The 55,801-nt window shown below is 71.4% G+C and carries 55 protein-coding genes, 1 tRNA gene and 1 pseudogene (1 of these 57 cut by a window edge); 32 read left to right on the forward strand and 25 right to left on the reverse strand.

Annotated features, from left to right (window positions below):
- Positions 1 to 118 precede the first annotated feature (118 nt).
- Together ACZ6TI_RS28940 and ACZ6TI_RS28945 are read right to left on the reverse strand one after the other, a co-directional pair.
- On the reverse strand, positions 119 to 910 hold the full coding sequence (locus ACZ6TI_RS28940) for an ABC-2 transporter permease (RefSeq protein ID WP_465348320.1): 792 nt from the start codon (positions 908 to 910) through the stop codon (positions 119 to 121).
- The gene (locus ACZ6TI_RS28945) at positions 907 to 1,830 is read right to left on the reverse strand and encodes an ABC transporter ATP-binding protein (protein ID WP_465348321.1); all 924 of its coding nucleotides are present in this window, start codon (positions 1,828 to 1,830) and stop codon (positions 907 to 909) included. The genes ACZ6TI_RS28940 and ACZ6TI_RS28945 overlap by 4 nt, the downstream gene beginning before the upstream one ends.
- 144 nt (positions 1,831 to 1,974) lie before the next feature.
- On the opposite strand from ACZ6TI_RS28945, the gene ACZ6TI_RS28950 reads away from it, so the two are divergent.
- From ACZ6TI_RS28950 to ACZ6TI_RS28960, 3 genes are all read left to right on the forward strand, one after another.
- Positions 1,975 to 3,138, forward strand: coding sequence for a sensor histidine kinase (locus tag ACZ6TI_RS28950; protein WP_465348322.1), 1,164 nt, complete (start codon positions 1,975 to 1,977; stop codon positions 3,136 to 3,138).
- Entirely contained in the window at positions 3,135 to 3,812 is a 678-nt protein-coding gene (locus tag ACZ6TI_RS28955; protein ID WP_465348323.1) for a response regulator, read from the forward strand. Before ACZ6TI_RS28950 ends, ACZ6TI_RS28955 begins: the two co-directional genes overlap by 4 nt.
- Before the next feature lie 94 nt (positions 3,813 to 3,906).
- Positions 3,907 to 4,836, forward strand: a complete 930-nt coding sequence (locus ACZ6TI_RS28960) for a DMT family transporter (RefSeq protein ID WP_465348324.1) — start codon at positions 3,907 to 3,909, stop codon at positions 4,834 to 4,836.
- Positions 4,837 to 4,865: 29 nt separating this feature from the next.
- On the opposite strand, the pseudogene ACZ6TI_RS28965 reads toward ACZ6TI_RS28960, so the two are convergent.
- The 5 genes and pseudogenes from ACZ6TI_RS28965 to ACZ6TI_RS28985 all read right to left on the reverse strand — a co-directional run.
- Positions 4,866 to 5,681, reverse strand: a pseudogene (locus tag ACZ6TI_RS28965) (glycosyltransferase 87 family protein); the annotation flags it as partial.
- Positions 5,682 to 5,730: 49 nt separating this feature from the next.
- Positions 5,731 to 6,615: a hypothetical protein gene (locus ACZ6TI_RS28970; RefSeq protein ID WP_465348325.1), complete on the reverse strand. Its 885-nt coding sequence runs from the start codon at positions 6,613 to 6,615 to the stop codon at positions 5,731 to 5,733.
- Entirely contained in the window at positions 6,612 to 6,908 is a 297-nt protein-coding gene (locus ACZ6TI_RS28975) for a PadR family transcriptional regulator (protein WP_465348326.1), read from the reverse strand. The genes ACZ6TI_RS28970 and ACZ6TI_RS28975 overlap by 4 nt, the downstream gene beginning before the upstream one ends.
- A 9-nt stretch (positions 6,909 to 6,917) precedes the next feature.
- Complete coding sequence (locus tag ACZ6TI_RS28980) at positions 6,918 to 8,024, reverse strand: sensor histidine kinase (protein ID WP_465348327.1); 1,107 nt, start codon at positions 8,022 to 8,024, stop codon at positions 6,918 to 6,920.
- Entirely contained in the window at positions 8,021 to 8,677 is a 657-nt protein-coding gene (locus ACZ6TI_RS28985) for a response regulator transcription factor (protein ID WP_465348328.1), read from the reverse strand. The genes ACZ6TI_RS28980 and ACZ6TI_RS28985 overlap by 4 nt, the downstream gene beginning before the upstream one ends.
- 88 nt (positions 8,678 to 8,765) lie before the next feature.
- On the opposite strand from ACZ6TI_RS28985, the gene ACZ6TI_RS28990 reads away from it, so the two are divergent.
- From ACZ6TI_RS28990 to ACZ6TI_RS29010, 5 genes are read left to right on the forward strand one after another with little or no spacing between them, the layout of a single operon-like run.
- Positions 8,766 to 9,311, forward strand: a complete 546-nt coding sequence (locus ACZ6TI_RS28990) for a hypothetical protein (protein ID WP_465348329.1) — start codon at positions 8,766 to 8,768, stop codon at positions 9,309 to 9,311.
- Positions 9,308 to 10,360, forward strand: a complete 1,053-nt coding sequence (locus tag ACZ6TI_RS28995) for an efflux RND transporter periplasmic adaptor subunit (RefSeq protein WP_465348330.1) — start codon at positions 9,308 to 9,310, stop codon at positions 10,358 to 10,360. The genes ACZ6TI_RS28990 and ACZ6TI_RS28995 overlap by 4 nt, the downstream gene beginning before the upstream one ends.
- Before the next feature lie 5 nt (positions 10,361 to 10,365).
- Positions 10,366 to 11,019: an ABC transporter ATP-binding protein gene (locus tag ACZ6TI_RS29000; RefSeq protein WP_465348406.1), complete on the forward strand. Its 654-nt coding sequence runs from the start codon at positions 10,366 to 10,368 to the stop codon at positions 11,017 to 11,019.
- Entirely contained in the window at positions 11,016 to 12,209 is a 1,194-nt protein-coding gene (locus ACZ6TI_RS29005) for an ABC transporter permease (protein WP_465348331.1), read from the forward strand. The genes ACZ6TI_RS29000 and ACZ6TI_RS29005 overlap by 4 nt, the downstream gene beginning before the upstream one ends.
- Positions 12,210 to 12,264: 55 nt before the next feature.
- Entirely contained in the window at positions 12,265 to 13,440 is a 1,176-nt protein-coding gene (locus tag ACZ6TI_RS29010; protein WP_465348332.1) for a WD40 repeat domain-containing protein, read from the forward strand.
- Here the strand turns inward: ACZ6TI_RS29010 and ACZ6TI_RS29015 are convergent.
- From ACZ6TI_RS29015 to ACZ6TI_RS29025, 3 genes are all read right to left on the reverse strand, one after another.
- Positions 13,437 to 13,775 (reverse strand): hypothetical protein, encoded by a 339-nt coding sequence (locus ACZ6TI_RS29015; protein WP_465348333.1) that lies wholly within the window; start codon positions 13,773 to 13,775, stop codon positions 13,437 to 13,439. The two genes, ACZ6TI_RS29010 and ACZ6TI_RS29015, sit on opposite strands and share 4 nt — an antisense overlap.
- Positions 13,776 to 13,871: 96 nt before the next feature.
- Positions 13,872 to 13,944, reverse strand: a tRNA-Arg gene (locus tag ACZ6TI_RS29020).
- A gap of 20 nt (positions 13,945 to 13,964) precedes the next feature.
- Positions 13,965 to 14,984 carry an alpha/beta hydrolase gene (locus ACZ6TI_RS29025; RefSeq protein ID WP_465348334.1) on the reverse strand — a complete coding sequence of 340 codons (1,020 nt, stop codon included), beginning with the start codon at positions 14,982 to 14,984 and terminating at the stop codon, positions 13,965 to 13,967.
- 179 nt (positions 14,985 to 15,163) lie between these two features.
- On the opposite strand from ACZ6TI_RS29025, the gene ACZ6TI_RS29030 reads away from it, so the two are divergent.
- Complete coding sequence (locus ACZ6TI_RS29030; RefSeq protein WP_465348335.1) at positions 15,164 to 15,862, forward strand: single-stranded DNA-binding protein; 699 nt, start codon at positions 15,164 to 15,166, stop codon at positions 15,860 to 15,862.
- A 125-nt stretch (positions 15,863 to 15,987) separates the two neighbouring features.
- On the opposite strand, the gene ACZ6TI_RS29035 is transcribed toward ACZ6TI_RS29030, so the two are convergent.
- Positions 15,988 to 16,929 (reverse strand): cobalamin biosynthesis protein, encoded by a 942-nt coding sequence (locus ACZ6TI_RS29035; protein ID WP_465348336.1) that lies wholly within the window; start codon positions 16,927 to 16,929, stop codon positions 15,988 to 15,990.
- Between the two features lie 39 nt (positions 16,930 to 16,968).
- Here ACZ6TI_RS29035 and ACZ6TI_RS29040 point away from each other — a divergent pair, with 39 nt between their 5' ends.
- From ACZ6TI_RS29040 to ACZ6TI_RS29065, 6 genes are read left to right on the forward strand one after another with little or no spacing between them, the layout of a single operon-like run.
- Entirely contained in the window at positions 16,969 to 18,498 is a 1,530-nt protein-coding gene (locus ACZ6TI_RS29040; RefSeq protein ID WP_465348337.1) for a cobyric acid synthase, read from the forward strand.
- Positions 18,495 to 19,163, forward strand: a complete 669-nt coding sequence (locus ACZ6TI_RS29045; protein ID WP_465348338.1) for a uridine kinase family protein — start codon at positions 18,495 to 18,497, stop codon at positions 19,161 to 19,163. Before ACZ6TI_RS29040 ends, ACZ6TI_RS29045 begins: the two co-directional genes overlap by 4 nt.
- Complete coding sequence (locus ACZ6TI_RS29050) at positions 19,147 to 20,208, forward strand: M48 family metallopeptidase (protein WP_465348339.1); 1,062 nt, start codon at positions 19,147 to 19,149, stop codon at positions 20,206 to 20,208. Before ACZ6TI_RS29045 ends, ACZ6TI_RS29050 begins: the two co-directional genes overlap by 17 nt.
- Before the next feature lie 9 nt (positions 20,209 to 20,217).
- Positions 20,218 to 21,567, forward strand: a complete 1,350-nt coding sequence (locus ACZ6TI_RS29055; RefSeq protein WP_465348340.1) for a M20/M25/M40 family metallo-hydrolase — start codon at positions 20,218 to 20,220, stop codon at positions 21,565 to 21,567.
- A gap of 1 nt (position 21,568) precedes the next feature.
- Positions 21,569 to 23,260 (forward strand): FAD-dependent monooxygenase, encoded by a 1,692-nt coding sequence (locus ACZ6TI_RS29060; protein ID WP_465348341.1) that lies wholly within the window; start codon positions 21,569 to 21,571, stop codon positions 23,258 to 23,260.
- A 22-nt stretch (positions 23,261 to 23,282) separates the two neighbouring features.
- Positions 23,283 to 23,489, forward strand: a complete 207-nt coding sequence (locus ACZ6TI_RS29065) for a hypothetical protein (protein ID WP_465348342.1) — start codon at positions 23,283 to 23,285, stop codon at positions 23,487 to 23,489.
- Positions 23,490 to 24,904: 1,415 nt separating this feature from the next.
- Here ACZ6TI_RS29065 and ACZ6TI_RS29070 read toward each other — a convergent pair.
- The 4 genes from ACZ6TI_RS29070 to ACZ6TI_RS29085 all read right to left on the reverse strand — a co-directional run bounded on the left by ACZ6TI_RS29070 (position 24,905) and on the right by ACZ6TI_RS29085 (position 29,329).
- Complete coding sequence (locus ACZ6TI_RS29070; RefSeq protein ID WP_465348343.1) at positions 24,905 to 25,510, reverse strand: DUF6928 family protein; 606 nt, start codon at positions 25,508 to 25,510, stop codon at positions 24,905 to 24,907.
- A 19-nt stretch (positions 25,511 to 25,529) separates the two neighbouring features.
- Positions 25,530 to 27,047, reverse strand: a complete 1,518-nt coding sequence (locus tag ACZ6TI_RS29075) for an ATP-dependent DNA ligase (RefSeq protein ID WP_465348344.1) — start codon at positions 27,045 to 27,047, stop codon at positions 25,530 to 25,532.
- Positions 27,048 to 27,611: 564 nt separating this feature from the next.
- Entirely contained in the window at positions 27,612 to 28,205 is a 594-nt protein-coding gene (locus ACZ6TI_RS29080) for a hypothetical protein (RefSeq protein WP_465348345.1), read from the reverse strand.
- A 233-nt stretch (positions 28,206 to 28,438) separates the two neighbouring features.
- On the reverse strand, positions 28,439 to 29,329 hold the full coding sequence (locus tag ACZ6TI_RS29085; protein ID WP_465348346.1) for an SURF1 family cytochrome oxidase biogenesis protein: 891 nt from the start codon (positions 29,327 to 29,329) through the stop codon (positions 28,439 to 28,441).
- A 129-nt stretch (positions 29,330 to 29,458) separates the two neighbouring features.
- Here ACZ6TI_RS29085 and ACZ6TI_RS29090 point away from each other — a divergent pair, with 129 nt between their 5' ends.
- Both ACZ6TI_RS29090 and ACZ6TI_RS29095 read left to right on the forward strand, forming a co-directional pair.
- Complete coding sequence (locus tag ACZ6TI_RS29090; protein WP_465348347.1) at positions 29,459 to 30,922, forward strand: cobyrinate a,c-diamide synthase; 1,464 nt, start codon at positions 29,459 to 29,461, stop codon at positions 30,920 to 30,922.
- Positions 30,923 to 30,958: 36 nt separating this feature from the next.
- Positions 30,959 to 31,603 carry a TIGR03086 family metal-binding protein gene (locus ACZ6TI_RS29095; protein ID WP_465348348.1) on the forward strand — a complete coding sequence of 215 codons (645 nt, stop codon included), beginning with the start codon at positions 30,959 to 30,961 and terminating at the stop codon, positions 31,601 to 31,603.
- Here ACZ6TI_RS29095 and ACZ6TI_RS29100 read toward each other — a convergent pair.
- The gene (locus ACZ6TI_RS29100) at positions 31,572 to 33,719 is read right to left on the reverse strand and encodes a transglycosylase domain-containing protein (RefSeq protein WP_465348349.1); all 2,148 of its coding nucleotides are present in this window, start codon (positions 33,717 to 33,719) and stop codon (positions 31,572 to 31,574) included. The two genes, ACZ6TI_RS29095 and ACZ6TI_RS29100, sit on opposite strands and share 32 nt — an antisense overlap.
- Positions 33,720 to 33,730: 11 nt before the next feature.
- On the opposite strand from ACZ6TI_RS29100, the gene cobC reads away from it, so the two are divergent.
- Genes cobC through ACZ6TI_RS29120 form a run of 4 tightly spaced genes read left to right on the forward strand, consistent with a single transcriptional unit; the run spans position 33,731 to position 37,488 of the window.
- Positions 33,731 to 34,852, forward strand: a complete 1,122-nt coding sequence (gene cobC, locus ACZ6TI_RS29105) for an Rv2231c family pyridoxal phosphate-dependent protein CobC (protein ID WP_465348350.1) — start codon at positions 33,731 to 33,733, stop codon at positions 34,850 to 34,852.
- A complete protein-coding gene (gene cobT, locus ACZ6TI_RS29110; RefSeq protein ID WP_465348351.1) occupies positions 34,849 to 35,901 on the forward strand; it encodes a nicotinate-nucleotide--dimethylbenzimidazole phosphoribosyltransferase in 1,053 nt (350 codons plus the stop codon). The genes cobC and cobT overlap by 4 nt, the downstream gene beginning before the upstream one ends.
- A complete protein-coding gene (gene cobA / locus ACZ6TI_RS29115) occupies positions 35,898 to 37,085 on the forward strand; it encodes a uroporphyrinogen-III C-methyltransferase (RefSeq protein WP_465348352.1) in 1,188 nt (395 codons plus the stop codon). The genes cobT and cobA overlap by 4 nt, the downstream gene beginning before the upstream one ends.
- Positions 37,086 to 37,113: 28 nt before the next feature.
- Positions 37,114 to 37,488, forward strand: coding sequence for a VOC family protein (locus ACZ6TI_RS29120; RefSeq protein WP_465348353.1), 375 nt, complete (start codon positions 37,114 to 37,116; stop codon positions 37,486 to 37,488).
- An 18-nt stretch (positions 37,489 to 37,506) separates the two neighbouring features.
- On the opposite strand, the gene ACZ6TI_RS29125 is transcribed toward ACZ6TI_RS29120, so the two are convergent.
- Positions 37,507 to 38,889, reverse strand: coding sequence for an alpha,alpha-trehalose-phosphate synthase (UDP-forming) (locus tag ACZ6TI_RS29125; protein WP_465348354.1), 1,383 nt, complete (start codon positions 38,887 to 38,889; stop codon positions 37,507 to 37,509).
- Positions 38,890 to 38,993: 104 nt separating this feature from the next.
- On the opposite strand from ACZ6TI_RS29125, the gene ACZ6TI_RS29130 reads away from it, so the two are divergent.
- The 5 genes from ACZ6TI_RS29130 (at position 38,994) to ACZ6TI_RS29150 (ending at position 43,089) form a co-directional block, all read left to right on the forward strand.
- Positions 38,994 to 39,515: a hypothetical protein gene (locus ACZ6TI_RS29130; protein WP_465348355.1), complete on the forward strand. Its 522-nt coding sequence runs from the start codon at positions 38,994 to 38,996 to the stop codon at positions 39,513 to 39,515.
- A 109-nt stretch (positions 39,516 to 39,624) separates the two neighbouring features.
- Positions 39,625 to 41,301 (forward strand): energy-dependent translational throttle protein EttA, encoded by a 1,677-nt coding sequence (gene ettA / locus ACZ6TI_RS29135; RefSeq protein WP_465348356.1) that lies wholly within the window; start codon positions 39,625 to 39,627, stop codon positions 41,299 to 41,301.
- Positions 41,302 to 41,337: 36 nt separating this feature from the next.
- Complete coding sequence (locus ACZ6TI_RS29140; protein WP_465348357.1) at positions 41,338 to 41,724, forward strand: acyl-CoA thioesterase; 387 nt, start codon at positions 41,338 to 41,340, stop codon at positions 41,722 to 41,724.
- The gene (locus ACZ6TI_RS29145; protein ID WP_465348358.1) at positions 41,721 to 42,377 is read left to right on the forward strand and encodes a DUF8185 domain-containing protein; all 657 of its coding nucleotides are present in this window, start codon (positions 41,721 to 41,723) and stop codon (positions 42,375 to 42,377) included. The genes ACZ6TI_RS29140 and ACZ6TI_RS29145 overlap by 4 nt, the downstream gene beginning before the upstream one ends.
- Before the next feature lie 130 nt (positions 42,378 to 42,507).
- Positions 42,508 to 43,089, forward strand: a complete 582-nt coding sequence (locus tag ACZ6TI_RS29150; RefSeq protein ID WP_465348359.1) for a type III secretion system chaperone family protein — start codon at positions 42,508 to 42,510, stop codon at positions 43,087 to 43,089.
- A 45-nt stretch (positions 43,090 to 43,134) separates the two neighbouring features.
- Here ACZ6TI_RS29150 and ACZ6TI_RS29155 read toward each other — a convergent pair whose 3' ends face one another.
- The 4 genes from ACZ6TI_RS29155 to ACZ6TI_RS29170 all read right to left on the reverse strand — a co-directional run bounded on the left by ACZ6TI_RS29155 (position 43,135) and on the right by ACZ6TI_RS29170 (position 47,424).
- Positions 43,135 to 44,397, reverse strand: a complete 1,263-nt coding sequence (locus ACZ6TI_RS29155; RefSeq protein WP_465348360.1) for a delta-60 repeat domain-containing protein — start codon at positions 44,395 to 44,397, stop codon at positions 43,135 to 43,137.
- A 65-nt stretch (positions 44,398 to 44,462) separates the two neighbouring features.
- Complete coding sequence (locus tag ACZ6TI_RS29160; protein WP_465348361.1) at positions 44,463 to 44,891, reverse strand: globin; 429 nt, start codon at positions 44,889 to 44,891, stop codon at positions 44,463 to 44,465.
- Positions 44,888 to 46,159, reverse strand: coding sequence for an MFS transporter (locus ACZ6TI_RS29165; protein ID WP_465348362.1), 1,272 nt, complete (start codon positions 46,157 to 46,159; stop codon positions 44,888 to 44,890). The genes ACZ6TI_RS29160 and ACZ6TI_RS29165 overlap by 4 nt, the downstream gene beginning before the upstream one ends.
- A 212-nt stretch (positions 46,160 to 46,371) precedes the next feature.
- The gene (locus tag ACZ6TI_RS29170; protein WP_465348363.1) at positions 46,372 to 47,424 is read right to left on the reverse strand and encodes a mechanosensitive ion channel family protein; all 1,053 of its coding nucleotides are present in this window, start codon (positions 47,422 to 47,424) and stop codon (positions 46,372 to 46,374) included.
- A 180-nt stretch (positions 47,425 to 47,604) separates the two neighbouring features.
- On the opposite strand from ACZ6TI_RS29170, the gene ACZ6TI_RS29175 reads away from it, so the two are divergent.
- Complete coding sequence (locus ACZ6TI_RS29175; protein ID WP_465348364.1) at positions 47,605 to 48,150, forward strand: HNH endonuclease; 546 nt, start codon at positions 47,605 to 47,607, stop codon at positions 48,148 to 48,150.
- 4 nt (positions 48,151 to 48,154) lie between these two features.
- Here ACZ6TI_RS29175 and ACZ6TI_RS29180 read toward each other — a convergent pair whose 3' ends face one another.
- Together ACZ6TI_RS29180 and ACZ6TI_RS29185 are read right to left on the reverse strand one after the other, a co-directional pair.
- The gene (locus ACZ6TI_RS29180) at positions 48,155 to 48,982 is read right to left on the reverse strand and encodes a class F sortase (protein WP_465348365.1); all 828 of its coding nucleotides are present in this window, start codon (positions 48,980 to 48,982) and stop codon (positions 48,155 to 48,157) included.
- Between the two features lie 7 nt (positions 48,983 to 48,989).
- Positions 48,990 to 49,478, reverse strand: coding sequence for a hypothetical protein (locus ACZ6TI_RS29185; protein ID WP_465348366.1), 489 nt, complete (start codon positions 49,476 to 49,478; stop codon positions 48,990 to 48,992).
- Positions 49,479 to 49,669: 191 nt separating this feature from the next.
- Between ACZ6TI_RS29185 and ctaJ the strand changes: the two genes are divergently transcribed.
- Together ctaJ and ACZ6TI_RS29195 are read left to right on the forward strand one after the other, a co-directional pair.
- Positions 49,670 to 49,972: an aa3-type cytochrome oxidase subunit CtaJ gene (ctaJ, locus tag ACZ6TI_RS29190; protein ID WP_465348367.1), complete on the forward strand. Its 303-nt coding sequence runs from the start codon at positions 49,670 to 49,672 to the stop codon at positions 49,970 to 49,972.
- 112 nt (positions 49,973 to 50,084) lie between these two features.
- A complete protein-coding gene (locus tag ACZ6TI_RS29195; RefSeq protein WP_465348407.1) occupies positions 50,085 to 50,483 on the forward strand; it encodes a DUF5130 family protein in 399 nt (132 codons plus the stop codon).
- 164 nt (positions 50,484 to 50,647) lie between these two features.
- On the opposite strand, the gene ACZ6TI_RS29200 is transcribed toward ACZ6TI_RS29195, so the two are convergent.
- Positions 50,648 to 51,220 (reverse strand): Uma2 family endonuclease, encoded by a 573-nt coding sequence (locus tag ACZ6TI_RS29200; RefSeq protein WP_465348368.1) that lies wholly within the window; start codon positions 51,218 to 51,220, stop codon positions 50,648 to 50,650.
- A gap of 40 nt (positions 51,221 to 51,260) precedes the next feature.
- Positions 51,261 to 53,816 (reverse strand): aminopeptidase N, encoded by a 2,556-nt coding sequence (gene pepN / locus ACZ6TI_RS29205; RefSeq protein WP_465348369.1) that lies wholly within the window; start codon positions 53,814 to 53,816, stop codon positions 51,261 to 51,263.
- Positions 53,817 to 53,946: 130 nt separating this feature from the next.
- On the opposite strand from pepN, the gene ACZ6TI_RS29210 reads away from it, so the two are divergent.
- The 3 genes from ACZ6TI_RS29210 to ACZ6TI_RS29220 all read left to right on the forward strand — a co-directional run.
- On the forward strand, positions 53,947 to 54,573 hold the full coding sequence (locus ACZ6TI_RS29210; protein ID WP_465348370.1) for a mycothiol-dependent nitroreductase Rv2466c family protein: 627 nt from the start codon (positions 53,947 to 53,949) through the stop codon (positions 54,571 to 54,573).
- Between the two features lie 70 nt (positions 54,574 to 54,643).
- Entirely contained in the window at positions 54,644 to 54,832 is a 189-nt protein-coding gene (locus ACZ6TI_RS29215; protein ID WP_465348371.1) for a hypothetical protein, read from the forward strand.
- Positions 54,833 to 54,842: 10 nt separating this feature from the next.
- Positions 54,843 to 55,801, forward strand: the 5' portion of a protein-coding gene (locus tag ACZ6TI_RS29220) for a DUF1015 family protein (RefSeq protein ID WP_465348372.1). It continues 238 nt past the right edge of the window; the window shows 959 of its 1,197 coding nt (coding positions 1-959); it begins with the start codon at positions 54,843 to 54,845; the stop codon falls past the right edge of the window.

Below are 55,801 nucleotides of genomic sequence, written 5' to 3' on the forward strand. Positions count from 1 at the left end.
GCATGCGGGGGCCGCGTGTGGGGCCGTGTGACCCTTCTTTTGGGGGTGTGGCGGGTGTGGGCAAAAAAAAAAACCCCCCCAGGTGTCCCCCGGCCCCCCCCCCCCCCCTCGGGGTGGGTCACGCGTCCTGGCGTTTGAGTCGGTAGGCCGCGGCGGCGCCCAGGGCGACCAGATAGCCCAGGAAGACCGCCAGGCCGGCCCACGGGCTCAGGTGGCCCGTCTGCTGGGTGACCTCGGCGAACGCGCCGCCCGCGGTGGACGGCAGGTAGCCGCCGACGCTGTCCTGCCAGCTCTGCGGCAGCAGCAGCTGGACGACGCCCTCCAGCAGGAACAACCCGCCGAACAGCGTGGTGATCGCCGCGGGAGTCGAGCGCAACAGCGCGCCCAGCAGCAGGCCCATCACGCCGGCGCCGGTTAGGTAGATCGCCGAGCCGAACACCGCGCGCAGCACGCCGTCGTCGGACAGCGCGGCGCCGGCGTCGCCGATGATGGCTTGGCCGCCGAGGAACGCGGCGAACGACGCGGCCAGCATCAGCGGGAAGACCACCGCGGTGAAGACCGCCGCCTTCGCCCACAGCGCCGGCAGGCGGGCCGGCACCGCGGCCAGTGTGGCCCGGATCATGCCGGTGCCGTATTCGCCCGCCATCAGCAGCACACCCAGCGTGCCGAGCACCAGCTGCGCGAACGTCGTGCCGGCCAGGCTGATTCCGGTCGGGTCCGACCCCGCGCCGGGGTCGGAGGACGAGCCGAACAGCGACGATGCCAGCAGGCCCATGCCGATGTAGACCACCACCGCCGCGACCAGGGTGATGGTGGTTGAGCGCAACGACCAGAACTTGATCCACTCGGAGCGGATCACCCGCGGGGTGGTGACCCGAGGCTCCCGGTGGGAGAGCGTCATGGTGCTCATGCCGTCGCCCCCACCAGGTCGGAGACCCCGAATTCGACGGAGTCCGCGGTCAGCGCCATGAACGCCTCCTCCAGGGACGGCTGCTGCGGTGCCAGTTCGTGCAGCACGATGCCGTGGGCGGCGGCTCGGTCGCCGATCACGTCGGCGTCGACGCCGGCCACCTCGAAGAGGCCTCGGCCCACGCTGGTGATGGTGATTCCGGGGCCGGTGAGCAGGTCGTAGAGCTCCACCGCCTGCGGGGATCGGACCCGGACGGTGTTGCGCGCGGCCCGGTCGATGAACTCGTGCACCGGCGCGTCCGCGATCAGGCGGCCACGGCCGATCACAATCAGGTGCTCGGCGGTCAGCGCCATCTCGCTCATCAGGTGCGATGACACGAACACCGTGCGGCCCTCGGCGGCCAGGCGCTGCATCAGCCGCCGGATCCACAGGATGCCCTCCGGGTCGAGGCCGTTGACCGGCTCGTCCAGGATCAGGATGCCGGGGTCGCCGAGCAGCGCGGATGCGATGCCCAGACGCTGGCCCATGCCGAGCGAGAAGCCGCCGGCCCGGCGGTCGGCCACGTCGTGCAGGCCGACCATGTCGATCACCTCGTCGACCCGGGAGCGCGGGATGCCGGTGGTCGCGGCCAGCGCGCGGAGGTGGTTGCGGGCGGTACGCCCGGTATGCACGGCACGGGCTTCGAGGAGCGCGCCGACCTCGTGCAGCGGGGCGTCGAGCTTCGCGTACGGGCGGCCGCCGATCGTGGCCGAGCCGGAGGTGGGGCGGTCCAGCCCCATGATCATGCGCATAGTGGTGGATTTGCCGGCGCCGTTCGGGCCCAGGAAGCCGGTCACGATGCCGGGGCGGACGGTGAACGTCAACCCGTCGACGGCGGTCTTGTCGCCGTAGCGTTTGGTGAGCTCGAGTACCTCGATCATGGGTCAACGATGGTCTCGGCGGCGGCGAATCCGCGTCGTCCGGGCGCGGGCATCACTGCGTACCACGGGCGCGGTAGGCCCCGCCTCGCGCGTACGGTGCGCGGACGACGCCGCGCCGGCAGGCCGTCCCGTAACGTCGGTGACATGGGCCCTTCCCGCGTGCGCGCCGCGCTCGCCGCGCATCCGCTGATCGCGGATGCCGCGCTGGGTCTGCTGGTGGCCGTGATGTCGATCGTGATGGTCGCGGTGGGCCCGGGCCCGCACAAGGAGCCACGGGACCCCAATGCGGGCGACTTCGCGATCGCGCTGGTCGTCTTCGTGCTGATCGCCCTGCGCCGGCGGTGGCCCGCCGTGGTGCTGCTGCTCGGCACGGCGGCGGCGTTCGGGGTGATCGTGGCCGACGGGCCGCGCACGCCGCTGCTGGTGGCGACCTTCATTGCGGCCTGCACGCTGGCGCTGGCCGCCGACCGCCGGACGGCCTGGATCACCGGTGGCGTGGTGGGGCTGCTGCTCTATCTGGGCTCGGCGATCTTCACCAGTGACTCGTGGATCGATCCCGAGACGATCGGCATCCTGGCCTGGACCGGCCTGGCCGTCGCGGTCGGCGACGTGCTGCGGACCCGGCGGGCCTATGTCGCGGCGATCGAGGAACGCGCCCGTCGCGCCGAGGAGAGCCGCGACGAGGAGGCACGTCGCCAGGTCGTCGAGGAGCGCGTACGCATCGCGCGCGAGCTGCACGACGTGGTGGCGCACAACATCGCCATGATCAACGTGCAGGCGGGCGTCGCCGCGCACGTGCTGCGCACCCAGCCGGACGCCGCCGAGACCGCGCTGGCCCACGTGCGGCAGGCCGCCCGAACCGTGCTGGACGAGATCGGCACCCTGCTCGGCGTCCTGCGCGAGCCGGGCGACCCGCACGACGCCGAACCCACCCGCGGCCTGGCCCGCCTCGGCGGCCTGCTGGACTCGCTGGCCGCAGCGGGCTTGAGCGTCGAGCACAACCAGCAGGGCGAGGCACGGCCGTTGCCGGCGCCGGTGGACCTGGCGGCCTTTCGGATCGTGCAGGAGTCGCTGACGAACGCGCAGAAACACGGCGCGGGTGGCGCCGCCCACCTGACCCTGAGCTTCACCCGGGCCGGCGTCGCGATCAAGGTCTGGAACGCGATCGGAGCCGAGACGGACGGCACCGGGCACGGCCTGATCGGGATGCGGGAACGCGCGGCCGCCGTGGGTGGCACACTGCGGGAGGCCCGTGGCGACGGCCGCTTCATCGTGGAGGCCTACCTGCCGGCGGAGGCGAAGTCGTGACGATCCGGGTGCTGCTCGCGGACGACCAGGCGCTGATCCGGGCCGGTTTCAAGGTGCTGGTGGACAGCGCGCCCGACCTCGAGGTGGTGGGCGAGGCGACGACCGGCCGCGAGGCGTTCGAGCTGGCCCGCAAGCACCGCGCCGACGTGGTGCTGATGGACATCCGGATGCCCGAGCTGGACGGCATCGAGGCGACCCGGCTGATCACCGCGGACGAGGACCTGGCCGGCGTGCGGGTGCTGATCCTGACCACCTTCGAGATCGACGAGAACGTGCTGCGCGCGCTCCGGGCCGGCGCCAGCGGCTTCCTGAACAAGGGCGTCGAGCCGGCCGACCTGTTGGACGCGATCCGGCTGGTCGCCGCGGGCGAGGCGCTGCTGTCGCCGGGCGCGACCCGCAGCCTGATCGCCCGGTTCCTGAGCCAGCCCGAGCCCGGCCCGCTCACCGCGCCGACCCGGCTGGACGTGCTGACCGACCGCGAGCGCGAGGTGCTGGCCGTGGTCGCCGAGGGTCTGTCCAATGACGACATCGCGGAGAAGCTCTACGTGTCGCCGCTCACCGTCAAGACCCACGTGAACCGGACGATGACGAAGCTGGGTGCGCGGGACCGGGCGCAACTGGTCGTCATCGCCTACCAGAGTGGCCTGGTACGACCCGGGGACCTACCAAAGTAGGAGGCCCTCCGGGTCATCTACTACGGGGGAAGTACGGGACATCGCCTCTTCCAGGAGGACGACGCGACCGGCGGCATCCGGAAGGCTTCAGGGCATGGGATGGGCCATCGCGTTGTCACTGGTCTCCGCCGCCTGCTATGCGGGTGCGGCGGTGGCGCAGGAGCGACTGGCCGCCCTCGGCCACCGCGGCTGGGGACGCTGGGCCGGCTCGGTCGGGCTGACCGTGCTCGGCGGCGGCATCCACACGGTGGCGCTGACCGTGGGCGCGGTCGGCGTGGTGCAGGCGCTCGGCACGGTGACGCTGCTCTTCGCGCTGCCGATCGCCGCGCTGCGCACCCGCACCACGATCTCGGCGGGCGCGCTGCGGGACGCCGGCCTGACGGTGGCCGGTCTGGCCGGCATCATGGCGCTCGCCGAGACGCCGGCCGACGCGGTCACGTTGACCGCTGATTCCGGCCGCTACCTGCTGCTCGTCACGGTCGCCGCGGTGGTCGCGCTGGTGATGGCCGCCTGGCAGTCGTCGTCGCCGGTGACCCGCAGCGTGCTGCTGGCCGGCGCGTCGGGGGTTGCCTTCGGCGTCTCGTCGGTGATCACCAAGGCCGCCCTCGCGGACCTGACGGTCGCCGGGATCGCCGTGGTCGGCGTGCTGGCGGTGACCGGATATCTGCTCGGTCAGGCCTCCTACAAGGGTGGCGGGCTGGCCGCGCCGCTGGCGATGGTCAGCGTGGCGAACCCGGCGGTGGCCGCGACCGTCGGCGTGCTGGTGCTGGGCGAGGGGTTCCGGCTCGGCGCCACCGGCATCGTGCTGGCGGTGCTCTCCGGCACGGTCGCCGCGATCGGCGTGGTCGGTCTTTCCCGCCGGCAGAGCGGGATCACCGCGGCCACCGCGACCGCCAGCAGCAGCCGCGAGTTGGTCCACAGCGGAGAGTCGATGGCCGTCGCCGGCAGCACCATCACGGCCAGCGCCACGATCCGGAACACCGGGCGGATCGGCAGCAGGACGGCCAGCGCCAGCCAGATCTGATGGTGCGTCCAGGACACCGGCGACAGCACCACGCTCGCCGCCCCGGTCACGATCGTCGCGCCGAGCCACTCGCCGTCGCGGGCCAGCCGGGTGGCTCGCCACAACGCCACCGCCGCGACGCCACCGCCGACGATCAAGACAACCCAAAATCGAGAGTCCTCGGGTACGCCGAACCGCAGCAGCATCCCGTTGAGCGACTGGTTCCCGGCCGACGTGATGTGCCCGAGCCGGCTCACCTGGAAGACCTCCGACGTCCAGAACCGCCAGGTGTCGCCGGGCAGCGCGACCGCCGCCAGGGCCGCGCACCCGGCGAACGTGGCGGCCGCGGTGATCGCCGCGCGCCGCCGGCCCGCGCACCAGAGCAGCGGGATGAAGATGAGCGGCGTGAGCTTGATCGCGGCGGCGAGCCCGATCAGCACCCCGGCGAACCGGGTGCGCCGCAGGACCAGCAGGTCGACCACGATCAGGCCGGCCAGAAAGAGGCTGACCTGCCCATATCGCAGATCCGACGAGACCGGCGCGGAGAGGATCAGGGCCAGCGCGAGCGGCCCGGCGCGGCCCGGCCGCAGGATCGTGGCCAGCACCGCGACGGTGACCAGGCTCGCCAGCGTCCAGATCAGCTGCAGCCGGCCGGGCGGCAGCCAGGCGAGTGGGCGCATCAGCAGCGCCGCGAACGGCGGATAGGTGAACGGCGCGTCGCCGCGGCTGAAGTCGTAGAGGCTCGGCGCCTGGACCGCGCCGACATAGACCTGCAGATCGGCCAGCCGGATCGCGGCCGGTCGGGTGAGTGCGGCCCAGCCGGTCACGAATCCGGCGATCACGGCAGCTGCCCAGGTGATCCTCATAGTAGAAACTCTACATAGGGGTTGGCGGGGCCGCGATCACGAGTTCGTCTCAGACCGCCGGTTCGGCCAGACGGGCGGCCAGCACCGCCGCCAGCACGGCCACCGCGGCCTGCCCGAGCACCCCGGCGGCGAATCCGAAGCCGAACGCGGCGCCGGCGCCCGTACCCCACTCGGTGGTGAGCCGGCAGACCGACAAGCCCGCGAGCGCGCCGCCCAGACCGGCCACCACCTGCCAGCGCGACGAGCGCAGCGCGGCGCCCCCCGGCTCGGCGCGCAGCGCGAGAGTGCCCACGAAGACCGCGCTGAGCAGCATCGGAGCGACCATCGCGGCGGCGTTCTGGACAAAGAGGATGGAGTCCGGCGCCCACAACGCCCGCGGCAGCCAGGTCGGGGCCGACCACAGGCTGAGGCCGAGGACATGCGCGGCGTGCAGCGACCCGGCGATGGTCGCGGCCGACAGCACGCCCAGCCCGCCGAGCACGAGACCGATCGGGCCGCGGGCCAGGCGCACGACGGCCAGCAGGCCGGCCGTCCACACCAGAGCGGCCGGCGCGACGTCGACGAAGCCCATGAACGGCATCACGGCGACCTCGTTGCCGATGAAGAGGAACGCGAACAGGGCCGGCCCGAGCAGTGTCACGGCGACCGCGGGAGACATCCGGATCCGCAGGCCGACCAGCACCATCACGCCGGCCGCGGCGATCATCAGGAGCGGACCGCCGGTGTGCACGACGTTGGCCAGCGCCGCCGCCAGCAGAGTGACGCCACCCGCGGTCGCCATGCCGGTGGGGGACACGAGCAAGCCGGCCGCGAACGACAACCGCTGCCGATCATCTGCCATGAACGACAACTCGGCGAGCCACTCGTCGCGCAGTTCGGCGGAGGAGAGCTGCCACGCGGCCAGGCGGACGGCGGCGCGCGCCAGCCGGCTCATGCTTCCCGCACCCTGGTGATCGCGTGCATCGCCGCCACCTCACGACGCGCCTCGGTGGCGCCCTCGTCGGTGAGCAGGTAGTAACGCCGCGCCGGACGGCCCTCGGCCGCCGGATCGGTCTCCTCCCACCGCGACTCGACCCAGCCGGCCCGCTGCAGCCGCACCAGGATCGGATAGAGCGTGCCGCTCGGCAGCCCGGTGGCGTGCATCAACTGCAGCCCATAACGCTCCTCGCCGCCGGCGGCCAGCATCGCCGCCACGACCTTGAGCACCGACGCCGTCATCCGAGGCATGTACGCATGCTACATAGGGTCGCCCGCCCGCGGAAGGGCCACCGTGACCACCAGGCCACCCTCCAGCCGGGGCACCGCGCTCACCTCGCCGCCGTGCGCTCGCGCCACCGCCCGCACGATCGACAGGCCCAGCCCGGCGCCGGGTGCGGCCAGCCGGTCGCCCTTGAGCCGCCGGAACGGCTCGAACAGGCCCTCAACCTCGTACGCCGGCACCACCGGCCCACTGTTGCTGACCTCCACGAACACCGACGGCCCGACCCGCCCGGTGACCACCCGCACCCAGCCGGCCGGCACGTTGTGCCGCTCGCCGTTCTCGATCAGGTTTTGCACCAGGCGTTCCAGCAGGATCGGATCGCCGACGGTGGGCGCCTCGGCCAGCTTCGTGTCCGCGCCGTTCGCCACGTGATCGGCGATGTCGGCCAGGTCCACGTAGGACAGCGTGCCCGGCTCGCGCTCCGACTGGGCCAGCATCAGCAGCCCGTCGATCAGCCGGCCGTGGCGCTCGTTGATGGTCAGCAGGGTGCGGCTGAGCTGCCGCATCTCCGGGGACACCTCGGGCGGCGTCAGCGCGACCTCGATCAGGGTGCGGTTCAGGGTCAGCGGCGTACGCAACTCGTGCGAAGCGTTCGCGATGAACCGCCGTTGCCCGTCGAACGAGTGGTCCAGCCGCGCCAGCATCAGGTCGAACGTGTCCGCCAGCTGCTTGATCTCGTCGTCCGGTCCGCTCATCGAGATGCGCTCGCGCAGCCGCCCGTCCGCGGCCGGCGCGTCCGCGATCCGCCGCGCGGTCTCGGTGATCTGATGCAGCGGCCGCAGCATCAGCCCGGCGATGAACCAGCCCAGCGCGATGGCGATCGCCGCCACCACGATCAGCGCGATCAAGCCCTGGGTCAGCAACGTGTTCAGCACGCTGCTCTGCGCCTCGCCGGTGAACTGCTGGACCGTCTCGCCGGACGGCGACGCGGCCACCCCCGCATCCGGCGGCATCCCGCGGACGACGGCGAACTTCAGGTCCCCCGGCAGTTGCTGGCGCACCAGCACGTAGATGAAGGCGAGCAGGACCAGGCCGGCGACCAGGAACAGGCCGCCGTAGACGAGGGTCAGGCGTGCTCTCATCGGATCCGATACCCCACTCCCGGCTCGGTCAGCACCACCGGCGGTTCGCCCAGTTTCCGGCGCAGCTTGAGGATCGTCATCCGGACCGCGTGGGTGAACGGATCCGCGTTCTCGTCCCACGCCTTCTCCAGCAGAAGCTCGGCGGAGACCGCCGTCCCGTCCGCCCGCAACAGTTCCGACAGCACCGCGAACTCCTTGCGGGACAGCGGCACGTAGCGGCCGTCGCGGAACACCTCGCGCCGGTGCGGGTCGAGGCTGATCCCGGACCGGCGCAGGATCGGCGGCGCGGCCGGGCGCGACCGGCGGCCCAGCGCGACCACCCGGGCGGTGAGCTCGCGCAACGCGAACGGCTTCGGCAGATAGTCGTCCGCGCCCAGCGCCAGCCCGTCCACCCGATCGTCGACCGTGCTCGCCGCGGTCAGCATGATCACCCGGGCCTCGCCGTCGAGCGCGGCCAGTCGCCGGCACACCTCGTCGCCGTGCACCACCGGCAGGTCGCGGTCGAGCACCACCACGTCGTAGTCGTTCACGCCGGCACGTTCCAGCGCGGCGCCGCCGTCGTAGACCACGTCCACGGCGTGCGTCTCGTGCCGCAGCCCCTCGGCCACCGCGTCGGCGAGCAGGCGTTCATCCTCGACCACCAGGATCCGCATGCCCCTATGGTGACCGACGGTGACGTCAATTGGGCGTCATCGTTTTCGCTGACGCCCGGGAAACGGCCTTCCTCCTTGACTGGGCGACATGCGGAAGACATTGCTACTCATCCCACTGCTGGCGCTGGCCGGCTGCGGCGGACCCGCCGAGACTCCCGGGGTGGCCACCGCCAACGGCGGCGCGACACCCACCGCCTCCGCGTCCAGTGAGCCCAGCGAAGGCGATCAGCTCAAGTTCGCCCAGTGCATGCGCGAGAACGGGCTGACCTTCTTCAAGGACCCCGAACCCGGCGCGCGCGGCGTGACGATCAGCATCCCGAAGGGCACCGACAAGGCGAAGGTCGACGCGGCCATGAAGGCCTGCAAGCAGTACCTGCCGAACGGTGGCGAGCCGCCCAAGCTCGATCCCGCGATGCAGGCCCAGATGCGCAAGTTCGCCAAGTGCATGCGGGAGAACGGCATCACCGGCTTCCCGGACCCCAGCGCGGACGGCGGCATGGAGATCAAGCAGGGCCAGCTGGCCTTCGAGCCGGATTCGCCGGAGTTCAAGAAGGCCGACCAGGCGTGCTCGCAGTTCCGGCCCAGTGCGCCGGACGGCGCCAAGGAAGAGCGAAACACGGAGAGCGAAGGATGAAGCGCGCTCGGATCATCACGGCGGCGGCGCTGACCGTGGGGGCCGCCGCGGCCGCCGGCATCGTCTACAACCTGCCGGAAGCCGACGGCAGCACCGGGAACACCACCGCGATGCCGCCGGCCACGGCCTCCGTCGAGCGCGGCACGCTGATCGACAGCGAGACCAAGAACGGAGACCTCGGGTACGGGGACACGACCGCGATCGCCGCCCGAACATCCGGCACGGTCACCGGCCTGGCCGCCAACGGCTCGATCGTGACCAGGGGCAAGTCCCTCTACCGCGTGGACGACGACCCGATCGTGCTGCTCTACGGCAAACTGCCCGCCTATCGCAAGCTCAGCTCCGGCGACGAGGGCCGCGACGTAAAGCAGTTCGAGCAGAACCTGTGGGCGCTCGGCTACCGCGGCTTCACCGTGGACAAGGAGTTCACGTCCGCGACCGCCGAGGCCGTCGAGGAGTGGCAGGACGACCTGGGCGTGGCGGAGACCGGCTCGGTCGACCCGGCGCGGATCGTCTATGCGGCCGGCCCGGTGCGGGTGGACAGCCGGCAGGTCGCCTCCGGTGACCAGGTGCAGCCCGGCGCCGAGGTGCTCACCACCACCGGCACCGCCCGGGTGGCGGTGGTCGAGCTCGAGATCGACGATCAGCGCCTGGTCAAGAAGGGCGGGGCGGTCGAGGTCACCCTGCCGGACGGCGGCACCACCCCGGCCAAGATCGCGTCCGCCGAGACCGTCGTCGTGCCGGGCGAGGGCCAGGAACCGGACTCCACCGGAATCGAGGTGACCATCACGTTCCCCAAGGGCAAGGAGCCGAAGGGGTTGGACGAGGCGTCGGTCGAGGTCGACTTCGCCGCGTCCAAGGCCGAGAACGTGCTGACCGTGCCGGTGGCGGCGCTGCTCGCGCTGGCCGAGGGCGGCTACGGCGTCGAGGTCGTCGAGGGCGGCGCCACCCGGATCGTCGCGGTGGAGACCGGCCTGTTCGCCGACGGCAAGGTCGAGGTGTCCGGGACGGGCATCGCCGAGGGCACCGTGGTGGGGGTGCCGGCGTGACCGGGGTGATCGAGCTGGACCGGGTGACCAAGGCCTATCCGGGCGGCGTGACCGCGCTGGACGACGTGAGCCTGCACATCGACTACGGCGAGTTCGTGGCCATCGTCGGGCCGTCCGGTTCCGGCAAGTCCACGATGCTGCACCTGATCGGGACGCTGGACCGGCCGTCCACCGGGTCGATCCGGATCGACGGGTACGACATCTCGGTGCTCTCCGACCGGCAGCTGTCGGCGCTGCGGGCCCGCCGGATCGGGTTCGTGTTCCAGCACTTCCACCTGGCGCCGGGGCGGGACATCGTGACCAATGTGGCCGACGGGTTGCTCTATGCCGGCGTACCGGAGAAGGAGCGCAAGCGGCTCGCCGAGGCCGCGCTGATCAGGGTCGGCCTGGGTGACCGTCTCACCCATCGCCCGCACCAGCTCTCCGGCGGCGAACGGCAACGCGTCGCGGTGGCGCGCGCCGTGGTGGGGGAGCCGACGCTGCTGCTCGCCGACGAGCCCACCGGCAACCTGGACACCGCGTCCGGCGCCGGGGTGATCGAGCTGCTCACCGAGCTGCACGCGGCCGGCACCACGGTGCTGGTGATCACCCACGACCGGGAGATCGCGGACACCCTGCCGCGGCAGGTGCCGATGCGGGACGGGCGGGTGGTCCGATGAGCCGCCTGATCCCGGCCCGGCTCGCCGCCCGGGACGTGATGCGGGTGGGCGGAGCGGGTCTGCGGGCCCGGCCGTTGCGCGCCTTCCTCTCGGCGCTGGGCATCGCGATCGGCATCGCGGCGATGACCGCGGTGGTCGGCATCTCGTCGTCCAGCCGCGCCGAGCTGGACGACCGGCTGGCCGCGCTCGGCACCAACCTGCTCACCGTCGGGCCCGGCAAGACGATGTTCGGCGACGAGGCCTACCTGCCGGACGAGTCGGTCGGGATGATCTCGCGGATCGGCCCGGTGCAGAAGGTCGCGGCGGTCGGCACGGTGGCCGGCGCCAAGGTCTATCGCAGCGACCGGATCCCGGAGGCGGAGACCGGCGGCCTGTCGGTGCGGGCCGCGCAGCTCGACCTGCCGTCCACGGTCGGCGCCACGATCACCAACGGCACCTGGCTGAACGCGGCCACCGCGAAGTATCCGGCGGTGGTGCTCGGCGCCGAGGCGGCGAAGGTGCTGGGCATCGGCAAGGCGGGACCGGCGGTGCTGATCGGGGGCCGGTGGTTCACGGTGGTCGGGCTGCTCGCGGCGGTGCCGCTGGCATCCGAGCTGGACACGGCGGCGCTGATCGGCTGGTCCGCGGCGGCCGACTATCTGGGCTTCGACGGGCACGCGACCACGGTCTACACGCGCTCGTCGGACGCCGAGGTGGCGGCCGTGCAGGCGGTGCTGGCCGCGACCGCCAACCCGGCCTCGCCCAACGAGGTCGAGGTCTCGCGGCCGTCCGACGCGCTCGCCGCGCGGGAGGCGACCGACCAGACCTTCACCGCGCTGCTGCTCGGGCTGGGCGCGGTGGCGTTGCTGGTGGGTGGCATCGGGGTGGCCAACACGATGGTGATCTCGGTGCTGGAACGCCGGTCCGAGATCGGCCTGCGGCGGTCGCTGGGCGCGACGCGGGGGCAGATCCGGACCCAGTTCGTCGCGGAGTCGCTGCTGCTGTCACTGCTCGGCGGCGCGGGTGGCGTGCTGATCGGGGGAGCGGTGACGGCCGGCTACGCGATGTTGCAGAGCTGGCCCGCGGTGGTGCCGGCCTGGGTGCTGTTCGGCGGGGTGGGCGCGACCGTCGTGATCGGAGCGCTGGCCGGGCTCTATCCGGCGGTCCGGGCGGCCCGCCTGTCGCCGACCGAGGCGCTGGCCACGGCCTGACCCGGGCGACGGCGGCCCGGCCACCGGCCGGGCCGCCGTCCGGCACACTGGGCCGGTGGAGTTGCTGGGGTGCGGGCACGTCGGGCTGCCCGGTCCCGGGCTGATGTGCCGGCATCTGGTGGCGACCGCCGGCGCTCCGCATGCGCGGCACCTGCTCGGGCGGGGGCTCGACGCGGACCATCTGTGCCCCGGCTGCGACGCCGCGCCCTCGACCGCCGAGCTGGTCGAAGCCTGCGAGGGCTGTTTCGGGCGGCTGGAGACCGGCTGCGTCGCGTGGCGCGGCTCGCCCGGCATCGGCACCCGCCCGGAGCCGGTGCCGGCCGAGGTGACCTGGGTCGATCTGCCGCCGGTGGTGGACGTCGCGCCGATCGACGGGATGTCCACGTCGGCGTGGTTGCTGCTGCTCGAGGGCGGCGTGATCGCCCGCTTCGAGGACGGCGCGATCACCCCGGAAGGCGTGTGCGACGTGCCGCACGGGTCGCGGCTGCACTGCTCGCCGGACGGCCTCTTCGCCGCGGTGGTCCACGACTACGGGCGGCACGGGCAGCTGCTCGACCTGGCGGCGGGCACCGTGCGCCCGCTGTACGGCGGCGACCACGCGTGCGGGACGGTGCCGTTCTCGCTGGCCTTCGACCCGGCCGGGCGGGTGGTGGTGCGGACCGACTGGCACCGGCTGGCCGAGCTGGACGCGCGCACCGGGGAGGAACACCGCGCGACCGACGACGAGCTGGACTATTTCCACGGCCGCCTGAGCCTGTCGCCCGGCGGGCGCTGGATCGCCGACGACGGCTGGATCTGGGCGCCGATCGGCATCGTCCGGGTGTGGGACCGCGACCTCGCGGAATACCGCGACCTCTGCGACCGCGCCGGGCACTGGGACTCGCCGATGTGCTGGCTCGGCGACGACCTGCTGGTGGTGAGCGGCATCGGCGACGACGACCGGGCGATGCTGAGCGGGGTGCGGATCTTCGACGTGCCCACCGGCACCGAGCTGACCGCCTTTCCGGGACCGGACGGTGAGTTGTTCGCGGCGGGCCGGCGGCTCTTCGCGGCGTCGCCGTCCGGCCTGGAGATCTGGGACCCGTTCGCCGGCGTGCGGACCGGGGCGCTGGCGGGTTTCCACCCGCGGTGGCAGCACCGAGGCGCGGGCGAGCTGGCCGGCCTCGCCGACGGTCGCCTGGCGAGGTGGAGTTACGGTGCCCTTCTTCAGGGGTCACCGAGGCTCGGCTAGACGGCGTTGGCGATGCTCCAGGCCGTGATCAGGGCGGCCGCGGCGAGCAGGTAACCGAACGCCACGCCGAGGCCGCGGTAGGGCGGGCGGAGCGAACACGAGATGGCGGCGATGAGCGTGGCGGCCACCGCGGCGCCGAGCGGACCGATCGACACCAGCTGCTGGCCGGTCGCGCTGCAGATCAGGTGCGGGTCCTGGTCGCCGCAGGCGTCGCTGGCATAGGGCAGCACGAACAGGCAGAACAGCGCGCCGATGCCGGAACCGAGCAGCAGGAGCACGGTGAGCACGATCGCGGCGACCGGGCTCGGCTGCTCGGCGTGCAGTGGCGACGTCACAGCTGGTCAACCTACTCGCCCGGGCGGGTCACCGGAACAGCTGAAGATCGGAAACCTCGCGGCCGTTTTCTGCGGTGGTGACCTGCGGAAACGGGGCGCGCCCGGCAGGATTCGAACCTGCGACCGTCGGATTAGAAGTCCGGTGCTCTATCCGCTGAGCTACGAGCGCCTGGTGCTGGCAGGCACATACTAGGCGGTTGCCGACGTAATGTCGTCCGCCTTGTCCTCCGGTGCCGGTGGGACGTCGACCTGCGGCGTGTCGGGGGCCGGGACGAACGCGTCCACCCAGCGAGCCGTCTCGCGGAACAGCTCGGCGCGGACGTCCTTTCCGGACAGCGTCAGGTCGTGCATGCCGCCGTCGAAGCGGGTGATCGTCACGCGGGAGCCCAGCCGGGGCGCGTACTTCACGATGTGGTCGACGTTGAGCACCGCGTCGGTCAACCGGGCGTCGTCGGTCCACTGGTTGCCCCGGAACGTCCTCGTCGAGCAGGCCACCAGCACCGGGACGTCGATGTCCAGGCCGTGCCGCAGCCGCTGCTGGCCGCGGCGGATCGCTGCCACCCAGCCGGCCGTCACGGGGAAGCCCAGCAACGGTTTCCAGGCCAGGTCGTAGGTCCACTCGCCGCGGTGCTCGGCGTGCAGGCTCTGGCCGTAGACGCCCACGGCCCTGACCGGGAGCTTGCGGTAGGGCGTGCGCCTGCTCGTCGCGGCGAAGGCGATCCCCACCGCGTGGCGTACCAGCCAGGGTTTGTTGAAGTCGAAGAACGGACTGTTCAGCACCAGGCCATCGACCAGACCCTGGCCCTGCCGCGCGTGCGACCACAGGGACGTCGTCAGGCCGCCGGTCGAGTGCGCGACGACCAGCATCTGATCGTGGCCGTCGACCTCCCGGATGATGCGCGCCGACTCGTCCAGCTCGGGGAAGTACTCGGTCAGGCTGCGGCAGAAGTTCGGGGTCTGGTGCTCGAGCAGGCTGCGGCCGTATTTGCGCAGGTCGAGAGCGTAGAAATCCCAGCCCCGCTCGACGAAGAAGTCGGCCAGATGGGTCTGGAAGAAGTAGTCCACGAAGCCATGGACATAGAGCACCGCGCGCCGGCTCGGCGTCTCCGCCCGGCGGCGCACGAGGGTTGCGATGACCGGACCCTCGTCGTCCGTGCCGAGGTCGATGGTGTGCCGTTCGTAGGGCTGACCCAGGACATCCGTCTCCACGCCTGACAGGTTACCCACGGGTTCGGGTCCCCGCGCCATAGCAGATCCATTGCGGCTCGCGGCCCTGTCCACAATCCGCCGTTGTCCACAGCCGTGCCGGATTTCCTCGTCCTGATCTTGGCCCGGCCCGCCAGAGTCCTCCCCGCAAGCAAGCCAACAGACGAGAGGACCGATTCATCGTGTACGACACCCCCATCGTGATCGTCGGCAACGTGCTGACCGCGCCCGAGTGGCGGCGCACCACCAAGAGCAACACGCTGGTCGCCAACTTCCGGGTCGCGTCGACGTCCCGCCGCTTCGACCGTGAGAACAGCCGGTGGGTCGACGGCGACACCCTCCGGGTACGCGTGAACTGCTGGCGCCGCCTCGCCGAGAACGTCGGCGCCTCGATCACGGTCGGCGACCCGATCGTCGTGGTGGGCCGGCTCTACACCCGCGACTGGGTGGACGCCGACAACAACCCGCGGGTCTCGTTCGAGATGGAGGCCGTCGCCGTCGGGCACGACCTGTCCCGGGGCCGGACCAAGCTCTTCCGCACCAGATCCGCCAGCGTCAGCACCACCGCCGACGACGCCGACGGGATGGTCCGCGGCGAGACGGCGGAGGCGCTGGACGAGAAGCCGATCGGCTATGGCGAGGGCATCCCGGACGACACCGAGGAGCCGGCGTTCGTCGAGCAGCAGCCCGGCAAGGATCCGGCGACCGTGCTGGCCGGCGGCGGGTTCGAGCCGTTCGACAAGGAGATCGCCGAGCCCGCGCCGGCGCCCGCGCCTTCGCCCGCACCTGAGCCTGCGCCGGAGGTCGAGATCGAGGTGGAGCGGCTCGACGATGCCTCCGCGCGGCGGCCGCGCCGGCGGCGTCAGCCGGTCGCCGCCTGACCGCCGCCGCTCCGGGTGAAACAGCCCCCGCGACAACCCCCGGAGCGGCGGCCCCGGTGGATGCGCCGCCCCCGGCATGGCCGCGCGTCCACCAGAAAGGGGGCTTCCGGGTCGGCCGGGTTCGCTCAGGCCCGCGCCGACCCGGAGGCCCGCACCACTGCCAGGCCGATCGCCAGGACGGCGGCCGCCGCGCCCACGACCCCGGACACCCGGGCGGCCCGTCTCGCGTCGCCCGCGGACGGTCGTGGCCCGTCACCCAGCAGCGGCCGCACCTCGGAGCGCCCGAAGTAGACGTTCCGCCCGCCCAGCCGCACCCCGAGGGCCCCGGCCATCGCCGCCTCACACTGCCCCGCGTTGGGCGAGGGGTGGTCGTTGCGGTCGCGCCGCCACACCCGCCACGTCTCCCGAGGAGCCCCGCCCAGCCCGATCGTCAGCAACCCGGTCACCCTCGACGGCACCAGGTTCAGCGCGTCGTCGAGCCGCGCGGACGCCGCCCCGAACCGCTCGTAGCGCTTCGACCGGTGTCCCACCATCGCGTCCAGCGTGTTGGCCGCCCGATAGCCCAGCAGCCCCGGCAACCCCGCCACGCCACCCCACAGCAGCGGCGCCACCACCGCGTCGGACGTGTTCTCGGCGACCGACTCGACCGTGGCGCGCGCCAGTTCCGACTCGTCCAGCGCGGACGGGTCGCGCCCGCACAGATGCCCGAGTCGCCCCCGAGCCGCCGCCACGTCACCACGATCGAGGTGCCCCGCCATGGTCCGAGCCTCCCGGCGCAGCGTCCGCCCGCCGAGCGCGGTCCACGTCGCCGCCGCGGTCAGCACCGCCCGGGCCACCGGCCGCCGCCGGGTCGCCACCGCCGCGGCCACGCCGGCCAGCACCGGCACCCCGACCGCGATGGCGGTGAAGGCCACGCCCGCCCGGCGGTTCGGCGCGTACATCCGCCGCTCGAGGGCGCCGGCCGCCTGCCCGAAGCCGGCCACCGGATGCCACCGCCGTGGGTCACCGAGCGCCATGTCGAGCACATATCCAGCGGCCAGCCCGGCGGCATCAGCGGCATTGATCACGCTGCCAGTCTGCCCGGACCGGTCGGCTAGTTTGAAGAAGTGAGCGGCGGGCTTCTGGTGGCGGGCACGACTTCCGATGCCGGCAAGAGTGTGCTCACCGCGGGCATCTGCCGGTGGCTGCGGCGCCGCGGGGTCAAGGTGGCGCCGTTCAAGGCGCAGAACATGTCGAACAACTCGGTCGTCGTGGTCGGTCCGGACGGCCGTGGTGGCGAGATCGGCCGGGCACAGGCGATGCAGGCCGCCGCGGCCGGGGTCGCGCCGGACCTGCGGTTCAACCCGGTGCTGCTCAAGCCGGGCAGCGACCTCTCCAGCCAGGTGGTGCTGCTGGGCGAGGCGATCGACACGGTCACCGCGGGCAACTACCGGTCGTTGCGGCCGCGGCTGGCCGAGACCGCGCACGCCGCGCTGGCCGAGTTGCGCGCCGAATACGACGCGGTGATCTGCGAGGGCGCGGGCAGCCCGGCCGAGATCAACCTGCGCGACGGCGACTTCGTGAACATGGGCCTGGCCCGCCAGGCGGGGCTGCCGGCCATCGTGGTCGGCGACATCGACCGCGGTGGTGTCTTCGCCGCCCTGTTCGGCACGGTCGCCCTGCTCAGCCCCGAGGACCAGGCTCTGGTCGCCGGCTTCGTGATCAACAAGTTCCGCGGCGACCTCGGCCTGCTGCGTCCGGGCCTCGACATGATCACCAAGGTCACCGGCCGGCCGGTGCACGGCGTGCTCCCGTTCCACCTCGACGTCTGGCTCGACGCGGAGGATTCGCTGGCCTACGGCCGGGTGCTGGGCCGGCCGGGGCCGCCGCGCGGCAGCGAGTGGTTGCGCGTCGCGGTGGTCCGGGTGCCGCGCATCTCCAACGCCACCGACGCCGAGGCGCTGGCCACCGAGCCCGGAGTGCGCGTCCGCCTCACCGTCGAACCCGCCGAACTGGCCGACGCCGACCTGGTGGTGCTGCCCGGCTCCAAGGCGACCGTGAGCGACCTGGCCTGGCTGCGCGAGACCGGGCTGGCCGCCGCGATCCTCGAGCACGCCGCCCGGGGAAAGCCGGTGCTGGGCATCTGCGGCGGCTTCCAGATGCTCTCCCGCGCCATCCACGACGACGTCGAAAGCCGCCGGGGCAGCGTCCCCGGCCTGGGCCTGCTGCCGGTCGAGGTCACCTTCGCCGGCCGCAAGACGCTGGCCCGATCGGAGGGGCACGCGCAGGGCGCGCCGGTCCACGGCTACGAGATCCACCACGGGTACGTCTCGTCCGGCCCGGCCGGCCAGCCGTTCCTGCGCTATGCGGACGGCCGGGGCGAGGGCGCCGTGGCCGGACCGGTGAGCGGCACCCACTGGCACGGCGCGTTCGAGTGCGACGAGTTCCGGCGCCGCTTCCTGACCGCCGCGGCCGCGCAGGCGGGACGTCACGGGTTCACCGTCGCGCCGGACACGAGCTTCGCGGGCGTACGCGAAAAGGCCCTCGACGTCCTCGGTGACCTGGTCGAGCAGCACCTCGACACGGACGCCCTGTGGCGCCTCATCGAGAGCGGCGCCCCGGCCGGCCTGCCCGTGCTCCCGCCCGGTGCGCCGTGACCGCCGAGCGCTTCGCCGACCTGGCCGCCGCCGTCCGGGCCGTGCTTCCACGCCTGGGCGAGACCCGGCTGGTCGCCGTCGACGGGCCGAGCGGGGCCGGCAAGACGTGGTTCGCCGAGCGGCTGGGCGCGGCCGTGGGCGCTCAGGTGGTGCACACCGACGACCTGCTGGACGGCTGGGACGACCAGTTCGCCTTCTGGCATCGGCTCGAGGAGCAGGTGCTGATGCCGCTGCGGGCGGGCAAACCGGGCGAGTTCCGCCGCTACGACTGGGTGCTCGGCGGGTTCGGCGACGAGGTGGTCCGGGTCGAGCCGGCCGACGTGGTCATCCTCGAGGGGGTGTCGGCGGCGCGCTCGGCGATCCGGCCCGAGACCAGCCTCGCGGTGTTCGTCACCGCGCCCGGCCATCTGTGCGTCGAACGGGTCGTCACCCGCGACGGGGGACACGATGTTGCATTCGCGGCGTACTTTGAGCGCTGGCGGCTTGCCGAACAGCGGCATTTCGCCGACGACGACACCGCAGCGCACGCCGACGTCCTGGTCGACGGCGCGACCATGGTCGACCAGGAGCGATACGAAAGGCTCTGGCGGTTGCCCGGCGGATTAGGCCACGATCAGTCGCAGACGCGGCGAGGACGGGGTGGGGACGATGACGACCGAGGATGACAACCGCCCGGCCCGGCGCCGGGTCACACTGACCGGCATCAGCTCGCGGGCCTGGGAGCACCCGGCCGACCGCGGCGCGCTGACCGCGTTGCGCGAGCTCCGCGGGTTCGACGACGTGGTGAAGGCGTTCTTCGGCATGTGGAACGAGCGGGCCTTCCGGCTCGCCTTCCTGGCCAACGCCATCCGCGTCGACCATCGGCAATACCCGCGGGTCTACCAGCGCTTCACCGAGGCCGCCGCGACGCTCGACGTGGCCGAGCTGCCCAAGCTCTTCGTGACGCAGGACCCGATGATCAACGGCCAGGCCATCGGCATCGACAAGCCGTTCATCGTGATCACCACCGGGGCGGTGGAAAAGCTCGACGACGAGGAGCTGCGCGCGCTGCTCGGCCACGAGATCGGGCACGTCCGCAGCGGTCACGCGGTCTACAAGACGATCATGATGATCCTCACCCGGTTCGCGGTGAACATCAGCTGGCTGCCGATCGGCGCGATCGCGCTGCGGGCCATCATCGCCGCGATGTTCGAGTGGTGGCGCAAGGCCGAGCTCTCCGCCGACCGCGCCGGCCTGCTTGCCGGCCAGGACCCGGCCGCCTCCACCCGCCTGCTGATGAAGCTGGCCGGCGGCGGCGACCTCACCCAGATCGACACCGCCGCGTTCCTCGAGCAGGCGGCTGAATACGAGGGCGGCGGCGACCTGCGCGACAGCTTCCTCAAGCTGGGCATGACGGTTTACAGCAGCCACCCGGTGCCGGTGGCCCGGGCCGCCGACCTGCGCAGGTGGATCGACTCGGGGGAATACGCCCGGATCCTCGAGGGCGACTACCCGCGGCGCGACGGCGACGGCAACGCCTCGGTCTCCGAAGAGGTCAAGGCCGCGGCAAACTCCTACCGCGAAGACTTCAACAACTCGCAGGATCCGCTGGTCAACCTGCTTCGCCGCTTCGGTGACGGCGCCGCCGACCTGGCCGGATCCGCCGCCCGCGGCGCCCGTGACTGGGCGTCCGGGCGAGGTCGCCAGGAGGATGACACACCCCCGGCATAGAGTCGGCACATGACCCTTTCTGACGACGATCTGCGTGCCGCCGTGGCACGCGAGATGCCCGGTGTCCGTGCCGATCTCGAGCGCCTCGTCCGCATCCCGGGCATCGCGTTCGAGGGCTTCGACCACTCCCAGGTGGAGCGGTCCGCGCAGGCGGTCGCCGAGCTGCTGCGCGGGTGCGGCCTCGACACGCAGATCGTCCGGGGAGCCGGTCAGCCGGCCGTGATCGGCCGCAAGCTCGCGCCTCCGGGAGCGCCGACCGTGCTGCTCTATGCGCATCACGACGTGCAGCCGGCCGGCGACCCCGCGCTGTGGGCCAGCGACCCGTTCGAGCCGCAGGAGCGTGACGGCCGGCTCTATGGTCGCGGCGCCGCCGACGACAAGGCCGGCGTGATGGCACACGTGGCGGCGCTGCGCGCGTTCGGTGACCAGCTCCCGGTCGGTGTGGTGGTGTTCGTCGAGGGCGAGGAGGAATACGGCTCCGAGTCCCTCGACGAGATCATCGCCAACCACCGCGAGGAGCTTCGCTCCGACGTGATCGTGATCGCCGACTCCGGCAACTGGGACATCGGCGTGCCGGCGCTGACCACCTCGCTGCGCGGTCTGGTCAACCTGTTCGTCGAGGTAAAGACGTTGCGCAACGCCGTGCACAGCGGCATGTTCGGCGGGCCGGTGCCCGACGCGCTGACCGTGCTGGCCCGGCTGATCGCGACCCTGCACGACGACAACGGCGAACCCGCGGTCGATGGGCTGATCGGCCGCGAGGGCGCGTCGGTGGACTACCCGGAGGACCGATTCCGGCACGAGGCCGGCATGCTCGACGGCGTCCGGATGACCGGCGGCGGCACGATCACCGACCGCATCTGGACCAAGCCGTCGATCGCGGTGCTCGGCATCGACGCGCCGCGCACGCTCGAGGCGGCCAACGCGCTGCAGCCGTCGGCCAAGGCCAAGCTGAGCGTCCGGCTGGCCCCCGGCGACGACCCCAAGTCGGCCTATGCGGCGGTCCGCGCCCACCTGGAGAAATACGTGGCGTGGGGCGCGCACGTCGAGGTCACGCTGGAAGCCGACGGCAACCCGTGCGTGATCGACGCGACCGGCCCGGCCTATGACGCCGCCCGCGCCGCCTTCCGCGAGGCGTGGGACGGGGTGGCGCCGGTGGACATGGGCGTGGGCGGTTCGATCCCGTTCATCGCCACGTTCCAGGAGCTGTTCCCGCAGGCGGCGATCCTGGTCACCGGCGTCGAGGACCCGCACGCCGGCGCGCACGCGCCCAACGAGAGCTTGCACCTGGGCGAGTTCGCCCGGGTCTGCCTGGCCGAGGCCCTGCTGCTGCGCAACGTGGCCTCGCTCGGCACGTGAGATGAAGACCTGCGAGGTGCTCGTCGCGGGCGCCGGGCCGACCGGGCTGATGCTGGCCAACTGGCTGGTCAAGCTCGGCGTCGACGTGCTTGTCGCGGACGGCAAGGAAGGGCCGACGCGCGAGTCGCGGGCGCTTGTGGTGCAGGCGCGCAGCCTGGAGATCTATGACCAGCTCGGGCTGGACGTCGTCGGGCAGGCTCAGCGCGCCACGGCGCTGGCGCCCGGATTCGGTGCCCGGGTCTTCGGTCGGATTCCGCTGGGGGCGGCGGGGGCGGGGCTCACCCCGTACCCGTGGATTGAAGTTCTTGAGCAGAGCCGCAACGAGCAGCTTCTCTATGCGAATCTCCGCGCGCTCGGCGCGGACGTGAGCTGGGGCGCGTCGCTTTCCGCCCTCTCCCTTTCCGGGGACGACGGTGTCGTGGCCACGGTCGGTGGCGAAGAAGTGCGGGCGCGCTTCTGCGTCGGCGCGGACGGCGCCAACTCGATCGTGCGCCGCTCCCGCGAGATCGACTTCGAGGGCGTGACGAACCCGCACCGGTTCTACGTGATCGACGCGACCGGAGCCGGCGGGCTGGTCAGCAACGCGATCAACGTCCGGCCCGGACGCTCGGAGTTCCTGATCGCGTTCCCGATGCGGGGTCGCGGCAATTGGCGGCTGATCGGCCTGATCGAGGACGACGACGTGACCGAGGAGGACCTGCGGCCACGGCTGAAGGAGAACTTCGCGGTGACCTATGGCGGCAGCCGGTGGTTCGCGACCTACCGGGTGCATCACCGCGTGGCGTCGTGCTTCCGGGACGGACCGTTCTTCCTGGCCGGCGATGCCGCGCACGTGCACTCGCCGGTCGGCGGCCAGGGCATGAACACGGGCCTGCAAGATGCCCACAACCTGGCCTTCAAACTGGCGGACACGCTGCGCGGCCGAGCAAGCTCGGCGTGGCTCGACCGGTACGAAGCCGAACGCCGCCCGGTGGCCAAGATGCTGGTGGCGACGACGGATCGCCTGTTCGGCCTGGTCACCTCACAGAAGCCGGCCCAGCGCCTGGCCCGCCGCCTGGTGGTCCCGCTGGCCGCGCCGCTGGGCGTGCGGGTGGCGCCGCGCTCCCGCTTCTTCGAATACGTCTCCCAGATCCGCATCCACTACCGCCTGACGCCCGACGCGCCCCGACACCCGGTGGTGGGCCGCCGGCTGCCCTGGACAGGCGACAACTACGCCCCACTGAAAGCCCTGAAATGGCAAATCCACGGGTACGGCGCACAGCTACCCACCCCGTCCTCCCCGCCGGCCGCAGAGCCCCCTTCCTCTCCCTCCGCTCCGCCGCCGGCTCCTTCGTTGTCGACCGCTTCGTCCGCGGATTCGGTGTTGGAGCCCTCGGCTCCGCCGTCCACCGCTTCGTCCGCGGATTCCGCTGCGTTGGAGTCCCCGGCTCCTTCGTTGTCGACCGCTTCGTCCGCGGATTCGATGGGTTCGGGGTCCGAGGCCCAGGCGTTCGTGTCGTTGCCGTCGTCGTCTCCTGGCTCGGCGGGGTTGTCCCTGCCGTACTTTTCTTTCCCTGCCGCTCCGGACACCCCTCTGCGCCCTGACCTGCTCTATCTCGTGCGGCCGGACGGTTTCGTGGCGGCCGCGGCACCCCCGTCCACGGCCCTCGCGGAGTTCTCCACACGGATGGGTGATCTGGGCTTGCTCGTGTGATCACTCCTGATAGGATTCGAACATGCGTTCGAATGAACTGATCACGCGACTCCGCGCCGCCGTCGGCGCGCTGGTGGATGTGGACGTCTCGGGTTGGGACGACATCGCGCTGAATGATCACCTGGCCGAGCTGTCCGCCGCTCTGTGCGAGGTAGACGCCGAGCTGAGCCGCGTGGCCGACGCGGTCCGAGCCCGCGGCTTCCGCGTGGTCGAGCCCACGGCCGCATGACCCCCCGACGCCGCCTCCTGGCGTTCCTCTTCTTCCGCCCGCCGCCGATCCACGCTTCACGTTCCCGCTCAGCCAGATCCTTCTCGTTCCACCTGGCCCTGTCCGGCCTCCATTTCTTCACCCCACGGCCCCCGGACCCTTTCGACCAGCCGCCGCTGATCAGCGAGCCGTCCTATCGCCGAGCACCAACCGTTCCGGACAACCCGCAGCGCGAGTCCCCAGCATCGAAGCCACCCGAGAGCCGTCCGGCGCCTGCGGCCGGCGTCACCGGTTCGAATCTGCCGCAGCGGGACGCCGCCCCGACGGCGGCGGCCGATCCATCCACATCAGACCTGACCCTGTCGTCCCGCACATAGTCGTCCCGGCTTGCCCGGCCGGGTCGGTGACGGACCGCCGCATGTCCCCGCGGCGCCCGTCATGCTCCACCCCCACCCCATGGGTGGCCTGGCCGCCCGCCGTCCACCGGGCGAGCCCGGCCACCCACCACCTCAGCCCCGCCCCGAGGCGGTCGGTCCGACGGCCTCGCCGCCCCGGACCGGGCATGGGCCCCGGCGCGCTTCACGGGGGAGCGTGCCGGGGCTTGCCTGTCTGCCTTCGTCGCGGTTGGCTGCGACGGATCACAGGCCGGGCTCTCTTTGTGATCGCCGCGGTCTCGGTGCAGCCGTAACCCTGTCCACCAGCGACGCTCTGGCGGTTCACCAGCGTTGGCGCTTTGGCTTGCTCACCCCGCGCTCGGTCCGACCTCAAGCTGCCCACTCACGCTCGGCGTGGCCTCGCGTTCGCCTTCGCCCTTTGTCGCGCGGGCTCGGCGGCCAGGTCCGGCGTCGTGTTCAGTTCGCGTTGCGCGGGTTCGGTGGTCTGTCGCGGGGTTCTGCCCGAGGTCGTGTTCGGTTCGTGCTTCGCGGGTTCGGTGGTCTGTCGCGGGTTCTCCCCGATGTTGTGTTCAGCTCGCGCTGCCCGGCTCGGCGGCCTGGCCCGGGCTCTGCCCGGTGGTTTTTGAGCTCGCGCTGCCCGGGCTCGGCGGCCTGGCCCGGGCTCTGCTCAGTGTTGTGTTCAGCTCGCGCTGCGCGGGTCCGGCAGCCCGGCCCGGGCTCTGCTCAGTGTTGTGTTCAGCTCGCGTTGCGCGGGTCCGGCGGTCTGCAGCGGGCTTCGCCTAGTGATGTGTTCAGTTGCTGCTGCGCGGGTCCGGTGATCTGCCGCGGGCTCTGCCCGGCGCGGTGTTCAGCTCGCGCAGTCCGGGCTCGGTGGCCTGTCCCGGGCTCTGCCCGGCGTCATGCTCAGTTCGCGTTGTGCGGAGTTGGCGGCCGCCCCATGTTTGGCGTCGCCTAGTGCCGTCTCGCTGCGCCGGCTCGGCGGCCCGCACCGCCTCGCAACCACCCTCCGCCACGAACACGACGAGCTGCCCCGGACTCCGCTCAGTCGCCGATGAAGTAACCGGCCAGGACGACCTTCTCCAAGGCGGGATCGTCAGGAAGAGGCATGCCCTCGCAAGTGAAGCCGAACATCGCCCTCAACGCGTCCTCCGCCATCTCCAGCGGGTGGAACGGCAACGGATACGGCTCATCGTCGACCTCGACGGGATGCTCGCCGGCCCAATACGGCGCTTCGAAAGCCAGCGGTGTGCCGATGTTCTCCATGATGCCGGAGTCTGGGGACAGGCTCAGCGACCGCCGCAAGGTTCCGTCCGGCGTCCAGATCGCGTAGGCGAACCAGTCGACGACGCTGTGCATGGCGTGCAGGTGGAGGGTGCGGCCGCGGGCCTCGGCGCGGAACGGTGGGTCCAGCTCGGAGGGGCGGTCCAGGCCGGCGTCGCCGGTGCAGATCACGGTCAGGCCGGGCAGGCAGGCCGCATAGACGTGCCGGTCCGGCGGGTTGGTGTTGCGGAAGAGCGTGCCGTCCGGAATTTTCGAGATGGCTCGGTGGGGATGGAGCCGCTCAATCAGGTGATCTGTTGCCGGGCGGTCCAGCGGAGGGGCAGCCTGGAGGATCGGGCGGATCTCGCTGTCGGCGTACAGGAGCATCCAGTCTTTTGCGCCCATCTCAGGCCGGCCTTCCGACGGCCTTGACCATCGCGATGGTGTCCGCTTCGGCGGCCGGCTTGTCGTCGCGGTAGCGCAGCACCCGCGCGAACCGCAACGCCACACCGCCCGGGTAGCGCGGCGAGGTCTGCACGCCGTCGAAGGCGATCTCCACCACCTGCTCCGGCCGCACCGTCACCACCCAGCCGTTGTCCTCGATGGCCAGTTCCTTGAAGCGCTCGGTCTGCCAGCGCAGCAACTCGTCGGTCAGGCCCTTGAACGTCTTGCCCAGCATCACGAAACCGCCGGTCTCAGGGTCGCGGGCGCCCAGGTGCAGGTTGGACAGCCAGCCCTTGCGCCGGCCGTGTCCCCACTCGACGCCGAGCACCACCAGATCGAGGGTGTGCCGCGGTTTGACCTTGACCCAGGCCGAACCGCGACGGCCCACGTCATAGGGCGCCTCCTGCGCCTTGATCACCACGCCTTCCTGACCCGCGGCCAGCGCCTCCGCGAACGCCGCCGACGCCTGCTCCTCGGTCTCGACCGTGCGACGACCGACGATCAGGTCGGACGGCAGGGCGTCGGCGAGCGCCGCCCACCGGACCCGGCCGGGCTCGTCGAGCAGATCGGTGCCGTCGAGGTGCAGCAGGTCGAAGAACCAGGGGGTCAAGGCCGAACCGGTCTGGGCGCCGCGGGTGGCGGCTCGGCTCGACGTCTCCTGGAACGGCCTCGGCCGCCCCTCCGCGTCGAGCGCCATGGCCTCGCCGTCGAGCACGATCTCTCGGGCCGGCAGGGCACGCGTCGCGGCCACGACCGCGGGCAGCCGGGCGGTGATGTCGTCGAGGCTGCGGGTGAAGACCGCCACCTCGTCGCCGGAACGGTGCACCTGGATGCGGATGCCGTCGAGCTTGACGTCGACCGTCGCGGGAGCGCCGGTGGCCAGCAGCGCGGCCGAGACGTCGGTCGCGCTCTGCGCGAGCATCGGGGTCAGCGGCGTGCCGACTCGCAGGCTGATCTCGGCCAACGCCGCGGTGCCGCCGGTCAGTGCGGTGACCGCGACTTGCTTGAGGTCGCCGGACAGCAGCAGCGCCCGCCGCACCGCGGTGACCGGCACCTCGGCGGCCTTGGCGATCGCGTCGGCCAGCAGCCCGGCCTGCGCACCCTGCCGCAACTCGCCACCGAAGAGCCCGACCAGCAACCGCTGCTCGTCAGCGGTCGCCGCGGCGAACAACGCACCGATCAGCGCACGCCGCCGCGCCTGCGAACCCGCGCCGGCCACCACCGAGATCTCGGCGATCGCGGCATCGACAGCGGCCACGGTCAGCGTGGGCGTCTCGCTGGGCGGCGGCCGATCACGCAGGCTCGCATAACCCACGCCGGTCTGCCGCTGCCGCAACTCGCCCGCCAGAAACGCCGACCCGGCCGCCAGCTCACCCGGATCAAGCCGGCGCAGCGCATCGGCCAGCAACTCGATCTTGGCCTTGCGCCCCGAGGTCGAACTCACCGCCGCCGAGGTCGCCGCCACATCAACGAACAACACGCGCTCATCCTGGCAGCCCCCTACGACATTTTTCCGGCCGCCGGAAACTCAACTTCAAGATCCAATTCAAGATCAGGTCGTAGCGAGGTGGTGGGTGCAGACCGTCACTCCCGTCGAGGGTCGGCTCGCTGGCGCTCGCCTCCACCTGCGTAAGTGGTCACCCCCAAACCGAAAGGCGCCGCCGCGGACCGGATGAGGTGTCGGGCGCTTTGAGGTGGGGTGAGTTTCCTCCGCTTCCGCTGACGCGGAGAAGTTCGGATGGCCGCACCACATCCGCCGGGCCGCCGTGGCCGGCGTGCCGGTGGACACGGCCGCCTGCCCCACTCGGCCGCTATGACCGCTATGACTGCTATGACCGCGAGTTGGGTGAGCGCGCGGTCGAGTCGGCCCGTCAGGGTGGAGGCCGGTCCGGGAGATTGCCCGGGTGCCGTGGATCTGGCTCACGCGCGGTCGGACGGGTGCGGCGGACCAGGTCTCGCCCGACAGGGCGGGCCAGGTCTCGCCCGACCGGGTGGGCCAGGTCTCGCCCGACCGGGTGGGTGCGGCCGGGCAGACGTTGGCGGGTCAGAGGGCGGCGAGCGAGCGGATGTAGTTGACCTGCTGGTGGAAGTAGGCGACCTGATTTTGATCGGTGACCGGGATGCGAGCCACGTATTGCTGGAGGCCGTTCGTCACGACGACCTGGACGGTGCCTCGCGAGATGGTCTCCTTGACCAGCAGGAAGAGCAGGCTGAAGACGGTCAGCACGCAGAAGCCGACGATCGCGCAGACGATCGCCCACTGGGGGATGCGCTGCTCGTGGTGCCAGTAGTCACTGACCTGCCAGGTCGAGCCGGCCAGCGGGATGTCACCCGCGGGGGTGTGGATCACCGACGAGGTGACGCCGATCTCGCCCACCTGCACGATCACCGGACCGCCGGCGGCGACCAGGCCGGAGCCGGACGTCGGCACGTAGGGGTCGGGCGGGAACTGGGTGTTCGGGAAGGGATTTGGCGCGGGCCCGACGTGCGGCGTCGGGGGTGGGTAGGGGCTCGGCGCGGGCGCCGGCCCTGGTGGGAACGGCGTGTGCGGGAAAGGATCCGGTGCGGCTCCACCCGGAGGCACCGGGCCGGCCGGCTTGTCGGGCACGCCCCAGGGATCGCTCGGTGTGGAGGTCACTTTCGCACCATAACGCGGCGTGCCCAGCCACGTTGACCCGAGTCACTCCCGACTGACCCGTCAGCGGGCCCGCATGCGACTCCGGACAGGAGGACGTCCTTTGGGCTGACCTGGCGGTGGGCCTGCAGGCGGCTCCGAACAGGAGGGCGAGCGTGGACGGGCCGGGTTGGTTGGGGCTGGCCCGGTGGCGGGCCGGTGAGCGACTTCGAACAGGGTCCAGCCGGGGAACAGCGTTACTCCGGCCGCCGCGCGGCTGGAACCGCGGGCGCCGGCGTCTCCGGACGGCCACCCCCGCCGGTGGTCCCGGCGCGGTCGGTGTCGTCCAAGCGGTCGGTGTCGTCCAAGCGGTCGCTGTCGTCCAAGCGGTCGCGGCGCGGTTTAGGGGCGTCGCCGTGGGCTTCCTTGCGGGCCTGCCAGCCATACGCCAGCAGCGCCATCAGGGCGAAGAGCCACCACTGAACGGTGTAGCCGCCGTTCTGCCACGCGTCCTCGTGGTCGATCGGGATCGCCGTGAAGCCGGCGGCTGGGGACGTGTCCAGGACGTAGGCGCCGTAGAGCGGGTAGGGCATCTCCGGGGCCAGGCGCGGCAGGGAGATCCGGCGCGTGTCGATGCGGCCGTCCCGGCGCTCCAGCGGAGCGGGGCGGCTCTCCGAGCGGTGGATCTGCCCGACCACCGTGACCACTCCGGCCGGCGGCGGGGTCGCCACCGGGGCCGCGATCGCGCCGCCCGGCGCCGGTGGCACCCAGCCTCGGTCGATCAGCACCGCGGTGCCGTCGGCGAGCACCAGCGGGGTCACGATCTCGAAGCCGACCGCCCCGCCGACCGTTCGTCCCCGGGCCTGGATCTCGTGCGCCGGGTCGTACGTGCCGGTGACTGTGATCTTGGTCCAGGCGAGGTCGGCGCCGGGCGCCGGACCGGCCGCGCCCGCCGTGGCCGGCCTGCTGAGGATCGAGGTGAGCGGCACCGCCGCGACCGAGTCCGCCGCGTCGATCCGCGCGTTGATCGCGCTTCGCTCCTGGTATCGGTGCAGCTGCCAGTTGCCGAGGAACACCATCACCACCGAGGCGGCCACGGTGAGCGCCGCGGCGGCCAGCCAGCGCGGCGTCAGCAGGAACCGGTACACACGTCCGAGGTTACCGGGCCCCCCAAGATCACAGCGTCGGGGCGCGCTCCGGGTAGGGTGCAACGTCCGGCCGACGTGGCAACACAGGGCCGGGGCACCGGGGGCGGTGCCTGAAGGGGGGAAACAATCGTGTCCGCTTTGCCGCGCGTGGTGGTGAGCGCGCCCGCGTCCGGTCACGGCAAGACCGCGATCGCCGTGGGGCTGCTGGCGGCCTATGCGTCCCGGGGGATGACGCCGGCCGGGTTCAAGGTCGGGCCGGATCACACCGATGCGGCATATCTGGGGATGGCCGCCGGTCGGCCGGGCCGCAATCTCGATCCCCGGCTGGTCGGCCCGGCGCGGATCGCGCCGCTCTTCGCGCACGGCGCGGCCGGGTCGCGGGTCGCGGTGATCGAGGGCGCGATGGGCCTGTTCGACAGCCTGACCGGCCAACCCGAGATCGACGGTACGGCCGCGGTCGCCGCCGCCCTCCGCGCACCCGTCGTGCTGGTGATCGACGTGGCCGCGATGGGTCACTCGGTGGCCGCCGTGGTGCACGGCTTCCGGATGTTCGACGAGATGGTGCACCTCGGCGGCGTGATCCTCAACCGGGTCGCCTCGCCGCGTCACGAACAGCTCCTGCGCAGCGCGCTCGACGACATCGGCATGCAGGTGTTCGGCGCGCTGCGGCTCGGTGACCTGCCGAACGTGCTGCCCGCCCGCGCGCAGGGGCCGGTGCCGGTGGCACACCTGACGGGTGACGCCGGACGGGCCATGCAGCTGCTCGGCGAGGCGGTCGGCCGCGGCGTGGACCTGGACCGGCTGCTCGGCCTGGCGTCCTCGGCGCCCGCGCTGCCCGGCCCGATCTGGTCGCCCGCCGAGGCGGTCGGCGGCTCGCTGCCGCACGAGCAGCGCCCGGTGATCGCGCTGGCCGGCGGGCCGGGGGTGGCCTATTCATATGTGGAGACGGCGGAGCTGCTGACCGCCGCCGGCGCGGACGTCGCCGTGGTCGATCCGCTGCGCGACGATCAACTTCCGCCTGGCGTACGCGGCCTCGTGATCGGCGCCGGCCTCCCGGAGTCCTACGCGGGCGACCTGGCGAACAACTGCCGCCTGAGTGCCGCCGTGGCGGACCTGGCCGAACGCGGCCTGCCCATCGTGGCCGAGGGCGCCGGCCTGACCTGGCTCACCCGTGACCTGGACGGCCTCCCGATGTGCGGGGTGCTGGACGCCTCCGCGCGCAGCGGCGAGCAGATCGTGGCGGGCTACCGCGAGGCGACCGCCGCCTCCACGTCCGTGGTCGCCCCGCCGGGCGCCCGGATCACCGGCTACAAGCAGATCCGTGCCGTGGTCACCCCGCGTGCCGGCGAGGTGCCGGCCTGGACCTGGTCCGGTGGCCACGCGGAGGGTTTCGTCTGGCGTCAGGTGCACGCCTCCCAGCTCGGCCTGCACTGGGCCGGCGCCCCGGAGATCGCCCGCCGCCTGGTGGCCGCCGCGTTGCCCGCGCCGCTGGGCGGGGAGAAGACGGCGGAGCTGAACGTGCGCCAGATCGCACAGATCTCGGAGCCGCAGGTCGCCGAAGCGGACACGGCGGATGTCGTATCCCATCCGTAATGTATGGGGAACACAGCTGACGGAAGGAGGCAGACCATGGCCGATCGCGTGCCACTGGACTTCGACCCGCCGGTGCGTCAGCTCAGAGCTCTGCTGCTCGGCGTCGCCGACGAGGACCTGACCGCCCCGACCCCGTGCCCCGACTGGACGGTCGGCACGCTGCTGCACCACATCATGGGCCTGTCCTATGCGTTCGCCGCCGGCGCGCGCAAGGCGGAGGATGCGGCCGGCACCTCGGGGCCGGCGCCCGAGCCGTCCGCCGCCGAGCTGCCGCCGCATTGGCGCAGCCGCATGCCGGTGCTGCTGGAGGAGCTGTCCACGGCGTGGAAGGATCCGGCGGCCTGGACCGGCACGGCCACGGTCGGCGGCGCGACCATGCCGGCCACGCAGATCGGCATGTTCGCGATGAACGAGGTGGTGCTGCACAGCTGGGATCTGGCGCAGGCGACCGGTCAGGAGTTCGCGACCGACCCGCGGGTGCTGGAGACGCTGCTCGAACTGCTGTCCCAGGGGCCGGCCGAGGGCAAGCCGGGGTTGTTCGGCCCGGCCGTCGCGACCGACGACGAGGCGACTCTGATGGATCAGGTGGTGGCCCGAGCCGGCCGTGACCCGCGCTGGCAGCTCACCGGCCGGCGGCGGCGTAAGGGCTTCACCGCACCGTCGACTTCGGCGGCGGGGTGAACTTGGCCTTGGGCTGACCCTTGAGCGCGTCCTTGAGGGTCTGCGCGACGGTGAACTTCGAGATCGTGCCGCGGCTGGTGCCCACCACGTTGTCGGGGTTGTCCGGGTCGGCGACGAAGGCCGCGGCGGCGAGTTGCGGCGTGAAGCCGATGAACCAGGCCGTCTTGTTGCTGTCGGTGGTGCCGCTCTTGCCGGCCACCGGGCGGTGCAGGGTGGCGTGCACCATCGGCGAGGTCTCCCAGCCGCCGCAGCTGCCCTTGGCCGAGCCATAGCCGGTGACGCATCGGGCGGCGTCGGTCGCGGCCAGCGCCACGTCCCGGTCGAGGGCCTGGTGGCAGCGCGGGTTGGCCACGTCGACGCCTTTGTAGCCGGCGTTCTTGCCGTCCGGCCGGGCGATCGAGCGCACCGGCAGCGGCTCGCAATATTTGCCCTCGGCGGCGAGTGTGGCGAAGACGTTGGACATCTCCACCGGGGTCGCGTCGCTGACCCCGAGGGTGAAGGAGCCCCAGCCGTCGGCGCGGTCCGGCGCGGCCATCATCCGGTCGATGTCGGTGCGCCACCTGAGCCCCAGCCGTTCCGCCATCCTGACCGCCTTCTCCGAGCCGATCTTCTGCTCGAGCCAGACGAAGTAGGTGTTCACCGACTTGCCGAAGCCGCTCCACATGGTCTGCCGGCCGCTCATCGACTTGCTGGAGTTCTTCGGGCACCAGTGGATGCCGCAGGCGGACGGGCCGGGCGAGGTGATGTATTTGGTCCGGAACCGCGGCGGCGCGTTGAAGGACGTGGACAGCGGCAGGCCCTCGTCCAGCGCGGCCAGCATGGTGAAGATCTTGAACGTGGATCCGGCCTGATAGCCGGCCATGTCACCGCCGCCGAGCAGCGGGTTCACGGTGTTCGGGTAGTTGCCCTTCAGCCCTTCCTTCCGCTTCGCCCGGTCGGTGTGCTTGCCGTTGTCCTCCTGGTCCAGCGAGTACTTCCGGTTCACCGCCATGGCCAGCAGCCGCCCGGTGCCGGGCTGGATCACCACCTCGCCGTGCGCGTATTTGCTCTTGCGCTTCTCCTTGTCGAGCACGTGTTCCAGGGCGGACGACTGGATCTTCGGGTCGATCGTGGTGACCACCCGGTAGCCGCCGCGGCGCAGCGCCTCCTCGCGTTCCTGCGGGGTCGGTCCGAAGGCCGGCTGCTCGAGCCACCAGCTGCGGAAGTAGTCGCAGAAGAAGCCCCAGTCGTTGTGCTCCTCGGAGACCGAGACGCAGTCGTTCGGCGGCGAGCTGAGCCGGAGCTTGATCTTCGTCTTGGCGGCGGTGGCGGCCTGTTCCCCGGTGATCACGCCGATCTTGCGCATCTGCTCGATCACGTAGTTGCGCCGGTCGGTGGCGGACTTCTGGTCCCCGCCCGCCGGGTCGTAGGCGGACGGCGCCTTGACCAGCCCGGCGAGCAGCGCCGATTCGGTGAGCGTGAGCTTCTTCGGAGACTTCGAGAAGAACACCTGCGCGGCGGCATAGATCCCGTACGCGCGGTGCCCGAAGTACGCCGAGTTGAGGTAGCGCTGCAGGATCTCCTGCTTCGTCACGCGCTTCTCGAGCTCGATGGCCAGGCGCATCTCGCGCAGCTTGCGGGCGGCGGTCTGCTCGGTGGCCTCGATCGCCGCCTTCGGGGTCTTCGCGCCGTCCCGCAGGGCCATCCGGACGTACTGCATGGTCAGCGTGGACGCGCCCTGGGAGACGCCGCCGGCCTGCTGGTTGGCCACGAACGCGCGCGCCACGCCCTTGGCGTCCACGCCGTTGTGGTCATAGAAGCGGCTGTCCTCGGAGGCCACGATCGCCTGCGTGATGTACGGCGACATGTCCGCGAGCTTGGTCGGCTTGCGGTGCTCCTCGTAGAACGTGGTGAGCAGGGTCTTCCCGTCGTTCGCGTACACGAAAGTGGTCTGCGCGGACGGCACCACCGAGAGCTCCTCCGGCATGCTCTGCAGCGCATCCGACCCGGCCTTGATCCCATAGCCCGCCATCGCGGTCAGCGGGTAGGCGAGCCCGGCCACCACCACCCCGGCGATCAGGCCCGCGCGGATGAGGGGGGCGATCCGACCGGCTGCGGAGAGGGGGCGCGTCATCACCCTTCGAAGGTATGACAAAAGCGCTCACATCCGCCCTAAACAGCCGAAGTGAGAGTGACATCGTGATCCTGCATGCTGATCCCGTGACGTTCGACCTGGGACACCACGGTGACGCCGAGGTCGGTGGCGATCTGATCGACCTCGCCGTCAACGTGCGTCACGGGCCGATGCCACGCTGGCTGGCCGATCCGATCGCGGCCTCGGTGACGCGGCTTGCGGCGTACCCGGATGGAAGCGAAGCGACGAGGGCGGTCGCGGCCCGGCACCGCCGCGACGAGGCCGAGGTGCTGCTCACGGCGGGCGCGGCCCAGGCGTTCGTGCTGCTGGCGCAGGCGTTCCGGGGAGCGCGCCGGCCGATCGTGGTGCATCCGCAGTTCACCGAGCCCGAGGCGGCGCTGCGCAACGCGGGTCATGAGGTCGAGCGGGTGCTGCTGAGCGAGTCGGACGGCTTCCAGCTGGACGCGCGGCTGGTCCCAGCTGACAGTGACCTCATTGTCATAGGAAATCCGACAAATCCGACGTCGATCCTGCATCCTGCCGAAGAGATCGCCAAGCTCGCGAGGCCGGGCCGCACCCTGGTCGTTGACGAGGCCTTCGCCGACACGACCTATCGCGACGGCACAGCAGGGGAGCCCGAGTCGCTGAGCAGCGAGAAACTGTCCGGCCTCGTCGTTCTGCGCAGCCTCACCAAAACATGGGCGCTGGCCGGTCTGCGCATCGGCTACGTGCTCGCCGAGAGCGGGATCATCGAGCGACTCCGGCGCAGCCAGCCACTCTGGCCGGTCTCGACCCCGGCGCTGGCGGCCGCGACCGCGATCGCTTCCGACCAGGCGGTGGCGGCCGAGAGGGAGATCGCACGTGCGATGGCCCGGGACCGCGCGGTTTTGACAGAAGCCCTGAAAAGAGTGCCGGGCGTCACGATCACCGGCGAGCCGGCCAGCGCATTCGTCACGATCAAGCTGGCCGGAGCCGACAAGATAAGGCTCGAGCTGCGCGAACGTGGCTGGGCGGTGCGTCGCGGCGACACCTTCCCGGGGCTGGGTGCCGACTGGCTGCGAATCGCCGTGCGCGACACTGCGACCACGGAAGCATTCGCCGCCACGCTGGCGGACGTGATCAAGGAGCAGCAGTGAGTCTGGAGAGCACGATCGCCGCGATCCGGCCCGCCGACGACGCGGCCATGGCCGCGGCGCGGGCCCATCAGGCTCGGTTGACCAAGCCGGCCGGTTCGCTGGGCGCGCTCGAGGATCTTTCGGTACGCCTGTCCGGCCTGGCCGGAAGCTGCCCACCCCCGATGCCCGAGCCGGCCACGGTCGCCGTGTTCGCGGGCGACCACGGCGTGCACGGCCGCGCGGTCACCCCGTGGCCGCAGGAGGTCACCGCCCAGATGGTGGCGAACTTCGTGGCCGGCGGCGCGGTGGTCAACGCCTTCGCCCGGCAGAACGGCGCCGACGTGCTGGTGGTCGACGTCGGCGTGGCGATCCCGCTGCACGGCGGCCCGAATCTGCTGGACGCCAACATCCGGCGCGGCACCCGCGACTTCACCGCCGAGCCCGCGATGACCGCCGAGGAGGCCCGCTCGGCCGTCGAGGTCGGCATCTCGGTGGCCCACGCGCTGGTCGAGGCCGGCGCGAAGTGCCTGCTCACCGGAGACATGGGCATCGCCAACACGACCCCGGCCGCGGCCCTGATCGCGGCCTTCACCGGCGCCGATCCGGCCGCGGTGACCGGCCGCGGCACCGGCGTCGACGACGAGACCCTGGCCCGCAAGATCAGCGTGGTGGCGGATGGCCTGGCTCGTCATGAGCCCGACGCAACTGATCCACTGGGCGTGCTGGCCGCCGTCGGCGGGCTCGAGCACGCCGCCCTCGCCGGCTTCATCCTGGGCGCCGCCGAGCGCCGGGTCCCGGTGATCGTCGACGGGGTGATCGCGCTGTCCGGTGCGCTGGTCGCCGCCGCTCTGAGCGGGGACGCGGTGGCCGCGATGGTCGCCGGCCACCGGTCCACCGAGCCGGGCGCGTCGGTCGCCCTGGTGCACCTCGGCCTGATCCCGCTGCTAGACCTGGGCATGCGGCTGGGTGAGGGGACCGGCGCGGTGCTCGCGCTGCCGATCGTGGCGAGCGCGGTGCGGGTGCTGCACGAGGTGGCGACGTTCGACGCGGCCGGAGTGTCCGAGAAGTGAACCTCTACCCTCTGGCGCTGCGGCTGACCGGGCGCCGGGTGCTGGTCGTCGGCGGCGGCGCGGTGGCCACCCGCCGGATGCCCGCGCTGCTGGCCGCGGGCGCCCTGGTCGAGGTGGTCTCGCCCGAGCTGACCCCGGCCCTGCACGGGATGGCCGGCCAGGGCCGGATCACCTGGGTGCCGCGCCGGTTCGAGCCGGCCGACGTGCTCGGCGCCTGGCTGGTGCAGGTGGCGGTCGACGATCCCGCCGCGGCCGAGCTGGTCAGCCGGTCCTGCGAGGAGCACACCATCTTTTGCGTACGCGCGGACGACCGCGACGCCGCCACCGCCTGGACCCCGGCCGTCACCCGGCACGGCGAGATCACCGTGGCGGTGACCGACAGCGGTGACCGCCGCCGCGCGATGGGCGTCCGCGACCTGGTGGCGAACGCGCTCGAGTCCGCAGCGCCGGCCGAGCCGATGCCGGCCGGTGTCGCGCTGGTCGGGTCGGGGCCGGGTGACCCCGAGCTGATCACGGTGCTCGGCCGCCGCCTGCTGGCCGCCGCGGACGTGGTGGTCGCCGACCGGCTGGTGCCCGGCCCGCTGCTCGGGGAGGTGCGCCCGGACGCCGAGTTCGTGGACGCCGCCAAGATCCCGTACGGCCCGTCCGCCGCCCAGGAGGAGATCAACCGGATCCTGGTCGACCGCGCCAAGGCGGGCAAGTTCGTGGTGCGGCTCAAGGGCGGCGACCCGTACGTGTTCGGGCGCGGCGGCGAGGAGGCGATCGCCTGTGCCGAGGCGGGCGTGCCGGTGCGCGTCGTCCCGGGCGTGACCAGTGCGGTGGCGGCGCCCGCTCTGGCCGGCATTCCGGTCACGCATCGCGGGGTGGCGCACGAGTTCACCGTGGTCTCCGGGCACGTGCCGCCGGACAGCCCGGAGTCCCTCGTGGACTGGGCGGCGCTGGCCCGGATGCGGGGGACTGTGGTCGTACTCATGGGGTTGAAGAATCTGCCTCTGATCGCCGGCGCGCTGGTCCATCACGGACGGAGCGCGGACACCCCGGCCGCTATCGTGCAGGAGGGCTCGCTGGAAGCTCAGCGCAGCCTGCGCAGCACACTCGGATCGGTGGCCGCGGATGCCGCCGAAGCCGGCATCCGCCCGCCCGCGGTCGTGGTGATCGGAGAAGTAGCGGCGATCGTCGCTTGATTGTGTCACGACGGGGTAACGGAGAGAAATGGACGACAGACCACAGATGACGTTGTCCGGCATCGTCCTCGATGCCCCGGACGCGAACGAGTTGGCGGCCTTCTATCAGCGTCTGCTGGGCTGGCCGGTCGCGCAGGACGAGCAGGGCTGGGTCAAGCTGAGTGCGCCCGCCGGCGGGCCCGGCCTCTCCTTTCAGACCGAGGACGCCTATGTGCGCCCGGTCTGGCCGGCGAAACCGGGCGATCCGCAGATGAGCGTGCACCTCGACATCCAGGTCGAGGATCTGGAGCTGGCCGGGAAGCACGCGGAGAAGGCCGGCGCCACGATGGCCGACTTCCAGCCGCAGGACGACGTGCGGGTCTATCTCGACCCGGCCGGTCATCCGTTCTGTCTCTTCTTGTAGCTACTGCTGTCTAGTCAGTCATTTCAGCTCGTCGAGGAAGCTGTGCGCCCACGCGGCCACGTCGTGGCTGCGCAGGTGGCGTTGCATCGTGCGGATCCGGCGCTTGAGGTCGGCCGGCTCGGCCGCGATCGCCCGCAGCAGCGCGTCCTTGACCCCATCCGGATCGTGCGGGTTGCACAGGAACGCCTGCCGCAACTCGGTGGCCGCCCCGGCGAACTCGCTCAGCACCAGCGCACCACCGCGGTCCGACCGGCAGGCCACATATTCCTTGGCGACCAGGTTCATGCCGTCCCGCAGCGGCGTCACCATCATGATGTCCGCCGCGCAGTAGAGCGCGGCCAGCTCGGCCTTGGGCATCGACTGGTGCAGGTAGTGCACGGCCGGCACGCCGACCCGGCTGAACTCGCCGTTGATCCGGCCGACCTCGCGCTCGACCTTGACCCGCAGCGTCTGGTAGTGCTCGACACGCTCCCGGCTCGGCGTCGCCACCTGCACCATCACCGCGTCGCCGACCTTGAGCTTGCCGTCGGCCAGCAGCTCGCGGAACGCCTTGAGCCGCAGCTCGATGCCCTTGGTGTAGTCGAGCCGGTCGACGCCCAGGATGATCGTCTCGGGGTCGCCCAGCTCGGCCCGGATCTCCTTGGCGCGGGCCTGCACCTTGGGATCGGCCGCCAGCCGCTCCATGTCCTTGGTGTCGATGCTGATCGGGAACGCGCCGGCCTTCACCTTGCGCCCGTCCACCTGGATCGACTGGCCCTCGTAACGCAGGCCGAGCAGGTGCCGGGCCAGGCGCACGAAATTCTGCGCGGCCAGCCGCTGCTGGAACCCGACCAGGTCGGCGCCGAGCAGGCCGCGCAGGATCTCGGCCCGGAAGGGCATCTGCATGAACAGCTCGATCGGCGGGAACGGGATGTGCAGGAAGAAGCCGATCTTCAGGTCGGGCCGCAGCTCGCGGAGCATGGCCGGCACCAGCTGCAGCTGGTAGTCCTGCACCCAGACGGTCGCGCCCCGGTCGGCCACCTCGGCGGCCGCGGCGGCGAACCGCTGGTTCACGATGCGATAGGCCTCGCGCCAGCGCCTCTTGTAAACAGGTGTCTCGACGGCGTCGTGATAGAGCGGCCAGATGGTCGCGTTGGACTGGCCCTCGTAGTAACGCTCCAGCTCCTCGGCGCTCAACGCCACCGGGTGGATGCGGATGCCCTCGAGCTCGAACGGCTCGGGCGCCTCGCCGTCCCCACCGGCCCATCCGATCCAGGTGCCCCGATGCTCGGTGAGCACCGGGTGCAGGGCGGTGACGAGCCCGCCCGGGCTGGGCCGCCACTGCCGCTCGCCGTCGTCGGTGATCACCTCATCGACGGGCAGACGGTTGGCGACGACGACAAAGGAACTTCGTTCGGCCACGCTGGGTGCACCTCCGGGTCGTTCTTGGTTCCCACCGACGAGCCTACTGTGCGTAGCCAGGCTCGGCGTGCCGGGTCGTGGCGGCCGGGTGGCATCCTGGGTCGGTGGACCTGTCCGATGATCTTCCCCCGCAGCGGCGCCCACTGTTCTTTCCTGTGGTCATCGCCACGACGTTCCTGGCGATCATCGGCATGTCGATCGGACTGTTGCTCGGGTCACAGCGCGACCGCGACACCGGCGGCGACACGGCTGCGCCGACCATCCTGCCGACCACGTCCGCCGCGGCGGACCCGACGCCGAGCGGCCCGGAGTGCCGGGACGAGACCCAGACCGCCGGGCAGAACGCGGGCGTCACCGGCACGCTCTATGAGGTGCTACGACTGCGCACCAAGACCTCGGTGGTCTACATCTGCCAGGACAGCAGCGGCAATCTCTTCTATCACGCCAACAACGGCGGCGATCGCTGGATCGAGGGCGAGACAGCGCTTTTCCTCACCGGCGTGCGCGAGGGAGCGGACGACTACCACGTCACCGCGACCGACGGCACCACGTTCTCGGTGAACCGCGGGCGGCTGCTGATCCAGCACAAGGACGGCACCGAGGAGGCCCAGCCGGCGGACGGCTGAGCCGCGCCGGAGGGAATCGGGGGAGGGCCGCCGGGGTTCTACCCACGGTGCCCTGGGAGTATGGGGCGGATCCGCACGGCAATCATTCGACTCGGAGGTAGGCCGCACCGTGGCCCAGTTCATCTACACGCTGGAAAAGGCGCGCAAGGCGCACGGCGACAAGGTCGTGCTCGACGACGTGACGCTGAACTTCCTGCCGGGCGTCAAGATCGGTGTGGTCGGCCCGAACGGCGCCGGTAAGTCCAGCCTTCTCAAGATCATGGCGGGCGTCGACACCGTGAGCAACGGCGAGGCGCGGCTGATGCCGGGCTTCAGCGTCGGCATGCTCGCCCAGGAGCCGCCGCTCAACGAGGCGAAGACCGTCCTCGGCAACATCGAGGAGGCGGTCGCCGAGACCAAGGCCAAGCTGGAGCGGTTCAACAAGATCGCCGAGCAGATGGCCACGGACTACACCGACGAGCTGATGGAGGAGATGGGCAAGCTCCAGGAGGAGCTCGACCACTCCAACGCCTGGGACGTCGACTCGCAGCTCGAGCTCGCGATGGACGCCCTGCGCTGCCCGCCGCCGGACGCCGACGTGACCCAGCTCTCCGGTGGCGAGCGTCGCCGCGTGGCGCTGTGCAAGCTCCTGCTCGAGGCGCCCGACCTGCTGCTGCTCGACGAGCCCACCAACCACCTCGACGCGGAGAGCGTGTCCTGGTTGGAGCAGCACCTCGCGAAGTACGCCGGCACGGTCATCGCGATCACCCACGACCGGTACTTCCTGGACAACGTGGCCACCTGGATTCTCGAGCTGGACCGCGGCCGGACCTACCCGTATGAGGGCAACTACTCGACATATCTGGACAAGAAGGCGGCCCGCCTGAAGATGCAGGGCCGTAAGGACCAGAAGCTGCAGAAGCGCCTCACCGAGGAGCTCGAATGGGTGCGGTCCAACGCCAAGGCCCGGCAGACCAAGTCGAAGGCGCGGCTGGACCGCTACGACGAGATGGCGACCGAGGCGGAGAAGACCCGGAAGCTGGACTTCGAGGAGATCCAGATCCCGCCGGGCCCGCGCCTGGGCAACACCGTGATCGAGTCCAAGGACCTGGTCAAGGGCTTCGACGGCCGCACGCTGATCGACCACCTGTCGTTCTCGCTGCCGCGCAACGGCATCGTCGGCATCATCGGCCCGAACGGCGTCGGCAAGACCACGCTGTTCAAGACCATCGTGGGGCTGGAGCAGCCGGACGAGGGCGCGGTGCAGGTCGGCGAGACGGTCAAGCTGTCCTACGTCGACCAGAGCCGCTCCGGCCTGGACGGCTCGAAGACGGTGTGGGAGGTCGTCTCCGACGGCCTGGACCACATGATGGTCGGCAAGGTCGAGATGCCCTCGCGGGCCTATGTGGCGGCCTTCGGTTTCAAGGGCCCGGACCAGCAGAAGCCGGTCAAGGTGCTGTCCGGTGGCGAGCGCAACCGCCTCAACCTGGCGATGACGCTGAAGATCGGCGGCAACGTGCTGCTGCTCGACGAGCCGACCAACGACCTGGACGTGGAGACCCTGTCCAGCCTGGAAAACGCGCTGCTCGAGTTCCCCGGCTGCGCCGTGGTGATCTCCCACGACCGGATGTTCCTGGACCGGGTCACCACCCACATGCTGGCGTGGGAGGGCACCGACGAGCACCCGGACAAGTGGTTCTGGTTCGAGGGCAACTTCGATGCGTACGAGAAGAACAAGATCGACCGGCTCGGCGCCGAGGCGGCCCGGCCGCACCGGGTCACCTATCGCAAGCTGACGCGTGACTGAGCCAACCCGCGGCGGAAAACCCCAGAGGAAAAGCGTGTGAGATTCGTCCGCGACGTGGCCGTGCGCTGGTCCGACAAGGACGTGTACGGCCACGTCAACAACGCGCGCTTCCTCACCCTTTACGAGGAGGCGCGCGTTGCCATGTTCTTCAACGGCGGGCTCGCCTCGTTCGAGGAGGGCATCGTGATCGCCCGGCACGAGATCGACTACCTGCGGCAGGTGGACTCGGGCCCGGTGCGCATCGAGATGTGGATCTCGCACCTGCGGGCCGCCAGCTTCACGGTGTCCTACGAGCTGTTCGACGGCGACGTGCTGGCCAGCCGCGCGAAGTCGGTGTGTGTGCCGTACAACCTGGCCGAGGGTTATCCGCGCCGGTTGTCCGAGGCCGAGCGCGACTTCCTCAAGCCATACGTGCAGACATGAGCGGGCACGGGCTGTCGGCCATCGGTGACGCCGGCGCTTTCCTGGCCCGGCTCGTCCGGCTGGACCGGGCCGCCCCGGTGCGGCTGCGGTCGGCCGGCGAGCGCACCGCGCTGTGGGCCCGCCTGCCCTGGGAGGTGCTGGTCACCCGCGAGGTGGACGGCCCCGGCCCGGGTGACGTGACGGTCGCCGCGGCGGACCTGCTCGCCGTGCTCGCCCGCGCGGAACCGGATCTGCCACCGGCCCGGGACACGGACTGGCGCTGGCCGCTGCCGCCGCCCGGCGCGACCGTGGTGGAAACCGTCGCGACCGGCGAGCTCGCCCGCCTGGCGTCCGCCGCCGCCGGCACGTTGCGCGAGGTCAACGCCGGTGGGCTCAACCGGGCCGTCGGACAACGCGCGGTGCGTGACGCTCTGTTGGACCACGTCGCACTCGTAGTCACACCCAGTGGCGGGAAGCCGGTTGAGGTTCCGCAACGATTGGTGCAGGCGACTTCGCGGATGGGATTTCTCGGACCGGCCGATGTGGACGGCCCGGACGCGAGAGTGTGCGTCTCGGGACGCTGGGTGGGACTTTCTGCACCATATGGAGTTGCGTGGCTACAGCTCGTCAATAAATTGACCGTTATGCCTATCTCTACTCACCCGAAAGGGTGATGGCGCATCGACCGTCCGGTCGCGCCCTCCAGTTGGGGGGATGACCTCCGAGATCTGTACGGGTAGCGTCTGGCCCCGGGTCCCCGCTACGTCCGGCGGAACGGCCTGCTGGGGAGTGAGGTGCACAACGATGCCGTGGTGGTCATGGCGTCCCGGATCAGCCGGGGGCGGCGAGCGGGAGTCCGGTGGCGAGGTCGCGCTGCAGAGCAGCGTCCGCGTCGGAGTCCCCACACAGCGCGAGCCCGGGCACACGGGAGTTCCGGCCGAACTGTCCACGATCGACGAATCCGATCAGGTGGCCCCGGTGACGCTCGCGCGCATCGGCAAGGCCCTCGACCTGCTCGACATCCGGTTCCTGGCCGACGGCGGGGGCAGCCTGCTGGCGATGTGGGAGCGGCACGCGGTGCTGTTCACGCTCGAGGGGCCGGATGACGAAATCCTCGTGATGCGGGCTCGCCCGCACGCCACGGTCCCACCGGACTGGGCGGACCGGGCCTACCGCGTGGTCAACGAGTGGAACCACACCCGCCGCTTCTGCAAGGCATATGTCGGCGATCCCACCGAGCGCGGACAGCTGCCCATCTATGCCGAGCTGCAGGTCCCGCTGAACTCCGGCGCGCACGACGCCCTCCTGGTCGAGATGCTCGACTGCGGCGCGGCAGTCGCAACGTCCTTCGTAGACTGGCTACACGACGAAGGCGCTTTGTTGTAAGAGATCCACCCACCCGCGGAGCGAAGCGGAGCTAGCTAGCTCAGCTCAGCTCAGTGGAAACATGCCGATTCGGCCGTGGTACTCCTTGCCGAGCTGGTCGGTGTCCGAGCCGACCAGCAGGCCCTTCGACGTCACCACGAAGGTGCGGACGCCGACCCCCCGCGTGCGGGTCGGGTTCCAGGTCAGGGCCTTGCCGGTGACCGGGTTGATCGCACCGATGCCGACCCGCGACACCGCGCCCGGCCCGGGCCCCTTGGCGTCGCTGCCATAGGGGTTGTCCAGATAGCGCTGGTGCCCGCCGACGTAGACCGCGGCGCCGGTGACCGCCACCGCATAGAGCGAGTCACCGCCGGTGCGCTGCACCCAGGTCGGGTTGTGCTTGCCGGCGCCGGCCACCTCGAACCGCGCCGCCGAGTCGCAGAGCTTCGTCGGTGAGGATGCCCGGCCGGTCGCCGCCACCACGAAGTACTTGCCGTCCGGCGAGAACTTCACCTGCCGGAGGTACGTGTCGAAGCCCTCCATGCACGCCGGCTTGTAGGCATCGGTGTACCAGTCGGTCAGCTTGGCCGGGGCGCCGGACACGTCGAACAACGCGATCTGGGTGCGGTCCGCGCCGCCCGCCTTGAGCAGCGCGCCGACCGCGACCAGCAGCCGCCCGTCGGGGGAGATGTCGAAGTGCTCGACCCGGGTGCGGTCCAGGCCGGGCGCGGTCAGCTTGGCGTCGAAGCCGGGGTCGACCACGCCGGTGATCGCGTTCAGCCGGGCCAGGCCGGCCCGCGCGGTCCCGTTGATCGCGGAGAAGGTTCCACCCGCATAGATCCGGCCGTTGACGTTGGCCAGCGCGCGGACGTCCGCCCAGTTGATCCGGGCGGTGAAGTTGGTGATCCGCGCCGACGAGGCCAGGGACACCCGGGCCAGGCCGCGCTGGGCGACGCCGCCCACGGTCTTGAAGGAGCCGCCGAGATAGACCGTGTCGCTGGCACCGGGCGCGAGCGCATAGATGGCGCCGTCCACGGCCGGGGCGAACGGGCGCACGACACCGTCGTTCAGGCCGTACGCGAAGATGTTGCGCCGCGCGTAGGTCTGCGTCTTGGCGCTGTTGGTGACCTTGGTGAAGCTGCCGCCCACCACGACCGTGTCACCGACCACGGTCATCGACCAGACGGTCCCGTCCAGGACGTGCGGGGTGAAGTCCACCGGATTGGCGGACACCACCGCGGGTTGGGCGGGGTCGGCGACGGCCGGCGCGGTGCCGGCGAGACCCGCGAGGGTCAGCAAGGCAGCGGCGGCGAACAGGCGGCGGCGCATCGGGCGGCTCCAGAGTCGGGGTGCTGATCACCCGCTCAACGAGCCGCGCCCGCAAACAGAAACGATCACTCGGCGTTGACCATGAAGTGGGCCGCGCGCTCCAGGTATTCCCACAGGGCCGAGTGGTGCGGCTCGGGGAGGCCGAGCGAGTCGACCGCCTCCCGCATGTGCGTCAGCCAGGCATCCCGCGCCTCGGGGGTCACCTGGAAGGGCGCGTGCCGCATGCGCAGCCGCGGGTGCCCCCGGGACGCCGAGTAGGTGTTCGGCCCGCCCCAATATTGCATCAGGAACAGGGTCAGCCGGTCGCGGGCCGGTCCGAGATCCTCGTCCGGATACATCGGCCGGAGCAGCGGGTCCTCCGCCACGCCCTGATAGAACCTGTCGACCAGGCGGCGGAACATCGGCTCGCCACCGACGGCCACGAAGAAGCTGGCCTCCTCGGGCTCTTTCGGCGGTCTGGCCGGCGTCACCGGCAGTTCTCGTGGTGCGGTCACCCATCCATCCTGCCAGCCGCCTCGCGGAACCGCGGGCGGGCGTGACGCGGCTGGTGCACCGCGTCGATGGTGGTGGCGCGCGGCCACCGGGCGGCCAGCAGCAGCATCGCGCCGACCCCGGCCACGCTCCACAGGCCGACCACCAGCGGCACCGACGAATGGTCCGCGAGCAGGCCGGTGAGCAGCACCGATCCGCCCTGGCACACCTGCAGCCCCTGCTGCATCACGCCGAACGCGCGGGCTCGGTAGCCGTGCGGCAGGGTCAGCACGAACTGGGTGTTCAGCGTCGGCACCAGCCCGCCCTGCGCGGCGCCGGAGAGCATGGTGAGCAACACCACCACCGGCACCGGCGGCGCGAACAGCGCGGGCACCAGCACCAGCGGGGCGAACACCGCGAAGGGCCGGATCAGCCGGTGCCGCATCTCCTGCGAGACCAGCCGGCCGATGATCAGGCCGCCGATCACGAAGCCGATCGGTCCGGCCGCCATGATCAGGCCCTGATCGATGCCGCGGGTCACCGAGTCGGGTTCGCCCTGCGCCGCCCAGGCCGCGGCCAGGCCCTCGGGCACGATCGCGAACGTCGCCGTGGCGAACGCCATCAGTGCGATCGAGCGCAGCACCCGGCTGCCGAACACCAGCCGGAAGCCCTCGCCGGATTCGGCGAGCAGGCCGGCGCGCTCGCTCTTGGCCATGGCCGGCGGGCGATCGCGCACCCCACTGCGGATCAGCGCCGCGGACGCCGCGAACAGCACGGCCACCAACGCGATGGCGAGCTGTGGCTGGACCGCCGCGGCCAGCGTCGCGCCGACCAGGTAGCCGCCGACCTGCGCGGCCTGGACCGTGGTGGCGTTGGCCGCCATCGCGACGGCGAGCTGGGCGCGGTCGAGCAGCAGCGGCATCATCGCCGAGCGGGCCGCCTGGATCGGCACGCCGCCCAGCGTCACGAGGAAGAGCACCGTCATCACCAGGGGCCACGGCACCCCGGGAATCACCAGCACGGCGATGACCGCCATGCGGATCAGATCACACCAAACCATGACTTTCCGGTACGAGTGCCGCTCGGCCAACGCCGACAGCACCGGTCCGAACAACAGCCACGGCAGATAGCTCACCGCGAAGGCGGCCGCCGACAGGGTCACCGACTCGGTCTGCTGATAGACCAGCACGGTGATGGCGGCCCGGGCCAGATAGTCACCGATCCAGGACGCCACCAGGGCGAACCAGAGCGACCGATACTCCGACACGCCGAAGACGTTCCGGAAAGTCACCGGTCGGTCGTCGGACACCAGGCCCCCCATCGGTGGCGCAGTCGGGATAATCGTGGTGACCACCCGTCCGCACCCCAGGCGAACGTGTAGCTGCATGTGCATATGCTCTGTGCGGGATTCTGCCCGATCGTCCGACCGGTGGCTAGGGCGTACGGCCCTATTGTCGGTCATTCGGCCGAGATCCGACATCACCCTTTCGCCGTTTCCCCAGGTCAGCTCGGTGTGGCTTGATCGCTGCCGGAGGCGTACGGCGCGGCGGGTCGTGGCATTAATCGAGAGGCGGCGATCCGCTCGGAAATACCGGAAGTCTCCAACGCTTCACTCAGCGCCCGGCGCAGCTCGCGGTTGACCGCGATCTGACCGTCCGCGGTGGTCTTCGCGATGGTCCGGATGGTGGCGCCGTCCACGGTCATCGACTCCACGCCGATCACGTCCGGCGGCTCGAGGAACTCCGTGGCGTGCGCCGGATCGTCGGCCACCTGCTTCGAGGCGGCGCGCAGCACCGAGATGGCGTGCTCGGCGCTGACGAAGCCGATCGGGATGTCGATCACCACCATCGCCCAGCCCTGGCTCTTGTTGCCGACCCGGATGATCTCGCCGTTGCGCACGTACCAGAGCACCCCGCGCGCGTCGCGGACCGTGGTGATCCGCAGGCCGACCGTCTCCACCACGCCGGAGGCGTCGCCGAGGTCCACCGAGTCACCCACGCCGTATTGGTCCTCGAGCAGCATGAACAGGCCCGCTATCAAGTCCTTGACCAGGCTCTGCGCGCCGAAGCCGAGGGCCACGCCGACGATGCCGGCGCTGGCCAGCAGCGGGCCGAGGTTGACGCCGAACTCGCCCATCACCATCAGTGCCGCGATCGTGAACACCACCGCGGTCACGAAGCTGCCGAGCACCGAGCCGATCGCCTCGGCCCGCTGCCGCCGGCGCTCCGGGATGAACGTGCCCTCCTCGGCGGCCGCGGCCGCGCGTTCCTTCAGCGGCTTGAGCAGCGCCGGCATCGAGGCCCGCGACGTGCTCGTGGTGAGCCGGCGGATCGCCCGGTGCAGCAGCCAGCGGACCAGCATCGCGCCCAGGATGATCACGAGGATCCGGAAGGGCTTCACGATGACCACGTAGCTGCTGTTGGCCAGCCACTCGTTGTTGGTCAGTTCGAGGACCCGGCTGCACAACGCGTCAGCCTTGCAGCTTTCCGTGACGTTGGGTGTCGTGACGAGGATGCCGGGCGAAGAGGGACCTGGGGTCGGGGCTAGAGGTAACACGGAAAGCCACCGTACCGGGGGCCTGACCTCAGACGTTTACCGCCCGGCCACAGATTGTGCTCGCAATTCCGTCATCCATCGGGGACTATTGGCGCACGGATGCCGGTGATCGCCGGGGTCCAGAACTGAGACGTCCAGCACATCGGGAGCGCCACAGCAGCACGTGAAAGGTGAACGACGATGCCTGACATACGACCCACAGTGGGCTCATCCGCGTTGGTGTTGAACGCTACCTACGAGCCGCTGTGCGTCGTATCGGTGCGTCGAGCGACCATTCTCGTGCTGACCGCCAAGGCCGAATGCGTCTCCGACGGGGACGGCCTGCTGCACAGCGCTCGCCACACCCTCCCGGTGCCCTCGGTGGTTCGTCTGACCAGATATGTGAAGGTGCCCTACCGCACCCACGTCGGCCTCTCCCGCCGTGCCATCTTCGCCCGTGACGGCGGCCGCTGCGCCTATTGCCGCGGTTCCGCCGAGACCATCGACCACGTGTTCCCGCGCAGCCGCGGCGGCCTGCACGCCTGGGAAAACGTGGTGGCGGCGTGCGCGAAGTGCAACCACAGCAAGGGTGACAAGACGCCGGCCGAGCTCGGCTGGCGGCTGCACCAGGCGCCGGCCGCCCCGCGCGGTGTGGCCTGGCGGGTGCTCGGTCACCGCACGCCCGACCCGCGCTGGGCCGACTGGCTCGACCTGCCGTCGTCGCCGGCCACGGCCGAGGCCGCCTGACCCGTCACTTCTCCTTGGTGCCGGTCAGGCTGGCGAACACCACGATGTTGTCGCTGTAGCCCTGGTCGCCGCCGAGCCACGTGCCGCCGCAGGTGACCAGGCGCAGCGACGGCCGGCTGTAGTCGCCGTAGACCCGCTGGATCGGCAGTTTCGCCTTGCCGAAGTTCTCCACCGAGTTGATCGTGAAGATCGCCACGTCCCGGTCGTCGCGCAACACCTCGATCCGCTGCCCCGGCTTCACCTTCGCCAGATCGTGGAAGATCGACGGCCCGGTGCGGGTGTCCGCATGCCCCACGATCAGTGCCGGTCCGAACTGCCCCGGTGTCGGCCCGGCGGAGAACCATCCGGCTTCGTTGTGCCGCTGCACCGGGGGCACCGCGACCGACCCGTCCTTGGCCAGGCCGACGTCGAGGATCGGCGCCTCCACCTTGATCGAGGGGATGGTCAGCCGCAGCGGCCGGCTCGGGTCCAGCACCGGGAAGGCGCGCGGCGGCGGCTTGTCCGGCCCCCGGAACCACCGGGAGATGTCGAAGCCGGTGGCGTTGCCCAGCCCCATGCCGACGCAGAACAACCCGAGGAAGACCAGCCCGGCGGCGATCAGCCCGATCGGCCACGGGCGACGGCCGCGCACCGGGCGCGACGCCGGCAGCGTCCTGGGCCGCGGCGTCCCGGGCTGCAGCGTCCTGGGCCGCACCGGGCGGCGGGCCGGGGCGGGCGGTGGAGCGGGCAACCGGCGCGGCGGCGCGACCACCTCGGCGGGCCGCTTGCGCACCACCGAGTCGGGCATGCGCGGGCCGGGGACCTCCGGCTTGGGCAGGACCGGTCGGCTCACGCGGGCCTCAGCCGAGGCGCCGGCGCCGGACGGACACCAGGGCGAGCACCAGGCCGGCGGCGATCGCGCCGACCCCGCCGCCGATCAGCATCGGCGCCGATCTGCCCGGTGCGGTGCCCCCGCCGCCGGTGGCCGGCCCGCGGCTCGGTTCGACCCGGGCCACCACGTGCAGCGAGCTGGTCGCCTGCTGGTTGTCCGGGCAGCGCAGCGTCACCACGTAATCCCCCGGCTTGGTGGTGGCCGGCAGCCGGGTGGTCGCGGTGAGGAAGCCGAAGCTCGGCTTGACCTGCACCGTGCCGAACGGGTCGGCGACCACCGTGGCGGGCTGCAGGTTGTCAGTGCAGCTGGCCCGCAGGCCGAGCTCGTCACCGGCCCGCACGGTGCTCGGGTTGGTCTCCACGAAGACGGCCGCGGCCTGCGCGGGCGGCTGCCCGGCGAGCAGGACGAGCACACCGACAGCCAGCGCCGCAAGGACGGCGGGGATGGATCTGCGCATGAGCTCCCCCTCGGACACGATCTTCCACGAACGGCGCGTGAGGGTGATTTTCGCACCTCGGAGCCGATTCCGCGTAGATCCCGACGGCGTGAGTAACCGGTATGAGACCCGACGCCATGGCAGAAGCCGCACTCCGCTACCGTGATTGACATCGGGATCATCGCCGCGACCGGCGGCTGGAGGCGTTCACGTTGTCAGTTCTCACCACTGTTCTGGTCTTCGTATTCATTCCGCTCGCGTTCATCGCCGTGGTGACCGCGCTGACCCGCGCCGGCAGCGATTCCGGGCGTCCCTCGCGGCGTTACCGCCCCGGCCGGCCCTACGATTTCGCGCCGATGTGGTTCCTGGCCGCGCCCGAGCGCGTCAGCTCGGCCGCCGCCGGCACCCCGGGGAAGAGCACCCAGGCGCCGGCCATCGAGTCCGGCATCATCGAGGACTCGGCCGGCAACCCGGTGCGTCCCGGCCCGACAGGAGGCGCAAGTGACCGCTGGTGACCAGCAGGCCTCGACCGCGGTGGAGCGCTCGTCGACCGGCGTGGACGGTCCGGAGGGCTATTCCGAGGGCCCGCACCCGTCGAGCTCGGTGGAGCGGCCCGGCGGCCCGACGCTGACCGAGGACCCGCACAAGTCCGAGCCCTCCGACGCGCTCGACGGGCCGTTCACGACCCGTCAGCTGCTTCGGCTCGACGAGGCGCTGCGCGTGGCCGACCAGCTGACCGGGCTGACCTTCTCGGTCTACATCGGCGAGTTGGAAGAGCCGGTGCGCGCGCACGCCGAGCGGCTGCACAAGCAGATCGAGCGGTCCGACCGGGTGGTGCTGGTCGCGGTGTCGCCCAACCAGCGCCTGCTGGAGATCGTCACCGGCAACGAGGCCCGCAAGCGCATCTCCGACCGCGACGCCAAGCTGGCCGCGCTGTCCATGGCCGCGTCCTTCGCGGGCGGCGACCTGGCCGGCGGCGTGCTGAGCGGCCTGGATCAACTGGCCACCCACGCTGGGCGGCACTGAGCTGGCTGGTCGTCGCTTCGCTCCTCCGGCATTTCGCCTTTTACCCGGTGACTTGCGGCCGAAAAAGTCCCTCGGCTTCGCCTTGCACTTTTTCGGCCGCAAGTCACCGGCGGCGAAATGCGACTTTCGTTGCGGTGAACCCGGGGGGCGGGGGGCGGCCGTTGTCAGGCGTCGGGTTCGTGGGTCCAGGCTGAAGGCGTTACTCGGATTGGGTAGGGCTGGGTGAGCTTGGTGAGCTCGGGTGGGGCTATCGTGCGTTCCTGGGCATAGGCGCCGTCGCGGAGCGTGTGCACGTGCAGCGTGGGGCCGGCGGCGATGCGCCAGTAGTTCGGGATGCCCGCGTCGGCATAGAGCGCCGGCTTGAGCAGGCGGTCGTAACGGCTGGTGTGCGCGGTCTCCACCTCGACCACCAGGCCCACGTCCGCCGGATCCGACCAGGTGGCGCCGGACGAGTGCGGGCGCAGCACGGTGACGTCGGGGATCAGGTGACTGCCACCCGCGGCGATGCCCAGCCGCGCGCAGACCCACCAGCCCACCGGAGCGGCGCCGCGCAGCGTGGTCACCACGGCGCGCACCACGGCCTCGTGCGGGTCGTCGAGCGGCGGTGTCACGTGCAGGCTGCCGTCGACGATCTCGTACCGGTGCCCGTCCTGCGGGAACAGATGCAGGTCGGGCTCCGTCCACGCGCCCGCCGGGGCGCTCCAGCGCATCAGCGCGCCGGGACCGGTCGTCACCACGCCGCCAGCCTACTCACTCCCCGTGGCGGCGCGGTGACGATCACTCCGCGGCTTGGTCGCGCTTGCGCGCCTGCAACGCCCGCAGCACGCCGTCGCGGCCCTCGGCCACCAGGCGGCGCAGCGAGGCGTTGTGCTCACCGGCGAGCCAGGCGTCGGTCAGGTCGACCGTCTCCTGCCGCACCTGATAGGCCGGGTATGCCATCATCACGAACTCCTGCGCCGGCTCGCTGTCCGACCGCTTCCAGAGGTCGTCGACCACGTCGAAGAACTCCGGCGCATAGGGCGCGGTGAGGGCGATCTGGGTGGAGTGCTGGAAGCCCTGCAGCAGCGAGCGGTGCAGCCAGTTGGGCAGCTCCTCGGCGCCGGTGAGCCGGGCCCAGACCGCCGCCTTGTTGGCCGACGTGGGCAGCAGCGCCCGGGCGTACGCCGCCTCGCGCTCGCCGCTCGCGGTGCGGTCGCCGTCCAGCTCGTATTGGATCTCGTCCTCGGTGGCCTCGCCCATCGCGGCCAGCGCCTCGAGCAGCGACCAGCGGAGCTCGGTGTCCACCGTCAGCCCGGCCGGCACACCTTCGCCGGCCAGCCAGCCGCGCAGCTGCCCCAGATCCGGTGCTCCTCGGCCCGAGCCGATGTAGGCCCGCGCCCAGGCCAGCTGGAACCCACTGCCCGGCTCGGCGGCCTCCAGGGCCGTCTTGGCCGTCTCGGCCAGGCGGGCCCACCCGGTCGGCGCCCAGTCCGGGTCGGCATACATGGTCAGCGCCGTCTGCGCCTGGCGCAGCGTCGCCGTGGTCAGGTTGATGTCCCGCTCGGCGGGCAGCCCGCTGCAGACCAGCGCCACGTAGTCGCGGGTGGCCAGCTCGGCGTCGCGCACCATGTCCCACGCCGCGGCCCAGCACAGCGCGCGGGCCAGCGAGGAGTCGAAGCCGGCGATGTGGTCCACCACGGTGGCCATCGAGGCCTCGTCCAGGCGCAGCTTGGCATAGGTCAGGTCGTCGTCGTTGAGCAGCAGCACGTCCGCCGCGCGCACCCCGGCCAGCGCCGGCACCTCGGTGTGCTCGCCGCTCACGTCGAGCTCGAGCAGGTCGCGCCGGATCAGCCGGTCGCCGTCGACGTCGTAGAGGCCGACGCCGATCCGGTGGGTGCGCAGCGTCGGATATGCCGCCGGCGCCTCCTGCCGCACCACCACCCGCGAGTAGGTGCCGTCCGCGCCCACCTCGACCACCGGCCGCAGCGTGTTCACCTGAGCCGTCTCGAGCCACTGGGCGGCGAACTTGCGCAGCTCGCGCCCGGACGCCGTCTCCAGCTCGGTGAGCAGGTCGTCGAAGGTCGCATTGCCCCACATGTGCTTGCCGAAATAGGCCCGCAGCCCGGCCAGGAACGCGTCCAGCCCGACATATGCCACCAGCTGCTTGATGACGCTGGCGCCCTTCGCATAGGTGATGCCGTCGAAGTTGACCTCCACCGCCTCGAGGTCGGGCATCTCGCAGTAGACCGGGTGGGTCGAGGACAGCTGGTCCTGCCGGTAGCCCCAGTTCTTCCGGATGGACAGGAAGGTGGTCCAGGCGTCGGTGAACCGGGTGGCGTTCGTGTTGCACCAGTGGCTGGCCCACTCGGCGAACGACTCGTTCAGCCAGAGGTCGTTCCACCAGCGCATGGTGACCAGGTCGCCGAACCACATGTGCGCGAGCTCGTGCAGGATCGTGTTCGCCCGCTGCTCGTATTCATAGTCCGTGACCTGCGACCGGAAGATGTAGTGCGCCTCGGCGTGCGTGACGCAGCCGAAGTTCTCCATCGCGCCGGCGTTGAAGTCGGGCACCCACAGCTGGTCGTATTTGGGCAGCGGGTAACGCACGCCGAACTGCTCGTGGAAGAAGTCGAAGCCCTGCTTGGTGACCCGGAAGAGGTCGTCGGCGTCCATGTGCTGCGCCATCGAGGCCCGGCAGTAGGCGCCCAGCTCGATGCCGTCGTGCGAGTCCTTCACCTCGTGATAGGGCCCCGCGCACAGCGCCGTGATGTAGGTGCTCATCCGCACCGACGGCGTGAAGTGCACGGTCTTGGCGCCGAGGTCCGCCTTCTCCGAGGAGGCCGGTGGCATGTTGCTGACCACCTTCCAGTGGCCCGGCACGGTCGCGTGCCACGTGAAAACGCTCTTCAGGTCGGGCTGGTCGAAGCACGCGTAGACCCGCTGGGCGTCGGCCGTCTCGAACTGGCTGTAGAGATAGATCTCCTTGTCGACCGGGTCCATGCTGCGTTGCAGGCCCTGCCCGCTCGCCGAGTAGGCGAAGTCGGCGTCGACCACCAGCACGTTCTCCGCCGCCAGCCCGGTCAGCGTCAGGCCGGTCTCGGCCGACCAGCCGGAGGTGTCCACCGGCGCGCCGTTGAGCGTGGCCGCCCGGATGCCGGCCGCCGCGACTTCGATGAACGTCTGCGCGCGGGGTTCCGAGCAGGAGAAACTGACCTCGGTGCGGGAGCGGAAGGTGCCCTCACCCGGGTTGCCGGAGCCGTCCGTGAGGTCCAGGGTGATGTCGTACCCGCTCACCTCGAGCAGGCGAGCCCGCTCGGCGGCCTCGACCTGGGTCAGGTTTCGCACTCCGGCCACGATCACTCCATTCCGCAACGGCCGAGGACCCCGCGGCCCCCGTCGAAGAGTTTTCCACGTCAGCCTATGTCCTACCGGCGTGGTACACGTCACCCGGAACGGGCCGACCTGGAGAGAGAGGATCGGATGCATGACTGAACGCGCGACGGTCGACATGTGGTTCGACCCCATCTGCCCCTGGGCCTGGATGACCTCACGCTGGCTGCTCGAGGTGGAGAAGGTGCGACCACTGGACGTGCGGTTCAACGTGATGAGCCTCTCGGTGCTCAACGAGGGCCGTGACCTGCCCGAGGAGTACCGCCAGATGATGGACACCAGCTGGGGGCCGGTGCGGGTCTGCATCGCCGCCGCCGAGGCCGCCGGGCCGCAGGTGCTCCGCGATCTCTACACGGCCCTCGGCAACCGCGTCCACCTGCAGAAATATGAGCGCGACGAGCGGCTCTACAAGGAGGCGCTGGAAGAGGTCGGGCTCGATCCGGCGCTGGCCGACGCGGCCGGCAGCGACGCCTGGGACGAGGCGCTCCGGGCCAGCCACAACGCCGGCATGAAGCCGGTCGGCACCGACGTCGGCACCCCGGTGATCCATGCGCCCGGCCCCGAGGACGGGCAGACCGTGGCGTTCTTCGGCCCGGTGGTGACCCCGGCGCCCAAGGGCGAGGCGGCCGGCAAGCTGTGGGACGGCGTCGTGCTGGTGGCCGGCACCCCGGGCTTCTTCGAGCTCAAGCGCAGCCGGGATATAGGCCCGATCTTCGACTGAGCCGTCTCGAGCGGGCGCGGCACCTCGGAGCGGTCCGCCTCGTTGGACGGTTGTGTCTCAGAACGATGCAGTGGCGACGTCGGTGATCACCGTGCAGCTCGGGGCATGGTCGGATCCGGCGCTCGCCGCGATGGTCGCGCCGCCGGTGACCGTGACGAGCGTTCCGGTGGAGCGCCCGCTGGGTCATCTGCGGCGCGCGCAGTTGCAGCGGTCACGTGCGAACATGCCGGTGGGACGGCACCGCAGGCCGTCCCGTTAAAGTGCCGCACATGACGGTCGCGCACCCGATCCCGAGGGCCTGGATCAGCGCCGGAGCCACCGGCGCGCAAAATTACGACGAGTTCGCCGACGACGCGGAGATCACCGCGATCATCGCTGCGAACCCCGACTCCGCGCTCTCCGTGGAGATGCCGCATCTGGCCCCCGCGTCCGCCGGGAAGTCCTTCGCCGAGTCGCTGCCGGACGCCGCGGCGCGGCTCGCCGACCAGCAGGCCCGCGGCGCCTACACACCGTCCGAGCAGGTCGCGGTGCTCTATCGGATCAGCGCGCCGGGCGAGCCGCCGGCCGTCGGGCTGTGGGCGATGGTCGACACCGATCAGATCTCCACCAGCGCCGACGAGCCCGGCCTGGTGATCCGCAACGAGGACGTGTTCCTCTCCAAGGTGCGTGAGCGGGTCGCGCTGGCCGACACCCTGGGCACGCTGCTGTCCCCGGTGCTGCTGCTGCAGACCGGGCGCGGCGACGAGTTGCACACCGCCCTGATCGCCGCCACCGACGCGGCCGGCGAGCCGGATGCGACCGATGTGGACCAGTCCGGGCGCGCCCATCAGGTCTGGACCGTCCCGGCCGGGCCGCGGCAGACCGAGCTGCTGGCCCTGGCCGGCGGCGGCGAGCTGGTGGTGGCCGACGGCAACCACCGCAGCCTGGCCGCGCAGACTGGCGGGCTGCCGCGTTTCCTGGCGGTCGTCACCACCCCCGCCTCGGTCGCCATCCAGCCCTACAACCGCCTGGTCAGCGAGCTGCCCATCCCCGCGCCCGAGCTGATCTCGCGGTTGCACGCGGCCGGCGCGGAGGTCGAGGCGCTGCAGCGCCCCGCGGCCATTCCGGCCAAGGGCACCATCGAGCTGTACGCGGGCGGCCGCTCGTTCGCCGTCCGGCTGCCCGCCGATCCCGCCGCGCCCGAGGTGGAGAACCTCGACCACGCCCGGGTCGAGCGAGTGCTGCTCGG

The organism is Actinoplanes sp. NPDC051388, from assembly GCF_055586225.1.

Excerpts from the sequence above, each read along its gene's own strand:
- ACZ6TI_RS28940 (WP_465348320.1), bottom strand. The coding sequence starts at position 910 with ATGAGCACCATGACGCTCTCCCACCGGGAGCCTCGGGTCACCACCCCG.
- ACZ6TI_RS28945 (WP_465348321.1), bottom strand. The coding sequence starts at position 1,830 with ATGATCGAGGTACTCGAGCTCACCAAACGCTACGGCGACAAGACCGCC.
- ACZ6TI_RS28950 (WP_465348322.1), top strand. The coding sequence starts at position 1,975 with ATGGGCCCTTCCCGCGTGCGCGCCGCGCTCGCCGCGCATCCGCTGATC.
- ACZ6TI_RS28960 (WP_465348324.1), top strand. The coding sequence starts at position 3,907 with ATGGGATGGGCCATCGCGTTGTCACTGGTCTCCGCCGCCTGCTATGCG.
- ACZ6TI_RS28970 (WP_465348325.1), bottom strand. The coding sequence starts at position 6,615 with ATGAGCCGGCTGGCGCGCGCCGCCGTCCGCCTGGCCGCGTGGCAGCTC.
- ACZ6TI_RS28975 (WP_465348326.1), bottom strand. The coding sequence starts at position 6,908 with ATGCCTCGGATGACGGCGTCGGTGCTCAAGGTCGTGGCGGCGATGCTG.
- ACZ6TI_RS28980 (WP_465348327.1), bottom strand. The coding sequence starts at position 8,024 with ATGAGAGCACGCCTGACCCTCGTCTACGGCGGCCTGTTCCTGGTCGCC.
- ACZ6TI_RS28985 (WP_465348328.1), bottom strand. The coding sequence starts at position 8,677 with ATGCGGATCCTGGTGGTCGAGGATGAACGCCTGCTCGCCGACGCGGTG.
- ACZ6TI_RS28990 (WP_465348329.1), top strand. The coding sequence starts at position 8,766 with ATGCGGAAGACATTGCTACTCATCCCACTGCTGGCGCTGGCCGGCTGC.
- ACZ6TI_RS28995 (WP_465348330.1), top strand. The coding sequence starts at position 9,308 with ATGAAGCGCGCTCGGATCATCACGGCGGCGGCGCTGACCGTGGGGGCC.
- ACZ6TI_RS29005 (WP_465348331.1), top strand. The coding sequence starts at position 11,016 with ATGAGCCGCCTGATCCCGGCCCGGCTCGCCGCCCGGGACGTGATGCGG.
- ACZ6TI_RS29050 (WP_465348339.1), top strand. The coding sequence starts at position 19,147 with ATGACGACCGAGGATGACAACCGCCCGGCCCGGCGCCGGGTCACACTG.
- ACZ6TI_RS29055 (WP_465348340.1), top strand. The coding sequence starts at position 20,218 with ATGACCCTTTCTGACGACGATCTGCGTGCCGCCGTGGCACGCGAGATG.
- ACZ6TI_RS29060 (WP_465348341.1), top strand. The coding sequence starts at position 21,569 with ATGAAGACCTGCGAGGTGCTCGTCGCGGGCGCCGGGCCGACCGGGCTG.
- ACZ6TI_RS29065 (WP_465348342.1), top strand. The coding sequence starts at position 23,283 with ATGCGTTCGAATGAACTGATCACGCGACTCCGCGCCGCCGTCGGCGCG.
- ACZ6TI_RS29070 (WP_465348343.1), bottom strand. The coding sequence starts at position 25,510 with ATGCTCCTGTACGCCGACAGCGAGATCCGCCCGATCCTCCAGGCTGCC.
- ACZ6TI_RS29095 (WP_465348348.1), top strand. The coding sequence starts at position 30,959 with ATGGCCGATCGCGTGCCACTGGACTTCGACCCGCCGGTGCGTCAGCTC.
- cobC (WP_465348350.1), top strand. The coding sequence starts at position 33,731 with ATGACAAAAGCGCTCACATCCGCCCTAAACAGCCGAAGTGAGAGTGAC.
- ACZ6TI_RS29120 (WP_465348353.1), top strand. The coding sequence starts at position 37,114 with ATGGACGACAGACCACAGATGACGTTGTCCGGCATCGTCCTCGATGCC.
- ACZ6TI_RS29145 (WP_465348358.1), top strand. The coding sequence starts at position 41,721 with ATGAGCGGGCACGGGCTGTCGGCCATCGGTGACGCCGGCGCTTTCCTG.
- ACZ6TI_RS29150 (WP_465348359.1), top strand. The coding sequence starts at position 42,508 with ATGCCGTGGTGGTCATGGCGTCCCGGATCAGCCGGGGGCGGCGAGCGG.
- ACZ6TI_RS29155 (WP_465348360.1), bottom strand. The coding sequence starts at position 44,397 with ATGCGCCGCCGCCTGTTCGCCGCCGCTGCCTTGCTGACCCTCGCGGGT.
- ACZ6TI_RS29175 (WP_465348364.1), top strand. The coding sequence starts at position 47,605 with ATGCCTGACATACGACCCACAGTGGGCTCATCCGCGTTGGTGTTGAAC.
- ACZ6TI_RS29185 (WP_465348366.1), bottom strand. The coding sequence starts at position 49,478 with ATGCGCAGATCCATCCCCGCCGTCCTTGCGGCGCTGGCTGTCGGTGTG.
- ACZ6TI_RS29210 (WP_465348370.1), top strand. The coding sequence starts at position 53,947 with ATGACTGAACGCGCGACGGTCGACATGTGGTTCGACCCCATCTGCCCC.